Genomic DNA, 57,671 nt, shown 5'->3' with positions numbered 1-57,671 from the left:
GACATAGATGGATGGCATGAAGTTGGCACCTTAGAATTCAGTTCGGTTGAAGATGGAGATGGTGTTCCAAACGTAATGCCACTTGATGATCAGTGGAGACATATTCAAACAATTGAAAAACTATGTTTAGATACAGAGAATTGTTACTCCGAAAGCGGAATAGTTTTGACGAATATGAATAGTCAAAAACTTACAATTATTTGTGATGCAAATCCATACAGCATTTCTGTTCAAGCGCCGTTTTTAACGATGGAGTTTCTTCCTGAATACGAAATTCTAAGTTATAAACGAATTCCGCTTTAAAGCCCGTAAGTCGAAATATTTTCGTAGGGTGGGTTAGCGTTAGCGTAACCCACCGCTCACCGCTTAAATCACATATATCGCTTGTTCAGCTTCTCGCGAACGAGGCGCTGAGTTTTTGCTTTTGGCATTGGTTTTCACATAAACTTTACGTTCTCAGGTCGGGTGTGGCCCGACGGCCAGTTACCTTTTTTGCTTCGCCAAAAAAGGTAACCCAAAAAAGGCGACCACGCTGCCCCGTCCACTGCGCTGCTTGCAAGCAGCTTAGAGATTGATGGCGCAAAGCATGCTTTGCGAAACCCCATCAATCTCCCTTCGGGTGCCCAATTGTGCGGGACAAAAATGGGGAGAGTCAGAAACTCGCTACGCTCAAACATCTGACTCTCTTTTTCCCATTTCTGCCCAGCACAATTGGCAGTGTCAGAAGTGGGTGAAAGTCAAAAGCAAAGTCAAAAGCAAAGTCAAAATCAAAATCAAAATCAAAATCAAAATCAAAAGCAACGGCAACACCAAAACAAGCAGTACCGACGGCATTCAATTTTCTAATAGCAGTTGTTGGTCGTTGTTTTTGACGTTGCTTTTGATCTACCCCCGTTTGAGACGATGTAATTTGTGCTTCACAGAAAATGGATAAGAAAGTGTTGTTGTCTGAGCGTAGCGAGTTTCAACACTTTCCCATTTTTTGTGATGCACAAATTATGCTGAAGCGAAGCGTAAGCACCCGCAGGGCGAGTCTACGGTCGCCTTTTTTGGATTACCTTTTTTGGCGAAGCAAAAAAGGTAATTGGCTGTCGGGCCACACCCGACCTGTGAACGATGAGTGCGCGAGAAAACTAATCTTGTGGCTGAAGACCGAAAGTCGTAATATTTTCGTAGGGCGGGTTAGCGTCAGCGTAACCCACCGCTTACTGTCTAAATTACCTTTATCGCTTACTCAACTTCTCACAAGCAAGTCACTGGATTTTCTTCGTCGGTATTTTCCTTCACGCAAGCTCATCGTTCACAGGTCGGGGGTGGCCCGACGGCCAGTTACCTTTTTTGCGTCGCCAAAAAAGGCAACCCAAAAAAGGCGACCACGCTGCCACTGCCCTTCGGGTTCCCAATTGTGCAGGACAAAAAATGGGAAAGCCTTGAAACTCGCTAAGCTCAGACAACAAGGCTTTCTTTACCCATTTTCTGTCCTGCACAATTGGCAGTGTCAGAAGTGGAACGGCGTTAAAGTCAAAAGCAACGGCAACAGAAAAACAATCAGTACCGACGGCATTAAGTATTCCAATAGCGGTTGTAGGTCGTTGCTTTTGACTTTGTTTTTGACCTACCCCCGTTTGAGACGATGTAATTTGTGCTTCACAGAAAATGGATAAGAAAGTGTTGTTGTCTGAGGTTTAGCAGGGGTTTCGATGTGCATGCACATCGCCTGCGTTACGGTCTTCGCTTGCAAGCGAAGATGCGCCCTGCAAGGGAAGCGAGTTTCAGCACTTTCCCATTTTTTGTGATGCACAAATTATGCTGAAGCGAAGCGTAAGCACCCCGAAGGGGCGAGTCTACGGTCGCCTTTTTTGGAGGACCTTTTTTGGCGAAGCAAAAAAGGTGCTTGGCCGTCGGGCCACACCCGACCTGTAAACGATGAGCTTTCGTGAAAATTATTCTTGTAGCTTAAAAGTCTTGTTCACTTGAAAAAATTTAAGCGATTTATATGATTTGAACACTTGCTTCCGCAAACACAAACATAAACACAAACCAAACCTCAAGCATACTCATCAAACTGCGTGCCTAAAATGGCACTCATTAGACCCCAGCTGCGTTCTAACTCTAACTGCGTCTGTCGTTGTTCTTCGGTGCTGAGTGTGGTGGCGAGTGCCTCGGCATTGATCGCCATGCCTGCTTCGGTACCGGCATTGCGTTGCTCACGTTCTAGCAAGGCTAGTGCTTCCGATTTATCCGGTAGCGGTTCGCCGTGTTGTTTGACTTGTTGATACGCACGTAAGGCAGCGATGCTGCTTAGCGGCGAAACACTGGGGATGGACATCATTGCTCCACATAAGTTGAGCTTGATAGTCTAGGGGACAGTGCTTTAATGCAAAGCGCAGAACAAACGGTGAAAACACCGCAAATTCTGGCCTTATCTGTGTTTATTGATGAATTTCTGTGATTCGCTGGTATCGCATTCGAGTTGCTAGGTTAGCCTAGTATGCTCGTTTAATGACGACGTATTGGCTTACAGCGGTTTTTCTAATTCTTCCATTTGTAAATTTTTGACCAGACGGTTTTCTTCGGGAACCTCGGCTGGAAATGCTTTGATTCGGCCGGTACGTTGATAGCCACGGCGTTCGTAGTAAGCGATTAATTCGTGGCGGGTTGTAATGACGGTCATCCACATTTTTTTTGCTTGCCAGCGTTGTTTGACTAGGTCTTCAGCAGCCTGCATAAATTGCTTGCCAATGCCGCCGCCTTGTAATTGTGGATTGACTGCGAACATACCTAAATATGCAGCATCTTCCGTTTTCAATAGATTCACTGAGCCGATAATCCTGTCACCATCAATGCAGAGGAAAATCACAGAATCATCCGTTTCTATCAATTCGCAGACATCCTCGGGCGTTACCCGTAGCCCTATTAGCAAATCGGCTTCTGTGGTCCAGCCAGCTCGGCTGGAATCACCACGGTAGGCGCTGTTGACCAGATCGGCGATGGCTTGCGAGTCAGAGCGGGTGGCGATGCGAAACTGATAGCTTGGCGCAAGCTTGGGTGCAGGAACTGAATGTATCATGGTGAGGAAGGTATTGAAGTCGAGTGCATAATTGCGCAATGATAGCATGCACCCTTGCGCCATTTTCGTGCGGCTCGCTAAGCTAAATTGATACCTGCACTTGCGTATGATGTGCTAAGAAGTAGGCAATCGCGGCTTCTGGTGGTAAGGCTTTAGAAAAATAAAAACCTTGGCAAAGCTCGCATCCTGCTTCTCTCAGTACCAGTAATTCATCCAGCGTTTCTACACCTTCCGCTACCACACTTAAATTCATCGCGGCGGCGAGTGCGACGATACTATTGATAATCGGATTATTTGGTTTACTACCACGACTTCCTTTGACAAAGGTACGATCAATTTTGATCACGTCTAGTGTGAGTTGATGCAGGTAATTTAATGAGGAATAGCCAGTGCCAAAATCATCGAGCAATATCCGTACATGATTTTTTTGCAGAATTTGAATATTGTTCTGGGCAATCGCGAATTTATCAATCACTGCCCGTTCGGTAATTTCTATCCCTAAAGTGTGCGGTGCGATTTGAAACTCGTCGAGTAGGGCTAATACGGTACTGATAAATTCTGCACTGGCAAAATGGCGCCCCGAAATATTCACACTGACTTTGGGTGACAAGCCGGTTTGTTGGCGCCAGATCGTCATTTGCTGCAAGGCCTGACGTAATACGTAACGATCAATTTTTTCGATTAGGCGATGTTTCTCAGCGTAGTCGATAAATTCATTCGGTGCGATCCATGACTTGGTCGGATGCTGCCAACGTATTAGTGCCTCGAAGCCAACGGCTATGCCAGATTTGACATCGATTACGGGTTGGTAATGCAATACAAATTGTTCCTCCGTCAACGCAATTTGTATATCTTCACCCAATACCAGATCTCGCACATTCGCGCGATCAAGCAAAGGATCGTAGAGCTGGTAATGTCCTCTGCCTGCTGCTTTCGCCTGATACATTGCCGCATCGGCACGCCGGATAATTTCGATCGCGGTGATTGAGCTATCGTTGGTGTAAGCGATTCCTATGCTGGTGGAACATGCAATCATGACTTCATTTGCAGCCAACGGTTCTTGCAATGCCTGAATTATTCGCTTGGCTAACTGAATCGCTGTTTCTTGGCTGTCTATGTCTTCTAAGAACAGGGCGAATTCGTCTCCACCAAGGCGAGCCACGGTGTCAAGTTGACGAGTTTGCTCCGACAGTAAGTGGGCAAATTGGGTTAGTAAAGCATCCCCGACCGCATGCCCGTAGCGATCGTTGACTGATTTAAACAGATCGACATCCATATACAAAACAGCGCAAATCCGTTGATCTTGGCGCTCTTGTTTTTTCAAGGCATGCGACACTCGGTCAAGAAACAGGGTCCGATTTGCCAAGCCAGTTAAGGCATCGTGTAAAGCTAAGTGCTGTAATTTTTTTTCTGTGACTTTACGCTTCAAAAGATTCGATACATGGCGCGATACAAAGCTAAGCAACTCTTTATCTTTCTCCATATACGACACTAAAGGTGAATAGGTTTGTACCACCAAGGCACCCTTGAGATCGTCTCCAGCATGGATTGGCACACCTAACCACGATTCCGCGAGGGTTCCCAAGAGTTCAAAATCACCACGCTGCGAACGTTCGATGATGTCTTGGCGACTTAGTAAAAGTGAAGAGTTATTGAAAATGACCCAAGCGGACATGCCTCGCATTTCGGTATCAACCGGCCCAATATCGGCAGCAAGGTTGGGATGTCTTTCATCGACAAAATAAGGAAATTCGATGCGTCGGGTTTCTTCATTATAGACGGCGACGAAGAAAGACTTGGCGTAGAGAAGTTCAGTAATTAAATGATGAATTTTTTCATATACCTTGAAAAAATTTTCGTCTTCGTAGGTCAGCGCGGCGATATTAAACAAAACGCTCTGCAATTTTTTTGCGTACTCTAATTCACTGATCGATGATTCCAGTTGTTGAATTAAATTGGTCTGCGCTAATTTGGCGGCGACCATCGATGTGACCGCCGTGAGAATTTTGATGTGTTCAGCAGTATAAAAATTCTTTGCCAAATTTTCGCTGTCAATGACACCAATTAATTGGTCTGCATAAATAATCGGTATGGCCAATTCCGAACCTGATTGCTGCATATCGACGACGTAGCTGTCGTCGATACTGACATCATTGACGACGATAGTTTCGCGTTTTAAGGCTGCGCGTCCGACGATACCCTCACCCAAACGCAGGTGGAGCGCGTTGTTGACAGCACCTTGCTCCATAGTTTTGTGGCCAAACGCAGATTGTTGAACTAATAGCTGACTATTCGCATCCCATAGGTAAATAACACAGTCGTCAAACCCCATTTGCCCCACCACTTCATTCGTGGCGTACCACAATACGTCTTCTTTGGTGCGCAGTCTCAATAAAGCGATCGCAAACTCACTGAGGATATTGAGTAAAGAATTACGCTCGCGAAGAATGGCAATTTCGTATTCGTGATTGTCGCTGATTGACGGCTTATTAGGCATAGCAGTTGGTTTGATTGGTGATGTCAGCTAAATTGATTAGGAATACATCTAGAAATAGGCCTAGACATCTTGAGTCGTTATTGTAGTCGTGAAAGACTAGCGACAGACAGCATACTTAATTGTGCGGGAATTTTGCCCTAGCGTTGTAAAAAAATAGATAAATGGAATACAAAACAACAAACTTGCGATCGCAAGGCAAAAAAAGCAAAGCGCGGCTTACCGGGCTTTGCTTAGAAGGGGCAGGAATCGAAAGAGTTATCGCTAATGTCGTAGTGGCTTAATGCGAAAATTCCTTTTCGTGTAACCACGCGGCATGGTGGACTGTGCGTTTGCTTGCCGTCCAATCAGCCAACATTTGTGGTGCGATGTCATTGAGTGTTTTTAGCATCTCTGGCGTCGACGTGTTGGCTGCCAATTCGATTCGATGTCCATTGGGATCGTTGAAGTAAATCGATTGAAATAACTCATGATTCGTCGGGCCTATCACCTCTAGTCCTAAGCTTTCCAAATGCGTCTTGGCTTCCAGCAGACTATCCAGACTATCGACTTTGAACGCTAAATGCTGAACCCAAGATGGCGTATTCGGATCACGCCCCATCGGCGGTGAGTTGGGGATTTCAAAAAATGCCAATACATTGCCGTTACCTGCATCCAAGAAGACGTGCATGTAAGGATTTTCTTCTTTAGTAGAGGGAACACGATCTTCGGAAATCGCCAGCATAAAATCCATGCCCAGCGTTTTTTGATAAAACTCGACTGTTTCCTTGGTGTCGCGGCAGCGATATGCGACATGATGTACGCCCTGCATTGCAAATGCCATGTTAGTTCTCCCTAAATTAAATAACGCCGCGACGTTCTTGATCTTTTTCTATGGAACGGAACAAGGCACCAAAATTACCTTCACCAAAACTCAGATTGTTTTCGCGTTGGATGATTTCGATAAAGATCGGTCCGATAATATTCTTGGTGAAGATTTGCAGTAAATAGCCGTCGTCGTCACCATCGACCAAGACCTGATGCTGGGCAATACGCTTGTGATCTTGGCGCACGTAAGGCACGCGTTGGAATACGTCTTGATAGTATTCGTCGTCGATATCCAAAGTCTCGATTTCACTACCTTCGAGTTGATCGAGTGAATGCAAAATGTCTTTGGTCAGGAAAGCCAAATGCTGCACGCCTGGGCCATTGTAATCGCGCAGATATTCTGCGATCTGATCTTGTTCATTTTTTGGCTGATTGATAGGAATGCAGAAACTACCGTCAGGTGAGCGCAGCGCATAGCTAGTCAAACCGGTTTTCGCGCCTTGAATGTCAAAATAGCGCACTTCGGTGAAACCAAAAATACCTTTGTAGAAATCCGCCCACTTTTCTTGTTCGCCAAATGGGACATTATTGGTCAAATGATCGACCGTCAAGAAGCCCTTCTCTGGCTGAATTAGCGGTGATGCTAAAGCTTGAAAATCACGTTCGTAAATGGATGTGCCGCTAGAACTTGGCTCGATGAAATAGATCAGGCTGTCACCGATGCCATACACCGCTGGATAGGCATGATCTTTGTCGGCGTCAGCAACCGCACGAGCGCCGCGTTTCACGGCTTCTGTTAAGGCGAATGCCGCATTGTCAACGCGCCAGCCCATAGAGCAAATGGATGGACCGTGTTTTTTCGCGAATTCGGCGGAATTGCCCTGACGTTCGCTATTGATCAAAAAATGGATGTCGTTCTGACGGAAGTAGCTAATCGCTTTGGACGGGTGTTGGCGTAATTTAGAAAAGCCGAAAGCCCAAAAGAGTTTTTCCAAATGTTCGGCGGAAGGTCCGCAGAATTCAGTAAATTCAATACCGCGCAGATTCAAAGGATTTGCTTGTGTCATCGTCAGTCTCCAGAGGAATTATCATCACCAACACCATGTCGGTGAACTTTGTGCTTACTGTAATCAAGACACATCAACAAAAAAAGCGTAATATTTCGCACAACATCATCGAAAATTTAGATTGAGATTCTGATTTAATCATGAGCTTAGACCTTAACTTTATGCTGGCACTCGATACCGTCGTACGCGAGGGAAGCGTTGCCAAAGCCGCTCTGCGTCTGCATCGCGCGCAGTCCGCGATCAGTTATCAAATCAAGCAATTAGAACAACAGCTAGGATTGGCGCTGCTCGATCGTGATGGTTATCGCGTGAAATTGACTTCGGCTGGGGAAGTGATTTTGTCTGAGGGACGCCGCTTATTGATACAGGCAAATCAATTAGAAGCTCTCGCACGTGAACTCAATCAAGAATGGGAAGCGAAGCTGTTGGTGATTGTCGATGGAATTTTGCCCTTACAGGCGATCTTGAAAGCCTTGAAGCAATTGGCTGACGAAGGCGCACCTACGCGCGTGCAGGTCAAAGTCGAGTTTCTGCAGGGCGTACAACATCGTTTTGAATCCGATAAGGCCGATCTGATGATTGTCAAAGATTACGTCCCGCATCCGCATTTGCATGCAGAAACCCTAACCGAAATTGAATGCGTCTTGTGTGTAGCACCAAGTCATCCATTGGCAGACATGAAGGCGGTGAGTTTGGCGCAATTGCAGGCGCATACCGAGTTGTCAGTGCAGGATTCTAGCCAAAGCGGTAATGATGAGCATATTTTTGGTAGTGAACGGGTGTTTTATCTAGATGGATTTTTCGCCAAAAAAGAAGCCTTATTGATGGGGCTAGGCTATGGTTGGATGCCTATCTTCTTAGTGAAAGCCGAGCTTAAAAAGAAGCAATTAGTCGAAGTGCAGTTTGTCGAAAACTCACGTTATCGCTTTATTCCACGCATGGTGCATCATCGCGATCAAACTTTGGGACGAGCTGGCAGACGGTTGGCTGAGCTGCTCCGAGCGGAGCCACTTGGATAAAAAAAACGGCAGCGTGAAGCTGCCGTAAACACATGTCCGTTACCGGATAAAAATGATCTAGGCCAATTTAGTGTTTGACCACCTTGACTGATTTATTCACTTTAGACGAATCGATATAAGCAATGGCACCTGGGGTGTTGGCAACAAATTTTAAAATCTCGTCATCGCTGCTTAGTTCCTTTGGTGGCTTGGCACCACCCGTGAAAATTTGACGCGCCCATTGCGCTTTGAGTTGTGAGGGATTTTTCTTCAGGAATTTATTCCCGAATTCTTCCCGAACCGCTCCTTCTTTTTGATCTATCGGTGTCGCTTCAGATCCATTCGAAAAAGTCTTGGTTTGTCCGAGAAAAATTTTGGCAATTTGTTCTTCGTCAATGCCAGCGGCATTTGCCGGATTGATGATCACCACGACATCTGCCATTGCCAGCGGTGCCATGCCTAAACAACTGGCGCACAAAAAGACTTTCCTGAAGAATTTTTTAGAAAAGATAGCCATGATCATCTCTCCTCAAAAAGTAAAATCGTAGGATACGGTTGCTAATTTGCGCGTGTTATCTGTGCCGTTTAAAAAATCCCAACGGCTGCGATCTAGTTGAAATTTTAAGGCACTGTTGTCGCTGAGCTGATAGCGCAGACTGATACCAACATTTCTATCGACTTCCTCGGGCTTACCGGTAGAGCCATAGGCATTCAGACGGCTCACTGTGAACATAGGGAGAAAATTACCGAAGCGATAGCCAGCACCAATCAGGTATCCACGGTAGCTGCCACGAGCGGGAGCGGCATTCACTCTAGAGAACTCGCTGCGTACCACGAATTCATCACGATCGACATTCAAGGAGAGTGAAGAGTAAGTTTGGGGTGACGATTTACCAAACACAGCAGGATCGGGAGAGAACTGTTCAAGTCCATTAGGCCCTAAGCGTAATCGACGTTGTTTGGACTTATTGACGGCGGCACGCATGGTAAACCAATCGCGGTTCAGTTCGAGATCAACGCCATACATATTGTCCCATTCCACATCGACTCGTGAGGGGTCACTAAGTTTGGCGATCGGGACTTCTTTAGAATGTTCTTGACCGAAGTAGACCGTCGATTTCACTGCCCATCCACTGATGTCGTCGCGATATGTCAGATTGGCGCCGTTATAATTCACGACGGGCCAGCCATATACATCAGGCGGTACGCGTGCCCAGTTGTAGGCAAAGGCGACGTCCTGAAAATCAGAGTAAAAGAACAGTGGTAAGCGTTTACGACCCACTTGCAAGGTGAACTTAGGACTGAGGTTATAGCTGAAGTAAGCTTGCTCAACGGCGAGATCAGCATCACCAGCAGCATGTCTGGCCATCAACTGCCCGGTAAAAGAAAAATCATCATTGAAACTGAGATTACCTTGCAAACCTAGGCGTGATTCTGGCTTGAATGACCAACGTGATTCATACACGCTGCCATGAGAATAATCCGCGATATAGCATGGACATTTCCATTTGCTATTGTCAGGGAAGCCAACTTCTAAACCAGTTGCACTAAAAACTTTGCCCGCGGTCAAATTGCCGAAACCGGAGTACGTAAAATCTACAGCTTGACTCACTCCGGTTATGCTAACAAAACCCAATAAGGCAATTGCACGACATAGACCAACTGCTTTCAATTTACCCATTTCATGCTCCTTCAGTGAGGGTTGCAAATCATTGAGACCCGAGCGTCTGCGGAACGCGCTCTAGGCAGGCTGTATTGATGCTGTGTGATCTTAGTATAGACTTGCGCCTGTGAGGATGTGTGCCGTGGCGCAAGTTTTTGTGGGGTAAGATACTAAAAAGCAACGTTTGCGTAATTTTTTAGCATTTAACATTGATGGCACTCATGCAGGTGCATGAGATATTAATATGAAACTATTAGTACAACGAAGAGGCGCAGAGCAAGGCTGCACTCACACTCTGAATGGAAAATTAAGCATGGTATTTTATGAAGTCAACGTCACTGTCCGTCCAGATCTTCGCTCCTCTTTCATGACCTATATGCGTGAAAAACATATTCCTGAGATTTGGGAAACCCGATGTTTCCAGCACATACATTTTGATGAGGCGGGTGACAATGTTTTCAGGACTTGCTATCAAGCAGCGACAACTGCTGATTATCAGCGCTATCTGGATCAATACGCCAGCGCCATGCGAGCCGATTTCTTACAGCATTTTCCGGACGGTTGTGCAGTGAGTCGTCAAGTTTGGACTGGCATACAGTCTTGGGGACATTGACGGGAGCTCAACGCCCCCGAGAAGCTCACTGGCAAATGATCTAAACGAGTTCGTGGACTTAGAGCTGCCAAGAAAATTTGGTAAATAATTCGCTTTGTTGGCGTCTGGCGACCAAGCCTGGGGTGTTTGTATCAGTGATTGTCCAGCCTAAATAAATCGCACTCCCTACGCCCGCATGATGGGTGTACACAAAGGAACCGACTTTACGAGTGCTTTGTGCTGCAACAGTCTGAGTATAGGCGCGTGGATCACGCGTGGTACGGGCATTTTGCAAAATTATCCTGATGGTATCTTTCGCGCTTAGGTGCAAAATACTATTCAACTGCATTGCCGTTTCGGTATAGGTACGGTCTTGCGTGGCACTGTTTCCTCGCGCTGAGCTACGATTAATCCAATTGCTGGCGATACTAGGTTCTAGCTCCAATCGGTCGATTGGTCTGAGTTTTGCACTCATCGTCATGGAACCGCCGCGACCTAAGCGATTGGCCTGAATGTCGATGACATCCCCAAACGTGAAATCACTGGCGATCCTAGCGACCCGCTTACCTGGACTAGCAGCGATGCCGCCAGCGATTCGTCCTATGCTAAACAGTTCGCCGTCTTGATTAACCCGGTTGCGCACGGATGGACTGATGTTCATATAAGCGGAACTGTCATACGGGCCGGCAACTCTGACGCCGGGCGCTAGGATTTTCGACAATACTTGTCCTGTGCTATCGACTTTATATTCGGTACTGATGTAGGTATTGAATTCATTTAAGAAGCCAGTGCGGCCAAATTTTCTGGTGAGTTCGGCGTTGATACTGCGAAATCCTACCTGCGAGAAGAAACCGTTGTCGGCACGAAAATCTTTGCTGAAATCGCGTATTGTGGCCGATATTCCCCACACATCATTACCACGTGAATAATCAAAATAGGCGGCATGACCGTTGGTGGTGGCACCACGTTTTAAATTGCCCGTTGCATCAAGCTGCGCGTTGCTCGAGCTCATTAATAGCTGCGCGCGCATCAACTGATTTCTATCGATTTGCCATATGAAATCAGGTCCGGCCACTCGGTTATAGCCGTGACCCTCAGCGTACTGGCGGTCAGTGAGCACGCCACCGACGGCGAGTGATCCAAAGCGGAAATTTGCCCTAGCGTCAGTCGCTGTTGATGCCACAGGACTGGTGGCGTAAGCGGTGAAATACGTCTGCGGTATCAACACTAACGCCCCGGCAGTATCGCGACTACTCAAGATACTGAAATCTTTATCAGCGTCACGTTGCGTGTAGCGTATACCCAAATCGGGATTGGCAATCGTACGCGTGCTGATGGCATTTAATGGCGTGCGAAAGATGTCCGCACCTTCCAAAAAGAAGGGGCGTTTTTCTTGTACGAAAATGCCGAAGCGCGTATTGCCAGACAATTGTGGTGAATCCAGTTCTATCTGTGAAAAGTCAGGATTTAAGGTCGCATCGATCGTGATGGCAGAGCTGGGACGGAATTTTAAATCCAAGCTCAAATCGCGCGAGCTATTACTCTGTTTAGGCTTGCCATCCACTTCGTCTTGCCCCCGTCGCGCCACCAATTGCGGCGTGGCGTTCCAACTCATACCAGATGGCAAATGCTGCATTCCTTCTATCGGATTGGAATAACATAAATTGCAGCTGGTTGCGCGGGTGACTGCACCGCTGTACATACGATAGCGTTGATCTCGCGTCATATTCCTAAGCACTAATAAGCTCCAAGGAGTGCTGGAGTGCTTATCATAAGCAATCGACGCAAAAGGAATTTTATATTCAGCACTCCAACCACCCTCAAAGCGGGCGGTGCTGACTGAGAACTCATAATCGGGAGCAGTATCGTCGCCGCTGGTATCGCTATAGATACCATCCATGACAGCGCCGCGTGCATTGACATAGAAGACTTGAGCCGCTTTGTGACCACTGCTGGGATCGAGATACAGCGCAAAAAAATCCTGATCGATACTGATTTTGTCGCGACGGGCAAATGAATCACGAATCTGACTAGGGTCATTGTCAAAGCCAACTACGCCAACATAGAGAAAACTTTCGTCATACAAAACTTTGACTTCAGTGCGTAAATGCGCGGCGACATTATCGTAGGGCTGGGTTTGATAGAAGTCGCGGTGTGCAGTCACTGCACTCCAGGCGGCATCCTCGAGTTTGCCATCCAGCTTGATCGTTTCGTTTTTTTGTAATTGTTTGGCACGAAATTCTGCCTGCGCAACACCACTAAAGAGCAAGGCGCTCATGCAAAAAACAGAAAGAACATTCATAAGCTGATTAAAATTAATAATTGAGATAAGAGATACTAAACTTAGTAAGCTCTTGAGAGGATGTTCTTAGAACAGAGGAATGGTGTTTAGTTCAAAATAGCAATAAAAAAAGACTGCCGAGGCAGTCTTTTTAAAGTTGATTCTAAACGGTGAAGATTAGAATGAGTGCAATACACCAACTGTAGTACGCGTTGCTGTCTTATTGCCAGCACCGATGAACAAGCCCAATTCTTGGTCTTTAGTCGCTTTAGAATCTGCTTTAGCGTAAGAGAAAGAACCGTAGAAGGCTGTACGCTTGCTCAAAGCATATTTAGCAACACCAACGAATTGGTCTGCTTTACCTTTGACATCGCCAGAGCGACGGTTAGCGTAGTAAGCTGCTGTCAATGTTGTTTGTGGAGCGACTGCATAGTCAACACCAACGCCGAGCACACTGATATTACGGCCGGTTGTGTTCAATTCGTTTTCAGCGTAAGTCACTTTTACTGTGAAATCACTATTAACAACAAACTTCGCACCGCCTGTGTAAGAACGCAATGTCGAACTATTTGTCGCGTCTTTCAATTGGCTATAGGAGAAAACTGCTGTCAAACCATTTTGGCTGAAGCCAGCAGAAGCACCCATGTATGAGCTAGCAGATGCATCGCCAGTTTTTTCACCGAAACCATACATTGCGCCGAAATTGATGCCGCCCAATACGGATGGGAATGCATATTTCACAGAATTGTTTTGGCGTGTTGGAGAAGTAACACCAACGCTAGTACCGTGAGTACCGAACAAACCAACGTTGTTCAATGCGCCCAAAGCGATGTTTGGGTTAGTGCCAACGTGGGCTACGTTCAATGGATCCACTTGAACCAATGTGTCGTATGCCAAATTAGTTTGACGACCAACGTTGACTGTACCGAAGTCACCAGACAAACCAACAGATGCATTGCGGTCAAATAAATTACCTGCTGTACCTGTGTCAACGTTCAAAGAGCTTTCTAAGTTGAAATTTGCTTTCAAACCATTGCCCAGATCTTCAGTGCCTTTCAGGCCCCAACGGGAAGAAGACAAATTGCTAGCATCCAGTGACCATTTTTTGCCGCCAGTAGCGGATTGGTTAGTCATGTGAGATGTAGATGCATCGATTACACCATATAACACAACAGATGATTGTGCAGAAGCTGCGGATGCAAATGCACCCAATACTGCGAAAGCGATAAGTGATTTTTTCATCGAAAAACTCTCCAAAGGTTAATAAATCTTTTTTATGGATTGATGGGGGGCAATTACCCTACATCAATCTAAATTCTCGTCTCTTGTAAGTGTCAAATACTCAAAAACCATGACAACTTCTTGCCTCGTATGCTAAGTGCGATTGGAACAAATTGCACCGTTTTGGGCAAAGAGAATTGCGCTATTATAGAACATATTCAAATTTTATGTGGCATTGCAACAACAAAGCACCAAAAACGCTCAAAAAAACTGTCATCAGTATAATTTTTCTGTTAACGCAAAACCTTGTCTTAACACAAGGTTTTACGCTTAATTTTGCCACTAAGTACATTACAATTGATCTTCTTTCGCTATTTTCATCCTGCACCATGTTTATTAAAACTACTGATCAATTGTTGATTAATTTTGACCGTGCCCTACGCGTCATCTCAGGGCAGGCGCGCGCTTCCCGTCGTAATCCTGGCAATACCTGTGAAGACGCCAGCTTATCCGAGACAGAGCAAAAACATAGCGCCGGGTTGATGCGAGTGAATCATGTGGGTGAAATTTGCGCGCAAGCCTTGTACGACTCGCAAGCGGTTTTTTCTAAATCGGAAGATGTGAAACGACAATTTGCCCGTTCTAGCATTGAAGAAGAAGATCACTTAGCTTGGACTGCTGAACGTCTACAGCAGCTTAATTCCCATCCTAGTGTGCTCAATCCTATCTGGTATGTTGGTGCTTACGCATGTGGCTTGATTGCCGGGCGCTGCGGTGATGCTATCAGTCTGGGTTTTGTGGTGGAAACTGAGAAACAAGTCGAAGCCCATCTCGCAAGTCATCTGAAAGAACTACCGGCACAAGACGAAAAATCGCGCGCCATTGTTGAGCAAATGCGCTTAGATGAAATTGCACATGGCGCAGCGGCGGGAGAATTAGGTGCTGTTGACTTACCCGCGCCAGTCAAAGTCCTGATGCAAGCGATGGCAAAAGTGATGACGACCACGGCTTATCGTATCTAGGTGACATTACTAGCATGACGCTGATGAAATCGGCAAATCGCTGCAGATTTCATCACTTGCGCATCAACATTTCTCTAACTTCGCAATACTCAAATCGAGTAATTTCATTCCGAATTTGCCAAAATTGATATGCGCACGCGCGTTGCTGCCGCTACCTTCGATATTCACAATTACGCCTTCACCAAACTTCGCATGAGCGACGTTTTCGCCTATCCGCCAACCGCTCGTTACCTGATGTTTGGTCAAATGTTGGGCGATCGCATTGGCACCAGATTCGGGTGCATCGTCCCATGCTGATTTGGGGCGCGCGAACCAAGTTGGTTGAATCTTCGGTGATAGCCATTTCAATGATGCTTCTGGCATTTCATCGAAGAAGCGTGAGCGCATGTTGTAACGTGTTTGTCCATGCAACATCCGTGTTTGCGAAAAGGTCATATACAATCGTTGACGCGCGCGCGTGATTGCGACATACATTAATCGTCGTTCTTCTTCCACGCCCGATTCTTCCTGACTACTATTTTCGTGCGGGAATAAGCCTTCTTCCAAACCACCGATGAAGACCGCATCAAACTCTAAGCCTTTGGCCGCATGTACTGTCATCAATTGCAAAGCATCTTGCCCGACTTGCGCCTGATTATCACCGGCTTCTAAAGAAGCATGTGACAGGAACGCTGACAAGGGTGACATCACGGTTGGTAAGGCTGCATCAGCATCGATAATCTCTACCCCTTGATCGTTCGCAATCAAGCTACTTGCAGGTCTGGAGGCGGGACCTGCCAACGCAGGCGCATTGTGTCCGAAACCTTCTTCGGACACGAACAGGGTTGCCGCATTCACCAATTGTTCCAAGTTTTCTATACGATCTGCGCCTTCTTTTTCGGTCTGATAATGCGTGAGCAAAGTGCTGATATCTAATACCACCTGCACCATTTCTGGCAAAGGCAAATTCTGCGTTTCAAAACGCGCGCCTTCTATCAGCTTGACGAAATTGCCTAAGGAAGAACCAGCTTTGCCAGCCACATATGGCACCGCAGCATACAGTGAAATATTGTATTGTCGGGCGGCGTCTTGTAATTGCTCAATTGATCGAGCGCCAATCCCACGGGTAGGGAAATTCACCACACGTAAAAATGCTGAATCGTTGTGCGGATTGTCCATTAGCTGCAAATAGGCAATCGCGTGTTTCACTTCGGCTCGATCGAAGTAACGCTGACCTCCATAAACTCGATACGGCACATTCGCTGAAAACAAAGCATGTTCAATTACGCGTGACTGCGCATTCGAACGATACAGAATCGCAATCTGACTGCGCTCCAAACCCTCGCGAATCAGATTTTTTGCTTCTTCAGTGATCCATTGCGCTTCTTGTATATCGCTGCTGGCTTCAAAGATTCTGACCAACTCACCATGTCCGGCATCAGTCCGTAAATTTTTACCCAGGCGTTTGCTATTGTGCTCAATCAAGGCGTTCGCGGTATCCAGAATATGACCATGGGAACGATAATTTTGTTCCAGCTTAATCAAATTTTCTACGCGAAATTCTTTTTCAAACGCCGACATGTTGCCGACATTCGCACCACGGAAAGCATAGATACTTTGATCATCGTCGCCAACCGCAAACACCGCACCATGCGTGCCCGCCATCAACTTTAACCACTTGTATTGCAGATCATTGGTATCTTGAAACTCGTCGACCAAGATATGCTTAAAGCGTGACTGATAGTGTTCGCGTAATGGTTGATTACGACTGAGTAACTCGTAAGTGCGCAACAAGAGTTCGGCAAAATCGACTACACCTTCGCGCTGACATTGCAGATCGTAGAGATCATACAAAGCCACCATTTTTCGATTGAAATCATCATAGGCATCGACTGCCGCTGCGCGCAAACCCTGATCTTTGGCGCTATTGATGAAGTACATCAAGGTCTTAGGCGGATACTTTTCATCATCAATATTATTCGCCTTTAACAGACGTTTAATAAATGAAAGCTGATCGCCGGAATCTAAAATTTGAAAGGTCTGCGGCAAGCCCGCATCGCGATGATGCGCGCGCAATAAACGATTACATAGGCCGTGAAACGTCCCTATCCACATACCACGCGTATTGATCGGTAACATTGCCGATAAACGCGTCAGCATTTCTTTTGCCGATTTATTGGTAAAGGTCACCGCTAGCACGCCATTGGGCGAGATCTGTCCGGTTTGTATTAACCAAGCGATACGCGTTGTCAGTACGCGAGTTTTGCCGGAGCCAGCGCCAGCCAAAATTAAGGCAGATTGAGCAGGTAGCGTGACGGCAGCGAGCTGCTCTGGATTGAGATTATGTAGGAGATTTTGCATCCCGATATTATACGGGAGTGTTTAGATTGAAAAACTGATGAGATCGAAAAAGACTGATTTTTTATACAGTCTGTTTCTTTGCCTCATCGTAAGTTCGGAGCCATGTCAGTTGTAAAACTCGCGCATCACTGCTGGCGCGATGCCTGGCGACGCAGAGCTCTTTGGTAATTTGGTCTTTGGTTGACTCCCACTGCGGCAATTGGGATTCTTCGATAATTTCAAATAAGTCTATGAGTTTAAACTTGGGTGTCATGTCTGCTGCGTCGAACAAGCGTGCCATCCAAACATAATCTTGACCCCAACCGTCGGTATAAACCGTCCGCCCACTGAGGAAGAAATTGAGTTGTTCGGCAACGAACTGTGCGGTATTGCCGCGTTCTATTAGCACTTCACGTGGTATGCCATGCATCCGTGCCGCTTCTTGATCCCAGTGTAACCATTCGTCTTCTGGACGGATCAGTGAGCACCAACCCTCACCGTGGCGCCCCGAAAACCCGACTTCAATTGGATAACTGCCTTGTCCAAAACCTGAAGCTTCAAAATCGATAATGATGGGCACGGACATCATTGCTTACTCCTGAGATTGGCATCGCATGCAGCGACATGCAATAGGGAAATTCCATTGTGCCTTAAATTTTCGGCAAAGCAAGATTTTCGACGCAGGGGCAATACAGAACAGAGATTTATCGTGGTTTTTTTCACTCCTACTGTAGAAATCAGCAGGTACTACGCGCTATAGCCTATGGCAATAAGCTAACCCCATGCTCACGCTGACGGCGCAAGGTTTTTGTCGCGACAAAAATCTCGCGCAGGAAATAGATAAAACTTCCGATCAGGGCAAACACGGCTGCTACAAACAAAGCCGCTATCGTTTGGTCTAAGTGCAGATCTAAGGCATCGCCTAAGAATAAGGCAGCAATCACCAGACAAACCAATAGAGCACAGGTTGAGCTTAAGGTGATGGCGCGATTGATCAAATGTGAGCGTTGATACAGTTCATCTAACTCAATTCGCATATGCGGTGTCAAGCCGCTAGCGCCTTGGGTATTGATGACGTCTTCAATTACGCGTGAGCGGTCAATGATGCGCGCCAAACGATTGGTGAGTACGGTGAGATTGGTGCCGACACCAGTTAATAAAAACACTGGCGCAATTGCCAATTGAATAATTTGTCCGATATTGCCTAGATGTAGATTGATCACGTTGAGTCTCGTGGAATGCGGTGATTAAGTATTTTAGCAGGCTACACCGCAGGCGGCTTCAGGCTTTTGTGCTTCCTTGCGCATCGATTTCTAATCGATTCGCGCCCGTCAGCAACTTTTGACACCAAATTGGGCAGCCTTCGTCGCTTTTTATCCGCTCACTAAGTCGATTCAGGCACAGTGGCATCACTGAGCGATTTGCCTGTTCTCAAAGAGGAAAAATAATGACACAGTTTTTGACACACACACCAGTTTGGGTTTGGTTCTTATTGGCGACTTTATGTTTTATTGGCTATCAACAAACGAAGACGCGCCAACTGTCGTTGCAACGCCTAGTCATTTTACCGCTGATGATGTTAGGTTTATCGCTCTTGAGTTTAAACAATAGCTTTGGCTTTCAAGCAGCAGTGCTTGCATTGTGGCTTAGTAGTTTGTTGTTGAGTACGTGGCTCTTTTACAGCCGTCAGTCTAGTGCGGATGGTAGCTATGATGACGGGAGTGGATTGATGACCGTTCGCGGCAGTTGGTTGCCATTGATGTTGATCTTGGGGATGTTCCTTACTCGATACATCCTTAATGCGGGATTGGCGATGCATGCCGAGTTAGCACAACAATCGGCATTTAGTCTCAGCATTGCCACGACTTTTGGTGTAATCAATGGCGCATTTTTAGGGCGAGTGTTGGGCTTGATTGGTGGGCGTAAAGTTCGCAGTTTACTTCCAGCTTAAATCTGGCATCAGCGTTTCGGTTTAGCAAATTCGGGAAACTCTTCCAGCATAAAAGCTTCCAACTCAGCGCTATCCTCGATGCGCGCAGAGAGGTTGACGACGCGACCTAAGCGACTCGATTCCCAGCGGAAGTCACCTTTGTAGTGGGTACGGATAATTTCTATCATTTTGCGTACCATTGCGAGATCTAAGTTACCGCCGACGCCAGCATCAACTTCGATCGTTTGTTTCCAGCCATTGCTATTCACCTTCCAGCCACGGAAGGTGAATGTTCCTATCCGTACACTCTTGCTGACAATTTGAAAAACACCACTGGTGCCATCTTGCCCGCTTGCTTGTTGCATACTGCGTTTCACATTGGCTTCCGCGACTTGCTGTGGACTTAGGCCACGCTGACCTTGTTCTGCGGTGCGATTTTCATTGGCCGCATTGGCTTCCGCTTTTTGCCGGCGCTCACGTGCAGCGTTGAGCATTGCCGCCATATCAGGTACGACATCTTCATATTTTTTGGGAGGCTCTGCTACTAAATTTGGATCAACAATCGCATCTGGATTTGGCGGCGTGGCGATGGTGTTCTTGGCGGGTTTAGATTTAATCGGCTTCGATTTGGCGGCAGCTTTTTTGGGTTCGGGCTCGCCCTTTTTGACTTGTTTAATTTTGTCCATAATGAACATCATGGGACCAGCAACGGGTTTGCCGTTCTGAATATCTGCTCGGATTTTGAGTAACAAATAAAAAAATACGCCATGCATCAACAGCACAAGCATAATCGCGATCAAACGGCGTGGTCTGATCCTCAATTCGATATGAATAACACCTTGTTCTTCTAGCTCGCGCTCTTTTGATTCTGTGTACAACTTCATGCGGTCTGATTCAAATTGCTTTGCATTTCCATGGAAGTTCGCAAGGATACCGCAATCTGAGCAAAATGCTTGTATCAAAGCATTGCAGCTAAGGATTTGCAGAAGAAGTGCTGGATTTGGGGTTTATTTGGTTGTCTTTGACAACTAAAACTCAGGTAATATGATGTCTTCACTTAACATCCCTACTTTGCTATGCCATCCAAACCAAATTCAGGTTCTTTAGTTAGAGAAGTCAGTCGCTTATTCGTACGCTCGCAGCGTGCTCAAACTTCTTGCGTTGACGGTGCCTCCAATGTCCAGTGTCATGTGTTGACCGAATTACTCAGAGTCGATGGCATTACACAGCAAGCATTGGCTGAACGCCTTTCTTTAGACAAAGCCTGGATCAGTCGTGCCGTCGATTCTCTGGTCGGTGATGGCGTCGTTTCCAAAGTTCCACACGACCTTGATAAGCGCAGCGTGCAATTGAGTTTGACACCGCTGGGGCGGGTACGCGCTGAGAAACTAGAGCAAGCGCTAAATACGCATGCTGCTCAAGTGTTTGATAGCATTCCAGCAGAAAAGCATGCGCAGATTATGGATTCTCTCGCGATTTTATTTGAAGCCTTAAACAAGCATACGGTGGAAGTGACTTCAGAGTAGCTGCTGCGCGGTGATAACAGGGCTAAAACGCTGCCGAACATCGTGGTGTTGGGTTCGATCCGACAAGCAAAATTTACCTCTTAGATATTGAGACCGGCATAATCATGTCTGGCGAGACGGCTAATGAGGCAAAGTCTATCTCGAAGAGTGCCCCGAGTTCGCATTGTTGTTGATACTTGTTTATGGTTTAATGATATCTGTTTTTGCTCTGCGTCATTTCCTCTCAGATCAGCCTTTTTCCTACTTTAAGATTCTCTAAGGTACTTCATGTTGTCATTCAAACGCCAGTTCGCCATCTCTTCCTGTGTAGTGCTCGCTTTGCTTAGCTCCGGCTGCGGCTTGGATGCTTTTGCCACCCGCTACGAAGTCAGTGTGACTGTCAGTGGATTGAATGGCTCAGGCTTGATCTTGCAGAATAATGGCGGCGCTAATTTAGCCGTCAGCTCGAATGGCGTCGTCAAGTTTGCCTCCTACTACGATAATGGTGCCAAATATGCTGTCACAGTGTTGACTGCGCCGAGTGCGCCGGCTCAACTCTGTACTTTGAGCAATGCCAGCGGCACGATTGCCGCAGCGAACGTCAGTAACATCACTTTGGTGTGCAGCAATACTGCCCGCTATGCTTACGTCGCCAATCAAGGTGATAATTCAATTTCAGCCTACAGCATCAACAATGCCACCGGTGCCTTAACCAGTCTCGCTGCACCAGTCATGGCTGGCTCTGCGCCGAGTGCGCTTGCGGTGAGCGCCAATGTTAAGTATGTGTACGCGGTCAATTCTGCCAATCAAAGTCTTTCAACGTTTGCTATTAACGCGACCACGGGTGCCTTGTCCTCTGTCGGTAATGGGATCCCCACTGGCCTCACGCCGACCTCGCTGGCGATAGACCCAAGTGGTAAATTTTTGTATGTGACCAATCAATCCGATAGCAGCGTGTCCGGCTATAGTATTGATAGCAGTACGGGCGTCTTAAAAAGTGTAGGCGCTGCCGTCGCGGCAGGTGCAGGTGCCAGCTCGGTGGCGATAGAGCAAAATGGAAAATTTGCGTACGTCGTGAACAGATCGGCCAATACGATATCGATCTTCAGCGTCAATACCAGTACGGGCGTGTTAAGCGCGACTGGCACGCCAGTAATAACGGGCATGTCACCAAGCGCGATCACGATCGCTCCTAAGGGCAATTACGCCTACGTCACGAATAAATCCAGTAATTCTATTTACACTTTCAGCATGGATGCGACTACTGGCGCTTTAAACAAAACAAGCGAGGTAGCTGCTGGCAATTTACCAAGCGCAATTGCGATAGAGCCGAACGGCAAATTTGCCTATGTCGCCAGCACGACTGATAATGCGGTTATTAGCTATGCCATCAACAGCAGCACTGGTGCGCTAAGCAAGGTAGGCATTGCCACAGTCAAAGGTGTGGTCGGCATGGTCGCTGCCAAGGAATTTTTGTACGTCACTAATAGCATAGACAATACGGTGTTGGTGTATGCGATCGACGCCAACACGGGAACCTTGAGCACTGTGGGCGCGCCGATAGCGAGTGGAAAAAATCCAGTGGCGATTACGACGACGAATTAAACCGAAGTGCTTATTTGAGGTTTATCTTGGTAGGTAGTCAGCCGCGATGGCACGATGATGCGATGATTTTTTCGGTGAAATTCAAGCGCATCAACCCCGGCATGACGATGCTTAGGGCAGTATTGATGACTTTCAGAAGCTCTGAATCGATATGCTGCTTCTGAATTTTCGCTACATCAGATGCCCACCTTCATTACTCACCGCCGCTAAATAACGCTGCGCCTCTTCCCAGCTGATATTGCTGACTTTGACGCGGTCTGGCTCTTGTGACTGGATCGCTTTTGCACGACGCAATTTGGCTTCCTCTTGTTCTTGCAAGCGTTTCTGTTTTTCCACTAGGGCATGCAAAGCGGCTGAGGCTTGCTGCCGTCTCTGTTGTTCTAATTCTTTGCGTTGTCGTCTTTGTTCGGCACGTTGCTGAGCCGCGATGTCGGCCGGCGAAAGCTGTGGCGTGATTGGGCTGGTGGCTTGTACGCCAAGTGTTTGCACGGTTTTTTCTGCTTGCACCATCGCTTGTAATAAGGCCAAGGCACTGGATGGCCTGTGTTGGGCGGATAGGGCAAAACCGCTTTGTAAGACTTGCCACTGCCTTTCACTCAATGCGCTTGGTTTTTTTGCGACTTGCTGATGGTGACGATATTCGCCGAAAGGCAAGACGCCCTCTAGCAATTGATAGATCATGATCGCCATTGCATACACATCCAAAGCTGGGGTGTATTGTGCTTGTTGGTTGCCCGCCTCCGGAGCTCGATAGCCGGCGGTACCCGCATGCGGTGAGCGGGTGCTGGCAAAGCCTGTGGTGCTCAGTCCTGCATTGGTTTGGCTACGTAGACGTGCTGAGATGCCGAAATCGAGCAGTTTGACTTCACCTTGTTGGGTCAATAAGAGATTACTGGGTTTGAGATCGCGGTGTACCAATTTGTGTTTATCCCAGGCGTATTGCAGCGCATGGGCGACTGGTAGCAACATGCTTAGCACTTGTTGCCAATCACAACGTTGATGTTTGCTGAGATAGGTATCGAGGTCTTGTCCATCTAGGTATTCCATCATGATGAAATAACTATTGGTAGCTGGATCGCGTGCCCAGTCGTAGACTCTGACGATATTTTCATGGGCGAGTTTGCGGACCAGCGAGGCTTCTTCTATCAATAAGCGGGTATGCAATGCACTCTGCGTGAACTGTGGCGGTAATATTTTTAAGGCGAGTTTTTCGCTATGGCCCAAGGCTGCCTGTGTGGCCAGATCCGTGACTTGCCACACTTGCCCCATGCCACCTTGGCCTAACAGCCGTTCTAATTTGTAGCGTTTTGCTTGCCCGCCAATTTCCTGCCCGGCGATGAAGCCGAGGTCGGTGCCTTCGCTTGAAACATCATCTTTGTTGGATGTACCGAGTTGACCGTTGGGGCCGAACTCATTGTCCAGGATGGCGTTTTTTCTTTGGGTAAATTCTTGCTCGGTCAGTAGCCCTTCATTGAGCAGATCACGCAATTCTCGAATTTTTTGTAGTGGCTTCTGCATGATTTTGCTTGGATTACTGCTCGGTGTTAATTGACAAGGATAGCTATCTATAAAGCTGTCATTTCCTACCATTGGGCTGCGTAGGCGTTCGGTGCTGCCCAAAGTTTTGTACCATATTTAAATCAATCTGATGCCGTCTTTGCAGCTCCACTTCCCTTTGCTCGCGTTCTTCACGTAAGCGTTCCTGTAGCATTTTCATAACTTGCTCCAAGCTCATGCCTTGCTGGATTTGTGCCATTGCGCTCATAGCCTGTGCCGCGTGCATCGATTGTCCTGCTTGTGCCGCCAAAATCTGTTCTGCGCTCATGCCTGCTTGCGTTTGCAATTTCATGACTTCCGCTAAGGCCGTGGCATTTGGCACGTCTGCTGTGGCGATCTTGCCAGTTTCGCTGAAATTGGCGATGCTACTTAGACGTTCGATTTCCATCTTGGCAAGCGCAATTTGTTGTTGCTGTTCTGCGTTTACGCTTTGTTGTTGCCGCTGCCAACGTTGATGTTCTTCATCCTGACTAATCTGCGCACGACTCTTTTCCAGCTCCACGGCGTGAGCCGCTTTCTGCTGTTCTTGCTGCGCTAGGCGCTGGTGCACTTCCAAGGTGCGCAATAATTTGTCTTGTTGGGTGACCGAGCGTGCCAGTTCGCTTTCCCTTTGTAGGCTATCGATGCTGGTTTGTACTTGTGCGACTTTGAGTTCGGTATCGGTGTCTTTGACTTGTTCTTCTCGGTGTAAATCGCGATAGCGCTGCTGTTGAAGCTCGTCTTCCCACGCTTGCATGCGTTGAAATTCACGCGCCCTGACTTCTGTTTCTAGGCTGATCTGTATTAAACGATTTTTTTGGCGCTCATCTTCTAATTCTTGTTCGCGTTGTTCCAGTTTTTCTTGCTTTTCGCGTAGATTTTGCGCCTGCAGCACCTGTAGTTCTTGGTCGGCGATTAAGCGGCTTTGTGCAATTTCATGTTCTAGCTGTAGCCTTTGAATTTGCTGTGTGATGTCTTGTTGCAATGCTTGTGCCGCTTGTTTGCAATGGAGTTGGCATAGCTCAGACTCGGAGCGCATTTTGATACGCGCCAGAGTGCGTATATGTAGCCATTGATCGGCTTCGTTTTGACGCGCTTCCGATTTTTCTTTGAGCTGGTGTTCTAACGCCCGGATAGTGTCAGCGGTTTCTTGCGTGAGTGCTTGTTTGCGGCTATGGGCTGTGGCGATCTGTTCGTACAAATCGATTTCGCGCAGACGCAGGGTTTGCAAACGCTCCGCTTCATCCTGTTGTAACTTGGCGCGTGTCAGTCGCTTTTTTGCTTTGTCATGTTCGCCTTGTAGATACAGCCAGCCTAGATCTTTGCCAAATTCCTGACGCATTTCTTCATGGCGGTAACGCAGTCGTACTTGCTCTTCTTGTTTGGCAATGCGTTGCCATTCGCGCTCGTTATACAGAGAGTTTTTGTCTTTTGCCTGCGCTAATTCGACGCGTTGTGCGTCAATCTGTAGATTCGCTCTGGTTGCTTGTTCACTCAATTGCTCTCTGTCGCCCGATAATTTGTCATGGCGTAGTTCTGGTACGGTCGCCTGCGTCGCCGCGAAGCCAAAGCTCGCCAGCTGCTGGTTCACGTCGGCGAGTAAATGGGCGTTTAATTGCGTCATCAGATCGGCCTGATCTTCGATACTGCGCAGTGATTGACTGCTGAGCCAGCTTTGTAAAGACAGCCTGATACTGGCGGCAAATAACTCTTGTAATTGTACGGTCGTCAGACTACCTGGCCCGCTCATGAAATGGTGGGCGAAACTGGTAATCTGATCGATCTTGACCCGGACTAAACAGCTCGCCCGCATCGGCAAAAATTCAGCCGTATGCAGGTGGTCAAAATCAAAGTGGAGCGCGAAGGGCGTGGAGCGGGTAATTAAAATCGATAAAGGCTGATCGGGTGCAAAGTGCCTAGTTTTGGCGAGCAGACTGACACTATCGTAGTCGCCAGCAAACAACTCAACACTACGTTGATCTTGCAGAATAAAGGCACGGGCACGCGCTGGGATTTCAAAATGTTCTTTGGCGATGTTAGCGACCGATTGCACAGCAAAGAATATTGCCACTTCATCGTCGGCCGGGATCCAGCGTTGTTGACGTAAAATGGCGTCGTGAAATGGGCTGCCCAGCATGAGTCCGCATTGGGTGCAGTAGTCAGAATCTCGCCGATTTTCATGCTCGCAACGAACACAAATTATTTTAGGACTAGCAAATAACTTGCGCATACCAAACTCCTACTCCAGGCCTTGCCTCGGAAACATTTAAAAAATAATTGCACTGAGGAAAAGAATAGCACTCCCTTTTTTATCGAGTGAGATGAAAAGAAGGGGAAAAGCAGCTCAAATCGGGCTTATACAATAGCCTGTCATGACAGCCTATCGTGATAAGGCGTATGTTGGTATTGGTAGCCGTGCAAATGTTCATGGCAAGACGACAAGTCACTGCTAGTGTCAAGTCGGTGATCTTGTAAAGCTTGCTGATCATGAAACCAAAATTGTCCCTGACGATGGAAAAAAATCGGTGTGTGAAATGGTGTGTGAATGTGAGCTTCTGGCCGCAGCTCCGGTGAAATCAAGTAAAGAAGCTCAGTGACCTGCGTATTGACTAGCTTTTGCAACACCAGCGCGTGAGGGAAAATTTGCGCGACTCTTAACTGCACGATGCCTTTGATGTTGGCACAAAAGTCGATTTGCATACCAGCGAATAATTGCATAGCTTGATTTTTTTCTAGAATAACACCATCAACGATGACACCATAGCGCGAGGTATCGATAATCTCCACACCACCAGTGTCGGTGCGGCGCAAAATGGCGTGCTTTGCACTAATGCGACGCGTGAGCTTAGGGTCATCATGATGTAACAGAATATCGGCCGCCGGATATTGTGCATCCATACGGCCTAACAGCCATTCTTTTAAGGCGAACAAACGAATCGTTGCGCGTGTTTTTGCTACCAGACTGGCGGTATTGTGTTGAGCGTCGATTGGCGCTGGGAGTGCTTCTACAGATGCCGGTGGTAAATTGATTTCGGCCAAGTTTGCCAAATGTGGGACGGCGACTTCGATTAACTCTTCGTCCCAGGCGATGCTGCTCAGTCCGAGTTCACATTTACCACCATCGTTGGTTCTGCTACTGCTCATGTCGACTTGGGCAATCGCCGCATCTTTAGCATAGATCGCGATGTCCAGATTCGCATGTCTGGAATCATTTGCATGATGCAGGCCACTGAGCTTGGCAATCGCGCCATCTTCGGCTAGCACCCTGACATTCTTTTGCGTAGCCAAAAAGACTTGGTGAATTTCACTCAAACTCGCGTTACTGCGTGGTAAAAGTATGGTCGCGGTGCAGGTCCATAAATGGGGATCACCCGTAGAGTCTTGGTAATGCAGTCGTACTTCCAATGGGTACTGGCCATGTTCTTTATACTTGCTCGAAAAGCTGAGCATCAGTGGCGGCCATATCCCTGAAGGTGTGCGGTGTAGTGTTTGTTCACGCTGTGAAGTGCTAATTAACTCAGAGCGAAAGTGAAAGCTTATTTGCCGTATCGATGGCGCCAGATCGGCGCGTAATTCTAGTTTCAAAGTCTGACGTCCACCAGCGGCGCGCGGATCATAGCCGCTGAAACGTACAAACATCGTCGTGGTGCACGCGTGTTCATTCACAGTCTGGGGGGGGAGACTTTGGCTTAGGTCAAGTACTTGCGTTTGATTCATCGTGAACTTCAGTGGCGCTGTTTGACAACACTGTAGTCTCAAATGGGATCGCTAAATCCCCAGAACAGACGGCTGTTTCTTCGCTATTTCTCCAGCCAAGAAGTGAGTTGAACAAAATCAAAAGTCAAATCCATAAGATTGACCAGCAACGTCCGGTGCAGTAACCTAGCCAGCTTCTTTAAGTCAGCAGCATCGCGACTCTCACTACAACCGGAAACTGGAATGAAAAAGATTGTTGTCAAATTTGGTGGATCTAACCTGCGTCAGGCGCAAGATATCGATCGCGTTATCAACGTCGTACAAAGCTATCAGCGTCCTTTGGTATTGGTCGTCTCCGCTTTTTATGGCATCACTAATGCCTTGATTGCTTGCGTACAAGCGGCCAAAGAAGGCGCAGGCACCAAAGCGGCATTGGTAGAAAGTCAGGACTACACCTTACATTTGCGTCGTTTAAAACGTGAAATTATCGAGGCGAACGTGGCCGATCCAGCGGAACGTGATCGGATCGAACAAGCTTTGGCTGTGCGTATTGATCAGTTAGATCGCTACTTGACTGGCATTCACTGCATAGGCGATGTGCCGACATTTGTGAACGATGCGATCCTGAGTTATGGTGAACGGCTGTCGAGTTTGCTGTTAACCGAAGTGTTGCTTAGCCGTGGTATTGAGGCGCGCGAAGCCTTGCCCGAAGATATTGGCTTGATCACTGACGGTGTGTTTGGTAATTCAGCTTGTGATTTTGCCGCGAGTACCTCATCTGTTGCCCGTGCTTTAGAAGGTGATGGCGTGATTATTGTGCCAGGGTTTTATGGTGTAGATCGCGACGGTAAAGCGACCTTGTTTGGCCGCGGTGGCTCTGATTATTCAGCGGCATCGATTGCTTGCTGCATCGGTGCCGAATCTTTGGATGTATGGAAAGACGTCGATGGTTTCTTAAGTGCTGACCCGGGGACAGTGAGCTCCCCGCGTTCAATTGCGCAATTAAATTATTTAGAAGCGGCAGAATTGTCGTATTTCGGTGCAAAGATTTTGCATCCACGTACGGTAGAACCTTTGTTTAACCAAGACATTCCGATTCGCATTTTGAACATTACCCGCCCAGAACGCGGCTTACAGCCTTATACGATGATCAATAATCAACGCAAAGTGACCAAAGACGTGGTGAAAAGTGTCACCTCAACCGAAGATGTGGCGATCCTTAAACTGCATGGTCCTGGCGTTGGTTTTAAATCGGGCATCTTGGCGCAAGTCACCAATGCGCTAGACAGTCATGGCATTAATATTAAGAGCGTATTGACCGCACAAACGGCGATCAATATTTTGCTCGCGCGTGATCATTTGGACGCCGCTTATGACATCGTGGCAGAACATCATTTAGCCGGTGTGGTGGAAGTATCGCGCAATGCCGAAGTGGCAATTGTGGCGGTGGTCGGTGATGGCGTATTAGAAGCGTCTGATGTAGGCAGTGCCATTGCCAGTCGCGCACTGTCAGCGGCGATCGCCAGTGGCGTGCGAGTGTGCTTAGCTGCGGCGGGTGCTAGTGAGGTGGCTGCTTATATGTTGGTACACCAAGAGGATAGAAAGCTCGCTTTGCAAGCCGTGCATAGTGAATTTTTTGGCTAGCAGCCCGTGATCGCTTGGTTTTCGTTCAGCACCATTTTATTACTAGCAAAAACAAGATGAATCCAGCCCCTTCGATCAGTGAGACGACTCTAGGCCGGCCTTTAGAAGGCTGGCGTCTACGCCTCTACACGATTATTTTTGAGGCCGACACTAAAGCTGGACGTGCTTTCGACATCGCGCTGATCTTAGCGATTTTGTTAAGCGTCTTATTTGTGATGCTGGGTAGTGTAGCAACTATCAATGCCAAGTATTCCTCGCTATTTAGCTGGGTAGAGATTGGATTTACTGCGCTGTTTACGATCGAGTACGTGGCCAGATTAATTTGTGTGCGCCATCCTCTACGATACGCTTTGAGCTTCTTCGGTATTGTCGACTTGTTAGCGATGCTACCTAGTTACTTGGCGCTGTTTTTCCCCGAAGTGTATGTGCTGGTGGATATTCGCGTCTTGCGCTTATTGCGAATATTTCGCATCTTTAAACTAACCGCCTACCTCGCCGAATTTGCCACTTTAGGATCTGCTTTGCGTAGCAGTGCTCGCAAAATTATGGTGTTTTTATCCGTCGTGTTGATGGTCGTGGTCGTGATGGGAACAGTGATGTACGCGGTCGAGGGCGAAAAGAACGGCTTTACTAGTATTCCAACGGGTATTTATTGGGCAATCACCACCATGACCACCGTAGGTTTTGGTGACATAACACCAAAGACTGACCTCGGGCGCTTGATCGCTTCGACCATGATGCTGATGGGCTGGGGTGTACTTGCCGTACCAACTGGGATTGTAACCGCCGAAATGACCGCTCAACGCCGTGAAACGAGACAGACATTGACGTCAACCACACGCACTTGCCATGAATGTTTAAGCGAGGGGCATCAAGCCGATGCGAATTTTTGTCAACATTGTGGTGCGCCACTGACGCCATATCAGCATTAGCTTAGTAAGCGACTGTTGATTTGGTCCTTGAGAGGTCAAGGCGAATTCAGTCATGTGTAATGACAGAGCGACTGAAGTTATTTGGGTTGCTCTTTTTTGTTCTCATTGCTAGAGATTCTTTGACTTCTGATACAAGAATTCAGAGGCGGCTTTGTGATGAGACGCCGCCTTTATCGCAAAAAAACTGACTACCCAATCATATCCCGCTGCAAGCGACGTGGTACTTCCCAATCGAGTTCCCAGTCGCGCTTCTTTTCTAAGGCGTCGATGTGTTTGAGTTTTTTGTCTTCAATAAATTTGCCAGACAAAATCAATTTTGGCTTGGTCGGTGCGGAGACAAAACCGCGCACTTCCCATAAAGAGCGCTTGACAGTCGTGGCGGCCAAAATGCCGTAGTCCGCGCCACAAGTGATGCCTTTTTCTGCGACCACGGCTTCACCTGCTTTGATGTACTTCGCGGCGTAAACTGTGCCTTTGGTGGCGATCCAGCGACCACTGTGGATTTCACCTTGCAAACTGGTGATTTGACCAACGGCACGAATGGTTCCCCATGCGCTGATATCACCGTGGCTGTGAATCGAGCCTACGCTCAGATTGCCTTGGCAAATCACTTCACCAGCAAACAAGCCACCATTAACGGCGATATCGGTTTCGCTAAACACTTCACCCTTGACATTCACATCACCATCAACGGCGATAGCGATGGCGCTCAGATGACCGCCAACGTATTGCACTTCAGCCACGTCCAACACATCATCGAGCTGCAAATTGCCATGGCAATCGAGCACGTCACATGAGAGATAGCCGAGTACTTGGATGTCGCCATAGCCACCAAAGGTTTCATGGTGCGCATCGCGTTTCAGAATTGCTGGATGCACCAATTTATCCATATAGGCACTGCCATCTTTTGCTGGCTTGGCTTGGTCCAATTCTAGCAAGCGCGCCATCCATTCGGCATTACATCCGGTTTTTAACAAGAACTCGACCTCAATATCACCAGCGCAATCAAGTGCTTGACCAACATATAAAGATTGAACTTTGATATCGCCTGTCACCGTTAATTTACCGAGGCAAAAAACTTCTTCGGCTTCTAAATTACCATCGACTAACAAATCACCACCGATGATGACTTGATTGGTAATTTGTAAGTCGCCTTGGATATGGGCATCGCCCGTGCTGGCGAATTGTTTGCGTTTGAGTTTTTTCGCCAGGAAAGGCGCTGGTGCAGGAGTAGTCATTTTGGCTCTTAGTCTTGGTGAAAAATCAGGATGGTAAGGAATCTAGGCGTCCAGCTTCTGCTAGCTCGCGGATTAGTCGAATCGTATCAACATCAGCCTCTTCATAGGCAGAACGGCGATAGGCGTTGTACATCTCATTCTCGATATCTTGTTCAGCAGTATACCCATTGTCATACACAAAACGCACAAACAAAGTATTGGGTACTGGCTCTTCTATGCTCATACGTAAAGACGATTGCGGAATGTCTTGCTGCGAGGGCACATCATAATGCACATGCTGTTGATGTACAAACCTGACTTGATCAATGATGCGTAAGTCACCATAGCGTAAGCTGCGCTGCATGGAGAGCTCGGTGCGCTCGGTGATACTGCATTCATCGATATAATCGACGAATAATTTTGGTGATTCTGCGCGCAGAACTAAACCGCGCCACAGCTGTTCACGGGTAATGACGGGAATGCTTGGATTGGCTAAATCATTGATTTCAACCAGATGTTCAAATTTCATATTGAGTCCTTGTGATTTGGGTGAAGTTTACACCAGCTTTTAACCCAGATTTTCCATTCGGATTTGTGATGTGGACCGGTACACTTTTTGAGTCAGTTTTGTTGCGAACGAGGCGTCAATAGCGAGCTAAGGACATTCAAAAGCAATGCAGAGAAGCAAACATGACCAAAAAATGCGCCGTCAGCGTTTAAATAGTACCGCAGGTGCGCCTAGTGGGAAATCTGGGTGGAATTGGTATTCTTAAGTTGATTTTTCCGCCAAAGCTGCCCAAGCTAAATTTGCCCATCCAAATAAAAATGCCAATCCTCCTAGTGGCGTAATCGCACCGAGTACACGGATGCCGCTAGCTGCCAACAGATACAGACTGCCACTAAATAGGACGATACCAAGCAGCATGCTTATTGCACTCCAGCGTATCTTTTTCGCGTCCCAGCGAGGTAACAAATTTGCCAGCGCCAATAAAGCGAGACCATGCAACATTTGGTATTGCACAGCGGTCTGCCAGACGCTCAGCATCTCGGTACTGAGAAAATTCTTTAACGCGTGGGCTCCGAAAGCACCGGCAGCAATCGCGATCAATAGATTGATCGCCGCACAAGCGATCAGGTGGCGTTCGTTCATAGACATGACTTTCGCAAAAATTGCAGACGAAAAAAATGACCGGACGAGCCGGTCATTCTTCTTACACACTTACACTACACACACGGGAGCGATTTTAGCATGCTAATGATTATGCTGCAGATTTTGCTGAAATTTTACTCGTTTCAGACATCGCAAACTCTGCTATTAACTTTGCTTCTTTCTCTTTCGCTAATTTGAAATGACGCTCTTTGACGTGACCATAGCCGCGAATGTCCTCAGGGATACTTGCAATCGCCACAGCTTTTGATAAATTTCCAGCATTCAATTGTGGCAATAATTTGCTGATCAATTGCTTGTATTCGACAGGCAAAGCACGTTCCATGCGACGTTCTTCGGTATAGCCAAACACGTCCAGTGCCGTGCCGCGCAGAGATTTGAAGCTAGCTAACACACCAAAAGCCTTCATCATCCATGGTCCAAACTGCTGCTTGATCAACTCGCCTTTGTCATTACGCTTCGCCAATAATGGTGGAGCTAGATGGAAATTAATCGCGTAATCCCCTTCAAACATGTCAGCAATCTTTTGCTTAAATTTTCCATCGGTGTACAAGCGAGCGACTTCGTATTCGTCTTTATACGCCATGAGCTTGAACAAATACTTTGCGACCGCTTCAGTCAAACGCAAGCCTTTGCCATCCACTAATTTGCTTTCTGCTGCTTTGACTTGATTCACAAAATCGCTATAAATTTGTGCATAGGCAGTGTTTTGATAGTCGGTCAAGAATGCTACGCGTTTCGCAATCGTGTCTTCCAATGTCGGTGCACGTTTGAGTTCGATCACTTGTGCTGGCGTGGTTAAACGCTGTACTGCAGCTAAGTCATTTGCAGCGATACGTCCCCAATTGAAAGCTTGCTTGTTGAAGTCGATTTGCACGCCGTTTAATTCAATCGCGCGCATTAACGCTGCTTCAGTCAAAGGCACCCAAGCTTTTTGCCATGAGTAACCCAGCATAAACATATTCGCCGCGATACTGTCACCCATCAAAGCTGTGGCGATCGTGGTTGCATCGACCATATCAACACGGTCTTGACCGCAAGCTTTGCGAATTTCCGCTTCCGCTGAACCCGCTGGGAATTGCCAGTTAGGATTCTTAATAAACGTCGCCGTCGGGCTGCTGCTGGCGTTGATCGCACCTTGGGTACGACCTTCGCCCATACGAGAAACGGCGTCTTTACCAGCGGTCACAATCAAATCGCAACCGATGACAAGATCAGCCATGCCAGTACCAACACGTGTGGATTGGATGTCTTCGGCTTTGTCTGCTAAACGCACGTGCGACATCACCGCGCCACCTTTTTGCGCCAAACCTGTCATGTCCAACACGGAGCAGGATTTACCTTGCAAGTGCGCCGCCATCGCCATGATCTGACCAATCGTGATCACGCCTGTTCCACCTACGCCAGTCACGATCACGCCATACGGCGTTGCTGTGCTTGGCAAGACTGGTGCTGGCAAACTGCTGACATCAAATGCGCCACCCGCTTCGACTTTCGTCTTCGCTGGCTTCTTCAATTTACCGCCTTCTACCGTCACAAAACTTGGGCAGAAACCGTTCACACAGGAGTAATCCTTATTGCATGAAGATTGATTGATCTGACGTTTGCGTCCGAATTCAGTTTCTAAAGGCTCCACCGATAAGCAATTCGATTGCACACCACAATCACCACAGCCTTCGCAGACGGTTTCATTGATCACAGCACGTTTAGCTGGATCAGGGAAACCAGGCTTGCCGTCTTTGCCGATTTTTTTCCGGCGGCGACGCTTCTCAGAAGCACAGGTTTGGTCGTAAATCATCGCGGACACGCCTTTGCATTCACGCAATTCACGTTGTACTGCGTCGAGTTCACTACGATGGCGAATGGTCACGCCAGCTGCCCATGGATAATTCGCTGGATATTTTTCTGGCTCGTCAGTCACCACGATAATCGGTGATACACCTTCTGCCGCGATCTGACGTGAGATCATGCCTGGATCGAGTGGACCGTCAAATTCTTGCCCGCCAGTCATCGCGACCGCATCGTTAAACAAAATCTTGTAAGTGATATTCACATTGCCGGATACCGCTGCACGGATAGCCAGCAAGCCTGAGTGGTAATAGGTACCATCACCCAAGTTCGAGAACACATGCTTCTCGGTGGTGAACGGAGCTGCGCCAACCCAAGTCACGCCTTCACCGCCCATGTGCGTAAAGGTTGTGGATTCACGATCCATCCAAGTCACCATGTAGTGACAGCCAATACCGGCTAAAGCACGGCTGCCTTCTGGCACTTTAGTCGAGGTATTGTGTGGGCAACCTGAACAGAAATGCGGAATACGGTCTTTGTTCGCATCTGGTTTGGATACCGAATTCAATGCCGCTTCTTTCGCTTCTAGATATGCGACGCGTTCTTTGACTTGTTGTTCAACTGGATGACCAGCGAAGTAACGGCTGATACGTGAAGCGATCGCATGGGCGATTTGAGCAGGGCTGAGTTCGTAAGTCGCTGGCAATAACCATTCACCGTGACCGCTACCCTGAATATTCGTCCATTCGCCGGTGTCATCAAACTTACCAACTACGCGTGGACGTGCTGCTTCTTCCCAGTGATAGAGCTCTTCTTTCAATGCGTATTCCAGAATCTGACGCTTTTCTTCAACCACCAAGATTTCTTCCAAGCCTGTCGCAAATTCGCGTACGCCGTCGGATTCTAAAGGCCAAGTTAGACCGATTTTGTACAAGCGAATACCGATATCTTTGGCGACTTGTTCATCAATGCCCAAATCCGCTAAAGCTTGACGTGTGTCGAGGTAAGACTTACCAGCAGTGATAATACCGATTTTGGCGTTCGGACTATCCCAGATGATTTGATTCAGTTTGTTGGCACGGGCATAAGCTAAAGCTGCATACCATTTGTAATTATTCATGCGCGTTTCTTGCGCCAAAATCGGATCTGGGGTGCGGATATGCACGCCGTCTGCTGGCATTACGAAATCAGTAGGAATCACAGGTTTGACGCGATCTGGATCGATATCGACCACGCAACCAGATTCGACGATATCGGTCACGCATTTCATCGCCACCCACAAACCGGTGTAACGTGACATCGCGATTCCGTGCAAACCGTAGTCGAGATATTCTTGGACTGAAGACGGGTAAAGCACAGGAATACCGCAAGCTTTCAGAATATGTTCACTTTGATGCGCCGCCGTCGAGGATTTCGCTGCATGATCATCACCAGCAATTACCAATACACCACCGTGTGGCGATGTACCCGCTAAGTTTGCATGCTTAAACACGTCGCCGCAACGATCCACGCCTGGGCCTTTGCCATACCAGACACCGAACACGCCATCATATTTTGCACCAGGGAACAGATTCACTTGCTGTGTGCCCCACACCGACGTCGCGGCTAAGTCTTCATTCACGCCTGGGTGAAATTTGACGTGGTATTTGTCTAGGTGTTTTTTGGCTTTTGCTGCCGTCATATCGACCGCACCTAGTGGTGAACCGCGATAGCCAGTCAAGAAACCAGCGGTATTCAAACCGGCTTTTTCATCGGCTTGACGTTGCAACATCGTTAGGCGAATCAGGGCTTGGGTGCCGGTCATAAAAGCGCGACCGCGCTCTAAGGTGTACTTATCGTCTAGGGTAACTTTGGTATTGATCGATGCATCTGCATAGGTGTCTGCGACTGCAGATTGCTCGATCTTATTGGGTGAATTCATGCTGCCTCCGGAATTATTCTAATGTGGCTTGAATGTGCCTGTGCCCTGAAACGGATATTGCTAGCTTGTGGCTGCATCATACGCTCAAAGCCTAAAAGTGAACCAAAATGGGTCTAAATTACGAGGCTCGCACAGTAACACGCGACTCTTTGGCTCCCCATGCACAGTCACTACCAAAAAGACCAGTACAGTATGACTGACAATTTACTGAAGTGTACTGGTTGCGATGAATTAGCAACAAGCAATTTTTTTGTCGCGGAACCGCACATGTGAGCATATCCCCAACTAAAATCTGCGAGAATACTTAGGTGTGTTTCATAATGAGCCGATAGAAAGACATCATGACGAAATTTACTGGTAGTTCACTAATGACTGGAATCATGCACCCTTGTTTGCAAATGATGAGTAAGCTCAGTTTGCGGACAAAATTATTGGGAATGTTTGGCAGTGTTTTGTTAATTGGCCTGTTATTCGCCGTTGCCCTTCTGGCTAAACAAAATACCCAAATCAGGATTGCGCAAAATGAATTGGATGGCGTCGGCTTTGGTCAAATGAATACAGAGTTGGTGTACATACTGCAGCAAATGCGCATGTCTGCTAGGACTCAAACTAGCCCCACTACCATTCAAGGGGTCTTAAAAAAAGCGGTGCAAAACCGTACTGATGGCTTGCTTAAAGACGATCCATTTCAGCTCAGCGCCGATTGGAAGCCCCTTGCCGATGAATTGCTGAAGTTGGCAGAACAAAAAAAAATCACCCAACAAGACATCCCAAGTCTGCATGCAAGTTTGGAAAAACTATTTGCGTTCAATGCGCTTTTGAATGAAAAAAGTGGCTTGCTCTTTGATCCCGAGGCGAACACGTATCTATTAATGGATCTGGGTTTGCAAAAATTACCAGTATGGATTGATAGTTTATCTCGCCTCAGCTTTGCAAGCGCCGAGGCGTTTAGTGCGGCCAATACGAGTACTGCGACTGTCGCAGAAATGCAATCATTGCGGGATCGTTTGTTACTAGCCATGCGGAACAGCGATAGTGTGGCAGCCGCTCTATTGCGCGCCGATGTGGCCAAATTTCCAGTCCAACAAAGGGCATTGCAGGCTAGTGAGCAATTTGTGATGCAACTTCAAAAACACTATTTCAATGAATTACAAGCGGCACAGGCCGATGCCATTCAAAAAAGTGCTGAGCAAGCCCTAGCTCAGACTTATTTATTTGAAACCCAAACCCAATCGCTGCTCAAGCAGCTACTCCAAGAACGTGTTCAACAGTTGAATCGTCAAGCCTATATTGTGATTTTTTCTTTGTTGATTAGTATGCTGGTGGCCTTCTATTTATCCTTTGGTTTTTACCTCAATCTGGTTCAAGCCGTTGAAAGTTTAGAGCATGCTGCTGAGGTTGTGGCGGCAGGAGACTTGACCCATAGTATTCAAGTTCAGGGCAGCGATGAACTGGCGAAGACGGCGATCGCCATTGATAAAGCGAATTTCAATTTGTCAGCATTGGTTGCCAACGTCAGAACCAATGCCAGCATGGTGTTAGATCTTGGGAAAGAACTTTCCGAAGGTATCAATGACATGGCTGTCCGAACAGAGGTACAAGCGTCTAGTCTGGTTGATACGACCAAGAGTATGGAAACGCTCAGCGAAACCGTGCGGATGAACGCCGCGAATGCGAAATCGGTCGACAATCTGGCTTCGAACGTACGTCTGATCGCGGAGTCTAGTAACGACACGATGCGTGCGGCGGTACAAACTATGCAAGGCATACACACTAGTGCTATGAAAGTGCAAGAGATCGTGAGCATGATCGATAAGATTGCTTTTCAAACGGATATCTTGGCGTTAAATGCGGCGGTTGAAGCCTCGCATGCTGGCGAGCAAGGTAAGGGGTTTGCCGTGGTGGCGAGTGAGGTGAGAAATTTGGCACAACGTTCAGCCGATGCGGCACGTCAGATCCGTCGTCTGATTGATGATTCGGTGAATCGGGTTGAAACTGGTGTAGAGCAGATTTATGAGGTGAATGAAACCCTGTCGGACATTGTCGGCGGTATCCGAAATCTGGCGGAGGACATCAATGCGATTTCCACGGCTTCCAACGAACAAAGTCAAAGTTTGACACTTATTTCAGATGCGATCCGCGAACTTGACTCGATTACTAAGAGTAATAGCGAAATGGCAGAAAATGCAAAAGTAGCATCGACTGGACTGGAAGTGCGGGCGGCTCGTCTAACCGCGGTAGTGTCGGCATTCAAATTACGTCAAGGTAGTGCGGACGAGGCTCGAGCCTTGGTTAAAAGTGCGATGAGTTTGTTTAGTACTTATGGCATGGATTTGTTAGATCGCATTACCCAAGACCCTGAAAAACTATATGCTGACCGGGACATGTATGTGTTTGCCTTTGATCGTAACGGACAGTACCGCGCGTTTGCTGGCAATGCCGCCAAGCTCTCGGTCAATCTCTTCAATGTCCCTGGACTAGATGGACGTAAGTTGGTGGAAGATGCTTTTTCCTTACCCGATAAAGGCGGCTGGGTGGATTATGCAATCGAAAACCCGCTATTAAACCGAATTGAGGTAAAAACCTCTTATATAGAAAGAATCAGTGACGAGATTGTGCTTGGCTGCGGTGTGTATAAGTCGGCGTAGTGGGCTTATAATCTCGTTATGAAACTCAAATTTACCAAAATGCATGGCGCTGGCAATGACTTTATTGTGATTGACGCCATCAATCAACAGATTAACTTTTCCGAAACTCAGTGGCGCGCTTTGGCTGACCGTCGGTTCGGCATCGGTGCTGATCAGATTTTAGTCGTCGAAGCTGCACCCTCGGATGAGGTCGATTTCCGTTATCGTATCTTTAATGCGGATGGCGGTGAGGTCGAGCAATGTGGTAATGGTTCACGCGCCTTCGTTCGATTTGTGGTTGATAAAGGTTTGACGACCAAGTCCAGTATTCGCGTTTTGACGATGTCCGGTGTGATCAACCCTAGCATTGCTGAAGATGGCAGGATCACGGTGAATATGGGTGTTCCCAGTTTTGTACCGACTGATTCTAGCTTTGATGCACAAGGCTTAGCGACCCAAACGCAGGGTGCCGACACCGTATATTTGCTACCGCTTTCCGACCATGTTGCGACTATTTCTTGTGTCTCGATGGGAAATCCACATGCGGTACAAATTGTGAATGATGTCTTGCATCATCCTGTCGCCAGTGAAGGTCCTGCAATCGAAAGACATCCCTTATTTAATAAACGCGTCAACGCGGGCTTTATGCAAGTGCGTGATTTTCATCATGTACAGTTGCGGGTTTACGAACGCGGCGCTGGCGAGACTCTGGCCTGTGGCACCGGCGCTTGTGCAGCGGCGGTGGCAGGGATACGGCGTGGGGTTTTACAAAGTCCGGTTGAGGTCGCGATGCATGGCGGTGATTTACAAATTGCGTGGGCTGGTGAAGGCCAGCCAGTTTTCTTAAGTGGACCCGCGGTCGTCGTTTTTGAGGGTGAGATTGAGATTTGAGAATAAGAACCATAAATCAAATCGACACACCTTTATTCCAACACATCATCAATTGAGTTTAAGCACATGAATAGCAATGACATCGCTGAGTACCTGAGTCAACATCCGCATTTTTTTGAAGAGCATGCAGAACTATTGGCGCAAATTAAATTAACCAGCCCAGTGATGGGACGCACGATTTCGCTACAAGAACGGCAAATGGAAGTGGTTCGTGAAAAATTGAAAGTGATGGAATTGCGCTTGTCGGATTTAATGCGGATCGCGCAAGACAACGATGTAATTACGCATCGCTTTCAGCAGTGGACACGTGAGTTGCTGATGGCGCGCAATGATGTGGATTTGCCCTACATCTTGACGCGAAATTTACAAGAAATTTTCGACTTGCCTCACGCCACTTTGCGCCTGTGGGATGTTGCTCCTGATTTCACCCACACTTGGTTCGCCGCCCCAACGACCGAAGATGTACAGTTGTTCGCGAAAGGTTTGCGCACCCCATTTTGTGGCGCCAATAATGACTTTGAAGCTGCAGCATGGATAGAAGCCGCTCAGCCAGTGAAGTCAATTGCGATGTTGCCTTTGCGCTTGAGTCCGGAAGATCCTTGCTTTGGCTTGCTGGTATTAGGATCGCCTGATCCGGCAAGGTTTACCAAAGATATGGCGACAGATTTTTTATCCAAAATTGCTAATACCTCGAGCGCTGCATTACTTTGCATGATCGATGTTTAGTACGCCACCTGATCAGCGATCATGAGTCAGGAGCCGCCGAACGATTGGATACAAAGCTATCTTGATGTTCTGCGTCATCAACGGCAGTTATCTGAACATTCCATCAGTGCCTATAGTTTAGATTTGGCAGAGTTGCGTCACTTTGCCCAACAACGGCCTTTGGAAAGCCTAGGCTATTTCGATATCCGCAGGCTGACCTCACAACTACACGCCCAGCAACTCAATCCCCGCAGTATTGCGCGTAAGTTGTCGAGCTGGCGTGGCTTTTATCGTTGGCTAGCTGAACAAATAAGCATGCCAGCGAATCCAGTCGAAGGCATCAAAGCACCGAAAAAGACCAAGTCTTTGCCCAAGGCCCTGGGCGCCGATGACGCTGTTCATCTGGTTGCCCATCATGGCAGTGACGATGCCTCGCCTCTCGCTAATCGTGCGATGTTTGAGTTACTTTATTCTAGCGGTTTGCGGGTCTCAGAATTAGTGAGTCTGGATGTGCGTGATTACAGCGATGCGACTTATTCCAGCGCAGGTTGGGTCGACGCTGCGCAAGCGGAAGTCCATGTGACTGGCAAGGGAAATAAGCAACGCATCGTACCTGTTGGTAAGCCCGCTTTGGTCGCCTTGCAAGACTGGTTGGCGCTTCGCCCCACTCTGCTGAAGACGGAACAAAGGGCTCTGTTCCTGAACGAGCGAGGCAATCGCATGTCAGTCCGCTCCGTTCAATTACGTCTCAAAGCCCACGCGCAGGCGCTAGGGATTCCTGCTGACGTACATCCGCATGTTTTGCGCCATTCCTTTGCATCACATGTCCTGCAATCTTCTGGTGACTTACGAGCGGTACAGGAAATGTTGGGCCATAGTTCAATTGCTGCTACGCAGGTCTATACGGCATTAGATTTTCAGCATCTGTCGCAAGTGTATGACGCGACACATCCGCGCGCAAAAAAATAGTCACGGGCAATCTTGGGGGCGCCATTGAGGTGACATTTGTCATGTGAAATGGATGTCAATCTGCTCTACAAAAACACTACTCATCCCGGCACAATCTCTCCATTCTTAACCATCAATGGAGACATCATGCAACTGACTCGTTTTGCCTGCGCCTTAGTGTGCGCCTTTTCTACCTTCGGCGTCACCTGTTCTGCCGCCACCTTGATCCAGCATGTACGCGTCTTTGACGGTAGCAAGATGTTAGGTGAGCGCCATGTCTTAATCGACCAAGGGAAAATCATCAATGCTGATTTCAAAGGGCCTGTTCGTGCTGAGCACAAACTGGTGGATGGAAAGGGCAAGACCTTAATGCCCGGATTGATCGATGCCCACGTTCACGCCTACCAGGATCAAGATTTGCCTTTGATCTACGGCGTCACCACGCAAATTGATATGTTTAGTGCTGTAACTGCTATGCAAGACCTGCATAAGCGTCGTGATGACCTTAAAAACACCCAGTCGTCCGATGTGTTCTCTGCCGGTATTCTAGCGACCGCGCCCAAAGGACATGGCACAGAATATGGTTTTGAAATTGACACTTTGACTAAGCCCGAGCAGGCGCAAGCTTGGGTAGATCGTCGGATCGCCGAGGGCTCGCACTTCATTAAGATCGTCATGGAGCAAGGTGGAATTGGCTACCATTTCAATAGCTTAGATCTCGCGACAGTACAGGCCTTGATCAAAGCCAGCCATGCACGCGGCAAATTAGCCGTGGTGCATATCAGTACCTTGGAAGATGCGAAAGCGGCGCTGAAATCGGGTGCGGATGGCTTGGTGCATTTGTTCAACGGCAAAACTCTATCGCCACACCAACTACAAGAATTGGTGAACTTAGCCAAAGCGCGCCACGCTTTTGTGATTCCGACTTTTTCTGTTTTAGAGAGTATCGCTGGCATCAAAGCACAGGACGTATTGAATGATAGAGACCTGATGCAGTTGCTGAGCAAGAGTCAAATCATGCCTTTGAATGCGACATACGGGATGGAAGTAAAACAGAATTTACTAGAGGCCCCGAGGCAACTGACAGCTGCGCTGCACTTGGCCAAGGTGCCTGTATTAGCTGGCACGGATGCGGGGAATCGAGGCACCCAATTTGGCATCAGTATGCATCATGAACTCGCTGCCTTAGTGCAAGCCGGTATGTCACCGAGTGCAGCGCTAGAAGCTGCCACATCCGCGCCGGCTAAGGCGTTTCGCCTGAGCAATCGTGGACGCATACAGAATGGCTATAAAGCCGACTTATTATTGGTTGAAGGTGATCCTAGTATTGATATTGGCGCCACACGCCGCATCGTTGAAATTTGGAAGAATGGTGAAATAGTGTCACCACTGCGTACGCAGAAGTTGCAGCAAGTTGCTAAAGACAATGCGGTGAAGAGTTCGGCGATTCCTTTGCCACCGGATGGACGCATTAGTTTGTTTAGCGCGGAGAAATTCGCTAGCCCTTTTGGTTACGGTTGGATGGCATCGACCGATGCCGCGATGGGCGGTAAGTCTAGCGTTGAACTGAGTATCGGCGAGCCAGAGCCGGCCGGACAAGCCTCCTTAATGATCAAAGCTAATATCAATGCGGGCTTCTCGTTTCCATGGGCTGGGGTGGTGTTTTTTCCTGCAACACAACCGATGCAAGCAGCAGATCTGAGCAATGCTAACGTCCTGAAATTTAAGGTCAAGGGCGATGGCAAGTCCTATAATGTTGGCTTCACGATGCAAGGTAGCTATATTCCTCTGAATGTAGGATTTACCGCAGCGGCGGAGTGGCAGGAAGTCAGTTTACCGCTGACAAAATTTAAAGGCCTCGATCCTAGTATCGTCACGATGTTAGGGTTTAATGCTGGTCCAACGCCAGGAAACTATCAATTACAAATTGCTGATGTCCGTTTGCTGAAAGAATAAAGGCAAGGACATTGTGTTGTTAATTTACGAGGATAAGCTATGACATTTACAGCAGTGCTAGGAAAGCTATGGACCTCTCCGTGGATTCCCAGTCGCTACGGAAAAGCGCCTTATTTTTGGATGCTATCGTTCGTCATTTTTGGCTGGAAGTATCTCTACGAGGTACCGAGTTTGCGGGAAGTGATCTTGATTGTGCTGAGCGTGATCATTTTTTTGCCACTCTACTTCTACAGTTTTTGGGGCCATGGCTGGCGCGTTGCGCTGTGTATTGCTGCGATCGCAGGACTCGGTTTTGGGTGGGCCAATTTTAATTTTGGCGGATCGAGTTTCGTTATTTTTGCCGCGACCATGTGTTCGCGCTTCGAACGAAAACAAGACGCCTATCTGGGTTTATTTTTGGTCTTAGCGACAGCCGCCTTGGCAAGCTATGTGTTTCGGTTCCCAAGCTATTTTTGGATTCCCGCCGTGATCTTTAGCATACCTAGTGCGATGGGCGCTATCATCGGTGAACAGCTAGGGCGAGCCAATGAAAAAATCTTTAGAAAACAAGAAGAGATAGAACACCTTGCAGCGTTGGCAGAACGTGAACGTATAGCACGTGACTTACATGATTTGTTGGGACATACCCTATCGGTGATCACGTTAAAAGCTGAGCTGGCTAGGAAATTATTCGATAAAGATCAAGTTGCCTGCCAGAAGGAAATCGTGGATATCGAAAATACGGCACGCCAGGCATTGACTGAAGTTCGCTCGGCTGTTTTGGGATATCGTGATACTGGGCTTGCCCATGAATTACGCGGTGCGAAAAATACTTTGGCCTCTGCAGAAGTTGAGTTGCAGGCAGAGGTCGAAACTGTGCAATTGCCACCCGCGATTGAAAATATTATCGCCCTTGCTTTGCGAGAGGCGGTCACCAACATTATTCGGCACTCCAATGCGACGATGGTTGACTTCTCGCTCAGCTTGCAGGAGCAACGGCTTTGCTTTCACTTTGCGGATAATGGCAATGTGGACGCCAAGAGTCTGCCAACTATCCAAAAAGGCAATGGCTTAACCGGGATGCGTGAGCGAGTACGGGCGATGGGAGGAGAAATGACGATTTCCATCGACCATGGCGTTGCGATCACTATCCACATTCCCATGCAGGGTATGGTTTGAGTAGGTTTAAATTTTCTTTGAATTCTGAAAGTGTATATGATCAAAATTGTGCTGGCTGAAGATCAGGCGCTAGTGTCCGGTGCACTTGCTGCCCTGTTGAAACTTGAGGGTGATATCGATGTTCTGGGTCTGGCGAAAAATGGCAAAGAAGGTTTAGCTTTATGCCAGACGATGCAGCCAGACGTCTTGGTAACCGACATCGAGATGCCGTTGATGACGGGCCTGGAATTGGCCGCTGAAATTGCGGAACAAAAGTTGCCGATCAAAGTTATCGTATTAACGACCTTTGCACGCTCAGGTTATTTGCGGCGGGCGATGTCGAGCGGTGTGCGTGGCTATATGTTAAAGGATTCACCCGCCGAAGATCTCGCGAAAGCAATCCGAACGGTGCATGGTGGTGGTCGCGCGATTGCGCCTGAATTGGCGATGGAGAGTTGGAGCGGACAACAAGACCCCTTAAGTGAGCGCGAGCGGCAAGTGTTACGTTTGGCCGGCACTGGTTCGACCAGCATAGAAATTGCAAAATTGATGCATTTATCCGAGGGTACAGTGCGTAACTACTTGTCGGAAGCTATCAGCAAGCTCAACGCCAAGAATCGGGTAGAAGCATTTCGTATGGCGCGGGATGAGGGATGGTTGTAAATCTTAAGGCATAAAAAAAGCGGCGCAATTTTTATATTGCGCCGCTTTTTTCGTCAAACTCAAAGAATCAACGTTCTTGAATCTGCTATTTCTTATTGCTTACTTCTTAGCAGCTTCTGCTGCAATGGCTTTGCCCAAATGGGAATGCTTGCGGCTGTATAAGACGTAGATGACCATACCTACGCTACCCCAGATTGGCAATACCAATTGGGCGATGGTTGGCAAACTGAAGAACAAGAACAAACAACCACCAGCCGCCATTGGTGCTACCAACCAAACAACTGGTGTCTTAAATGGACGAGCACGGTTAGGATCAGTTTTGCGCAAGACCAGAACAGCAATCGCCACCATGAAGAATGCGAACAAGGTACCTGAATTCGAGATATCCGCTAACTGACCGACTGGGAAGAACGCTGCAGCGATCGCAACAAAAATACCAGTAACGATCGTCATCAACCATGGTGTCTTCCATTTAGGATGAATATCAGCCAATTTTTCTGGCAACAGACCATCACGTGCCATCACGAAGAAAATACGTGTTTGTCCGAAGATCATCATCAAGATAACGCTAGGCAAAGCGATACTTGCTGCGAGGCCGACTAATTTAGATACTTGATCGTAGTGCAATTTGCTCAATACTTCAGCCAAAGCTTCGTGGGAACAAACGATAGGAGCACTGCCAGCAGATGCCAGCTCTTTACAACGCATCACAAATTCAGCGGAATCTGGAGACAAAACTGCACCAGTAATTGACGTGATTGGTTGCGCGCCAACAGAGCCGACGACGCCAGCAGCTACCAACATGTAGAAAATCGTGCAAATACCTAAGGAGCCAATCAAACCGATAGGAACATTACGTTGTGGATTTTTGGTTTCTTCAGCCGCAGTAGAGACTGCATCAAAACCGACATAGGCGAAGAAGATAGACGCTGCAGCACCAACCACACCCACACCACTACCTTGAGTGCCAAACCAACCATTTGGCAACATAGGTGTGAAATTGTCACCACTGATCATCGGCAGAGTGATCACGATGAAAGCAGACAATGCCGACACTTTTACCGCGACCAATATGGAGTTAACTTTCGCGCTTTCGCTAGTACCCTTCACTAGCAACATCGTAATCACCAGAGCCACGATGATCGCAGGGACATTCACAACGCCATGACTGAAATCAACTGAAGGCATACCAGCAACAATCGACCAGGCAGGGCCATGGCTTAGTGCTTCAGGTAGGACAAATCCCGTTGCTTTTTGAATCAAGCCCATCACATACCCTGACCAGCCGACACAAACGGCGGCAGCGGCGACGGCATACTCAAGGACCAAGGCCCACCCGACGGTCCAAGCCATCACCTCACCCATAACGGCATAGGTATAGGTGTAAGCCGAGCCAGACACAGGTGCCATGGCAACCAATTCAGAGTAGCAAAGTGCAGCAACTGCGCAGACGAAGCCCGCGATAATGAAAGAGTACATCATGCCAGGGCCAGCTTTTTGTGCGGCTGCGGCAGTCAAGACAAAAATACCGGTACCAATAATGGCACCAATACCTAGCATAGTGAGTTGAAATGCACCTAAAGTGCGATGCAGAGATTTTTTTTCTGCCGTTGCCAAAATGGCGTCTAGTGATTTTACGCGCCAGTCAATCATGCTGCCACCTCATTGATATTTCTTTTTTCTTGGGCTCTGACGGCCATACCTTCTACCGAAGTCAATACTTGACCCGGTAACTCCACACGTTCAAAAGACATAATATTTCCTTAAGGCAAATATAATAATTGAATTTCTTATTCCTAATCTTGCTAAATGAGAAGCGATCGAAGAGGATCTATTTTTGTAAACCAGCGTAACATAGCGATTTATGGCTAAACAGTAAAGAGAAAAAACGCCAAAAACGGCCTTTTACCCACGTTTCAAACAAAATTTCTGCACTGCATAGCAACAATTCTCCAGAATGTGGTAGTGCCTCTTCCTAAAACAATACAGCCTGATTTTCAGGGGCGCGTTTTCGATAGGTCAAGTGACCTTTAGTTCCCTAAAGCCCTAAATTTCCTTGTGGAAATAGTCGCTGCTGATAACGGCAATTTCAACGCCAAAGGTATAAGCGGCTTGGTACTTGCCACCAAAAACGCCAAATCAGCCTTTGATCGGGTAGTCAAGGATGTTGACTTTGCCCTGCAGAAATTTCGTGTATATTGATTCGCGCTGCAGCCGTGTGTTGCGCTATATTTTATCTAGCGATCAATGATTCTTAACTGTATAGACATATCATGCAAAATTTTCGACTCTGCCTAAATTCTAAAATCTTGGCATTCAGCTTGACGGCCGCATTTAGCCTTAGCCTCCCACAAGCGGCGCTTGCGCAGCCAGCACAGAATAAAGATATTGAAAAATCCGCCAAATCTCGCACAAAAAGTCCCGCCAAAGTAAGTGGGCTGCTGTACGCGATTAGCTTAGCTCCGGATGGTACGCCAGCTGGCACAGGGAAAAAAGCCAAAAACATCGCGTATCTATACGGTTCAATTCATGTTGCCAAAGCTGACTTCTATCCTTTATCCACGCCAGTACGCAAGGCATATGCGCAGGCAGACACGGTCGTAGTCGAAGCCGATATCACCGATGAGGTCGCCAACAAGGCAACCGCCGCTAAATTAACGTATAGCCCACCAGATAAGTTAGAAAATCACTTAAGTGCGCCGACTTGGAAGACGCTCAAGGCGATGACCGGCGATCTGCTTGACCAGTTTCAGCAATATCATCCGGTGATGGTGGCGATGGGTTTGACGGTCAGTGTGGGGCAGCAATTAGGATACGACCCAGAACATGGTATCGATTTGCATTTCATTCATGCGGCAAAGAAAGATAAAAAATCCTTGATGGCTTTAGAAAGCGTGCAATTTCAAGCTGATGTTTTAGCGAATCTAAGTGATGCCGAGTCTGATGCCTTGTTGGCCAACACCTTGGATTCATTTCAAAAAGGGGAAGTAAAAAAAGAGTTTGCTCGTTTATCAGAAACTTGGCGTGCCGCTGACGCCGAAGGCTTGAGCAAGATTTTGTTGGAAGAAGGTAATAAAGATATTGGCTCGAAAAAAATTATGCAAAAGCTGATGGACGAGAGAAATCCTGCGATGGCGCAGAAAATTCATGATCTAATGCGCGCTGGCAAAAAACTCTTCATCGTGATCAGCTCAGGGCATCTGGCTGGCGATCACAATCTCATTAATTTATTAAAGCAACAAGGCTTGCAAGTTCAGCAAGTTCGATAGTACATGACTCCTATAGAAGAACAAAATACCCAAGGCAATCACCCTTGGGTCATGTTAGAAACACCAGCCGAGCTTGAAGGCTGGATGGAATTACATAATCAAGAGTTGCAAAAGTTGATCGGCGATCAGGGGGCGCAGCAAATGGCGCAAGGGCAGGGAATTTGCCTGAACTTAACGCATGGGGGTGAGATTTATTTTCACACTAACTCGGATGGTGATGTTTTATTAGATGTAACCGAAGAGGCGACATGGGTCGCGCCAGTGATCAGCGCTTGTACCAACGTCGCGCCGCCTAAAGGGCAAATCTGGCTCTTGCCGCAGCATGTGTTAATGCAATTACTGATGGGCTTAAATCCCCTAATCGCCAGTAGTCGCTTGGTGGTGAAGCATATCTACCGCTTGCATCGCTAAGGGCACCAAGCAAGGCATAAGGTAGGGAGACGAAAAAACGGCAATCATGAACTGATCATCATTTGATTGCCGTTTTTTCATGATCGATCAGTTCTCTGCAGCGCTTACTGCTGTACAACGCCATTTCTATCGATGGTGACACGACGCGAGCCGTTTTTAATCGTCGTTTCTTTAGCGGATTCAGCGCCAGAGGCTTTGACATTCACATGCGCTTCGCTTGGGCCGTTGACTTTGACAGAGGCGAGTTCGAGTAATAATTCACTCGCATGCAAGTCGCCGGAACCGTTCAAACTGGCATTCAGTTTTTTGCCCATGCCATGCAAAGTGACGCTGCCTGGGCCATCCGAATTGATCTCGATGGTATCAGCGGAAGCCAGATCCGCTTCGATATCCCCAGAGCCAGAAGTATCGATGATGATCTTACCTGTCAGTGATTTGAACTGTAAATCAGCAGGTCCAGAATTGCGGATATCGGCATCGCCAACTTTTAAACGTGAAGCATCAACGCTGCCAGAACCACTGACTCTGAGTTTGAGTGTCTTGGTTTCACCAGCCAAGCTGACTTCGCCAGGGCCAGACATATTGATCGTTGTATTGTCTGCCTGAATTTCATCGACGGATAAATCGCCAGAGCCAGACATTTCCACTTCCAGATTTTTAGACATGCCGCGTAAGCTAATGCCGCCAGAGCCATCAATGCTTAAAGTGGTTTGTTCGCTTTGTAATTTGGCGACATGTAAGTCACCACTGCCAGTTAATTTGGCGTTCAGGCTTTGCATTACTTCGCCAAACTCAGTATCGCCAGAACCGTTCATTTCTATCGTCACTTTTTTGGTATTGAGTTGACGCAGACTGACATCACCGCTACCACTGGCATGAAAATTCAATTCCACGCTAGAACCTGCAACATCAATATCACCAGAACCTTCATTGGTAATGTCTAGTTTTTCATTTTTTATCTGACGCAAGCGCATATCGCCACTACCGGTATTGAGAACTTTGTTTAATGCGGCTGTGCTGATCTTGACGGTGGTTGGATTATTCTTCCAGGAGAAGTGAAAACTACCTTTGCGCTTATTGCGAATCACCAGAGTATTGCCCTCGACCACGGTTTCGACTTCTTTGACGAAATTATCATCGCCTTCAACGACCACACTATTTTTTCCATCGACCACCAATTCAATATCAAACGGTGAGTGATTGCTGATGCTATCAAAGCTGCTCGCGTCACGCTGTTCAGTAATGATCTTGCCGCTGCCTTTGATGCTGTCGTCATTGATGCTGATCTCACAGCCAGCTAAGCTAACTAGCATTGTCGATGCAACTGCTGTTGCGATTGCTATTTTCTTAAACATGTTCGCCCCCGAATAAAAAGTGATAAGTCATTGGAATTTCTATGCTTGTAGTTTACTTGAACGATATTGCTGGCGCCTGCGGTTAACGACAGAATGCAAAAATCACTGCCTCAATGGTCAATTTGAAGGTGGAGAAGCGATAAAATACGGCCACTAAACATCATCGATACGCTGTTTCAGCAGAAAGTTTGAGCTTCATGGATAAAGTCATATTGCAAGCAAGAGACGGCGCAAGTGCCGAGATAGTTACCCATGGCGCCCATGTTTGTTCATGGAAACCAGCAAATGGGAATGAACAACTTTTCCTCAGTCGCACCTCGGAATTTCGTGATGGTGCTGCAATTCGCGGTGGAGTCCCAGTCGTTTTTCCGCAATTTTCCAATTTGGGTCCACTTCCTAAGCATGGTTTCGCCCGCACCGCCATTTGGCGTTTGGTTCGTTCTGGTCAACTAGAGCAGGGCGCTGCACAGGCGGTTTTTGAATTGCAAGAGAGCATAGCCAGTTTGCAACTCTGGCCGCATGTATTTCGTGCGGAATTAGTCGTGACGGTGGCGGAGCAAAGTTTGCAGCTTGATTTTTCGGTCGTAAATAATGGTGATACTGAATTGAGTTTCCATTGTGCCTTGCATACGTATTTTCAAGTTGACGATATTCAGAAAACGCGGGTACATGGCTTAGCCGGATTGGAATACCGTGATACGGTTAGCGGGCAAGAGCATTGCCATCAGACTGAAGAGCCACTGACTATCAGCAGCGAAATCGACAGAATCTATGCCGATGTGATTGCCGACATCGCGATTGAGCAGCCGCAGCAAGTCGTGCAAATTCGTCAGTCGGGTTTTAACGACGCCGTGGTGTGGAATCCAGGGGCAGACAAAGGCGCACAATTGAGCGACTTGGAAGCTGACGGTTATCGTCGCATGTTATGTGTGGAAGCCGCATCGATTATGCAGCCGATTCGTTTGGCTCCTGGTCAGGTTTGGTCTGGTATGCAATTGATGAGTGTCGTGGCCTCCGAACCTGTTGCGATATAGATCTGTATTTTTGTTATCCAAATTGGTTTTATCGTGAGTAAAGAGCGCTTTGTGGATGTCTGTAAAGCGCTTTCTAATTTTTTGAACCGATGTATTTCCTTGATTTGTAACAAGTCATTTTATCCATTTGATTGCAAATGATAATAATTCGCATTTATAATTGAGCCTAAACGATTGTCCCCTCATTGCTAGCCTTAGCCAATGCAGACAGATTCCAACGGCTTAATTATTTTTTGAGAATTATATGCAACGCACGACTTCAAGATTCGCTTTAGCGACTTTACCTGCCTTATTGGCTTTAATCAGTGCGCCAAGCTTGGCGCAAAGTACCACGACCAACTCGCAACAAGAGACGAAATTGCCAGAAGTTCAGGTTGTCGGTGCCGCTGAGCAGAAGTACGCTACGAAGATCAGCACCACCGCCACCAAAACCGATACCTTATTGCGCGATACGCCGCAGGCAATCACGGTGATCACCAAAGAATTGATGAAAGATCAGGCGATGCAAAGCATGGCTGATGCGATTCGTTATGTGCCGGGTGTAGTCACCGCGCAAGGCGAAGGCAATCGTGATACGGCAGTGTTTCGTGGTAATGCATCGACTAGCGATTTCTTTGTTGATGGCATACGCGATGACGTTCAATACTACCGTGACTTCTACAATATCGAGAGCGTTGAAGCTCTGAAAGGCTCGAACGCGATGATCTTTGGTCGTGGCGGTTCGGGTGGCATTATCAATCGCGTGACCAAACAGGCGCAGTGGACGCCGGTGCGTGATGTCTCTGTGACCATCGGTTCTTGGAATAATCGTCGTGCCACCGTCGATCTGGGTCAAGCGATTGATCAGAGCATGGCGTTCCGAGTGACTGGCATGGTGGAAAATTCTGACAGTTTCCGTGACGGTGTGAATATCAAACGCTCAGGCATTAATCCTACGCTGGCGATCCGTGCCGGTGCAAACACCAGCGTGGTGCTGGGTTATGAACATTTCAGTGATGAGCGCGTTGCCGATCGTGGCATCCCGTCTTATCAAGGCAAGCCTCTGGCAGTTGCCAATAATGTGTTTTTTGGGAATAGTGCCTTGAGTCCAACATCGGCCAAGGTTGATGCGTTCACGGCATTGATCGAACATGATCTTGGCAACGGCATGAGCTTGCGTAACCGTAGTCGTTTTGCGGATTACGACAAGTTTTATCAAAATGTGTTTCCAGGAGCGGTGAATGCGACTGCGACCACGGTATCCCTGAGCGCCTATAACACCGATACCCAACGTAAAAATTTCTTCAATCAAACTGATCTGACATTTGATTTACATGCAGCGGGCGTTAAGCACAAGATCCTGACAGGTTTGGAAGTAGGTCAGCAAACCACCGACAATTTACGTCAAACTGGCTATTTCCCTAGCGTCGGTGTGAATGCGACTAGTATCAATGTGGCTCTCAATAAGCCATACACGGATGGCGTGACTTTCCGCCAATCGGCGACTGATGCGAATAATCACAGCGTGGCAAAAACCGTTGCCGTCTATGCGCAAGATCAAATTGAATTTTCACCAGAATGGCAGGCGATAGTTGGTTTGCGCTACGATCATTTCGGTATGGATTTTAAAAATAATCGCAACAACGAAACGATTACAACGACGGACACCCCATTATCCCCACGCGCTGGTTTGGTCTATAAGCCTGTGACCGACATGTCTTTGTACGCCAGCTACAGTTTGGCGTTCGTGCCGCGTTCTGGTGAGCAGTTATCGTCGTTGACCGCTAGCAATAAGGCGCTCGATCCAGAAAAATTCAAAAACTTTGAACTCGGTGCCAAGTGGGATGTGTTACCCGATTTGAGTTTAAGTGCGGCAATCTATCAATTAGATCGTAGCAATGTCGCGATTGCTGATCCGCTGGACGCGACAAAAACCATCTTGGTGGACGGTCAACGTACACAGGGTCTAGAGTTGGCAATCAGTGGAAAAATTAATTCCGCTTGGAGCATCATGGGTGGTTATGCCTATCAAGATGCCAAAATCACCCGCACACAGTCGGCGACCGTGAAAGCCGGAGCGACATTGGCGCAAGTGCCAACTCACAGCGCTTCTTTATGGAACCGTTATGACATCAACCAGCAATGGGGAGTGGCCGCTGGTGTTGTTTATCGTGGGGCAATTTATCCATCGACTGACAACACCGTCATCTTGCCGGGCTTTACGCGGGTTGATGCTGCCGTGTACTATGCATGGGATAAACAAATTCAATTGCAACTGAATGTAGAAAATCTCAGTGATAAAACCTACTATGCCGCTGCGCACAGTAACAACAACATCACTCCAGGTTCGCCACGCGCCCTTCGATTGGGTGTGCATGTCAAATTTTAAGTCAGATAGCTAAACCTGAATTCCGCTTTCTCTTCAGCCCCACGGTGAAAATCGTGGGGCTTTTTTTATTTGCTAACGCAGTGCAGCAATAAATAAAGCAGAAAATTGTAGAGTTGAAGGGAACCAATTACGACTTTGACTTATCAGAACCTCGCTAGATGAAAAATTTTTCTCATTCATTTTGAAAATCGGTTCTAAACAATATAAGGAAAAAAAAGATGCGTTTAATAAGCCTGCTGGTCTGTTCGCTGCTAGTCAGCTCCACCCTACCTGCCTTCGCGGCAGATGAAAAAGTTGATCTGACTTTGGTCAATAAGATTCGTGATGAAGGAACCAATCGCTCCAAGATTATGGAAACCCTAAGTGTGCTGACCGATGAAATCGGCCCACGTTTAACGGGCTCACCGAGCTTAAAAAAAGCTGGTGATTGGACCAAAACACAATTGACAGATTGGGGTTTGCAAAACGCACAAGTGGTCAGTATCGCTCCATTCGGTCGTAGCTGGGTTCTGGAAAAAGCCGCGATGCGCATGGTGGCACCTTCCAAATTAGAATTAGTCGCGATCCCAAAAGCATGGACGCCAGGCACCGATGGTGTCAAACGCGGCAAAGTTGTTTACGCCAAATTAGAAAATGACGACGATCTGGCGAAGTGGAAAGGCAAACTAAAAGGCGTGATTTTGATGCGCGACGCCATGACGCCGACCAAGTTACACACCACCCCAGATGCCAAGCGTTATACAGAACAAGAATTGCACGACCTAGCAGATATGGAGCTGGGTGCTGCATCGGGACGTCCGCCTATGGATATGGCTGATGTTGCAAAACGCATGGCCTTCGCCAAAAAAATCAATCCCTATTTGACCGAAGAAGGCGTGATCGCCACGGTGAATGTATCGCGTGGCGATGATGGTACGATTTTTGTCGCAGGTGGCGGTTCGTATAAACAAGGTGAGCCAACCGGACCAGCGGCATTGGTGATGTCTACCGAGCAGTACAACCGCGTATTCCGCTTGATCGAAAAGAAAAAGGACGTCGAAGTGGAAGTCGAAGTCGCCGTGAATTTTGGTGATGAAGACCCAGCGAACTCCATCAACGTGTTTGCCGACATTCCTGGTACGGATAAAAAAGATGAAATCGTTATGCTCGGTGGTCACTTAGATTCTTGGCATGCAGGTACAGGCGCGACTGATAACGCGGCTGGTGTTGCCGTCGCAATGGAAGCTGTGCGTTTGTTAAAAGCGATCAACTTCAAACCACGCCGCACGATTCGCATCGCCTTATGGGGCGGCGAAGAGCAAGGCTTGTTGGGCTCACGTGATTTCATTACCAAGAATGTCGCTGCGCGTCCTGAATCAACAGATCCAAAAGAAAAAGATCTGCCTAGCTTCATGCGCCGTCCTACTGGTCCATTGATGTTAAAACCATTGCACGGCAAAATTTCTGCTTACTACAATCTCGATAATGGTGGCGGCAAAATCCGAGGCATTTACGCAGAAAACAATGCTGCAGCCAAAGTGATTTTTGATACATGGTTAGCACCATTCCACGATCTTGGCGCTAAGACTTCCACACTGCGCAAAACCGGTAGCACTGATCACGTCAGTTTTGACGCAGTCGGTGTTCCTGGCTTCCAGTTTATCCAAGAACCGATGGATTATTTCGCCCGCACCCACCACAGCAATATGGATGTGTACGACAAACTGCAAAAAAGCGACATGATGCAAGCCGCCATGATCATGGCCAATTTTGTCGCGCACACAGCCAATCGTGATGACTTAATTCCACGTAAGCCTATGCCGCCAGAGCCAGCAAAACCGGCAACGCCATAATCCGCTTATATCCACTTATATCCACTTATATCCGCTTATCAAAGCGTGCAAAAAGCCAGTATGCAAACCATACTGGCTTTTTTACATTCATGAGCAAAAAACGCATAAGCAAATCGCCACTGTGTCCTTCATTTTGCAAGACTTCAGTGTTAAGGTAAGCGCTCTCTAAGACTCGCCGCAAACTGCCAGCCATGTGCCAACTATTAGGAATGAATTGCAATACCCCGACCGATATCGTGTTTAGTTTCACAGGCTTTGCGACGCGCGGCGGTCGTACTGATGAGCACAAAGATGGTTGGGGCATCGCGTTTTTTGAAGGCAAAGGCGTGCGCCATTTCGTCGATCATCAAGCTGCGATTGACTCTCCGATCGCCGAATTGATCAAGCGCGTCCCCATCAAATCCACCAATGTCATCGCCCACATTCGCAAAGCCACGCAAGGCGTGATTGCTTTAGAAAACTGCCACCCCTTTGTACGTGAAGCTTGGGGCACCAATTGGGTGTTCGCGCACAATGGTGATCTAAAAAATTTCGACCCCCAACTCGACGGCAGCTATCTACCAATAGGCAGCACCGACAGCGAACGCGCCTTTTGCTACGTGATGCAAAGCCTACGCGCACGCTTTGGAGCACAAGCGCCAGAGCTAAGCGCCTTGCGTGAATTCCTAAGCGAGATCTGCCACGACATCGCCAGCCACGGCACCTTCAACATGATGCTCTCCAACGGCAATGCTCTATTCGCACATTGCTCCACCAAACTCCACTACATAGAACGCCAACACCCATTCAATACGGCCGCCTTATCCGACGAAGATGTCTCAGTCGATTTCTCAGCGGTCACTACACCACAAGACCGAGTCGCTGTGATTGTGACCGAGCCACTGACTACGAATGAGCAATGGACGGCTTTGCAGTCGGGTGAGTTAAAGGTGTTTGTTGATGGGCGGGTGCTTGGCTAGAATCTTTGGATTACCGATGAAATTTGTTGTTCTGTGATTTGCACTTTTTGTCGGTAATTTAAATCTTGGTTCCACACGACATGAACAGCGTCAAGTACTGTTCATGCGGGTTTTGAGAGAGTTGAAACAAATTGTCTTAATTTAATTCCCAAGTTAATATTCATTTTTGTCAAATTAAATTAAAGTTAGGCTTTAAATTTGCATAGTCGTCAACTAGGACATCACACGTAATGAACGCACTCATCGACAGAGATAAGCTATTCATCGAATTGCATACAACCGCACTCAAACCTCTAGGTTTTAAAAAGAAGGGGCACTGGGTCAATAGAGACCTCGGTGACCTGACGCATTCTTTCTACTTGCGGGCTAGTCGCTTCGGAAACAAAGAGCATGCAATCTTCTGGATCGACGTTCAAGTCTTCTCGAAAAGTTGGCATGAGCTAATCTATCCCGAGCGCCCGTACCGAGGCCCAAGCGAAGGCCCTTCGTTGCTCTCAATAGAACTGGGCACCTGGTGCGTACCACCTGAACATACGCACAACATTGCGCTTGGTACAGACATAGGTTCACTTACAAAAGAACTCATCCGCGCCGCTGAACGAGGAGCGCTACCTCTACTTTCAACGGTCGAAACACCGGAGGCTTTGCTCAAGCACCATATAGCCGTGACAGATAATCCACAATATCTAGCAATTGTTGGTTTGTCTCGCCTACTAGGTCACGAACAGCAGGCATTCGACTACATGCAAACAGCCAAGCGCAATGCTGTGCACGAGAATGCCCTCCGCTTTCTTGAAGCTCGGGAGAAAGCCATATGGCGGTGAACTTGTCAAACCAATCTTCTGTCACCAGCCCGTAGGTTGGGCTGATAAGCCCAACATCTTTCATCAAACAATAGCGATTGTTGGGCTTATCAGCCCAACCTTGTATCTTAACAGTTCATCCAATCCGTTAAAATTGAATGATTACGTTGCTATTGTTTGCCGCGTAAAAGTTATTTGGAATTGCTATGGGACGACGAGCCCACCCTTGGGTTTCAA

The 57,671-nt window shown here is 47.6% G+C and carries 46 protein-coding genes (1 of these 46 running past the window's edge); 23 read left to right on the top strand and 23 right to left on the bottom strand.

The annotated features are described in order from the left end of the window. Positions 1-303 carry the 3' portion of a hypothetical protein gene (locus tag H8K52_RS13340; RefSeq protein ID WP_186923407.1) on the top strand. It extends 168 nt beyond the left edge of the window, so the window shows 303 of its 471 coding nt (coding positions 169-471); its start codon lies off the left edge, out of view; its stop codon occupies positions 301-303. 349 nt (positions 304-652) lie between these two features. Here H8K52_RS13340 and H8K52_RS13335 read toward each other — a convergent pair whose 3' ends face one another. The 6 genes from H8K52_RS13335 to hppD all read right to left on the bottom strand — a co-directional run bounded on the left by H8K52_RS13335 (position 653) and on the right by hppD (position 7,438). After that, on the bottom strand, positions 653-838 hold the full coding sequence (locus tag H8K52_RS13335; RefSeq protein WP_186923406.1) for a hypothetical protein: 186 nt from the start codon (positions 836-838) through the stop codon (positions 653-655). A gap of 1,209 nt (positions 839-2,047) precedes the next feature. Continuing rightward, entirely contained in the window at positions 2,048-2,329 is a 282-nt protein-coding gene (locus H8K52_RS13330) for a hypothetical protein (RefSeq protein ID WP_186923405.1), read from the bottom strand. Between the two features lie 189 nt (positions 2,330-2,518). After that, positions 2,519-3,070, bottom strand: a complete 552-nt coding sequence (locus tag H8K52_RS13325) for a GNAT family N-acetyltransferase (RefSeq protein ID WP_186923404.1) — start codon at positions 3,068-3,070, stop codon at positions 2,519-2,521. Positions 3,071-3,152: 82 nt separating this feature from the next. Next, a complete protein-coding gene (locus H8K52_RS13320) occupies positions 3,153-5,567 on the bottom strand; it encodes an EAL domain-containing protein (protein WP_186923403.1) in 2,415 nt (804 codons plus the stop codon). 277 nt (positions 5,568-5,844) lie between these two features. Further along, positions 5,845-6,387 (bottom strand): VOC family protein, encoded by a 543-nt coding sequence (locus tag H8K52_RS13315; protein WP_186923402.1) that lies wholly within the window; start codon positions 6,385-6,387, stop codon positions 5,845-5,847. 16 nt (positions 6,388-6,403) lie between these two features. Next, complete coding sequence (gene hppD, locus H8K52_RS13310; RefSeq protein WP_186923401.1) at positions 6,404-7,438, bottom strand: 4-hydroxyphenylpyruvate dioxygenase; 1,035 nt, start codon at positions 7,436-7,438, stop codon at positions 6,404-6,406. A gap of 140 nt (positions 7,439-7,578) precedes the next feature. On the opposite strand from hppD, the gene H8K52_RS13305 reads away from it, so the two are divergent. Then, positions 7,579-8,457 carry a LysR family transcriptional regulator gene (locus H8K52_RS13305; protein WP_186923400.1) on the top strand — a complete coding sequence of 293 codons (879 nt, stop codon included), beginning with the start codon at positions 7,579-7,581 and terminating at the stop codon, positions 8,455-8,457. Positions 8,458-8,524: 67 nt separating this feature from the next. Here the strand turns inward: H8K52_RS13305 and H8K52_RS13300 are convergent, their stop codons facing one another. Continuing rightward, a complete protein-coding gene (locus H8K52_RS13300) occupies positions 8,525-8,953 on the bottom strand; it encodes a type 2 periplasmic-binding domain-containing protein (protein WP_246464524.1) in 429 nt (142 codons plus the stop codon). A 12-nt stretch (positions 8,954-8,965) separates the two neighbouring features. Further along, a complete protein-coding gene (locus tag H8K52_RS13295; RefSeq protein ID WP_186923399.1) occupies positions 8,966-10,117 on the bottom strand; it encodes a porin in 1,152 nt (383 codons plus the stop codon). Positions 10,118-10,343: 226 nt separating this feature from the next. Between H8K52_RS13295 and H8K52_RS13290 the strand changes: the two genes are divergently transcribed. Then, positions 10,344-10,712 carry a DUF4286 family protein gene (locus tag H8K52_RS13290; protein ID WP_186923398.1) on the top strand — a complete coding sequence of 123 codons (369 nt, stop codon included), beginning with the start codon at positions 10,344-10,346 and terminating at the stop codon, positions 10,710-10,712. A gap of 58 nt (positions 10,713-10,770) precedes the next feature. Here the strand turns inward: H8K52_RS13290 and H8K52_RS13285 are convergent, their stop codons facing one another. Further along, positions 10,771-12,993 (bottom strand): carbohydrate binding family 9 domain-containing protein, encoded by a 2,223-nt coding sequence (locus H8K52_RS13285; RefSeq protein WP_186923397.1) that lies wholly within the window; start codon positions 12,991-12,993, stop codon positions 10,771-10,773. Between the two features lie 156 nt (positions 12,994-13,149). Beyond that, entirely contained in the window at positions 13,150-14,214 is a 1,065-nt protein-coding gene (locus H8K52_RS13280) for a porin (protein ID WP_186923396.1), read from the bottom strand. A gap of 374 nt (positions 14,215-14,588) precedes the next feature. Here H8K52_RS13280 and coq7 point away from each other — a divergent pair, with 374 nt between their 5' ends. Then, on the top strand, positions 14,589-15,215 hold the full coding sequence (coq7, locus tag H8K52_RS13275; RefSeq protein WP_186923455.1) for a 2-polyprenyl-3-methyl-6-methoxy-1,4-benzoquinone monooxygenase: 627 nt from the start codon (positions 14,589-14,591) through the stop codon (positions 15,213-15,215). Between the two features lie 63 nt (positions 15,216-15,278). On the opposite strand, the gene H8K52_RS13270 is transcribed toward coq7, so the two are convergent. From H8K52_RS13270 to H8K52_RS13260, 3 genes are all read right to left on the bottom strand, one after another. Next, positions 15,279-17,555, bottom strand: coding sequence for a UvrD-helicase domain-containing protein (locus H8K52_RS13270; RefSeq protein WP_186923395.1), 2,277 nt, complete (start codon positions 17,553-17,555; stop codon positions 15,279-15,281). A gap of 61 nt (positions 17,556-17,616) precedes the next feature. Then, entirely contained in the window at positions 17,617-18,123 is a 507-nt protein-coding gene (locus H8K52_RS13265; RefSeq protein ID WP_246464522.1) for a 3'-5' exonuclease, read from the bottom strand. A 172-nt stretch (positions 18,124-18,295) separates the two neighbouring features. After that, entirely contained in the window at positions 18,296-18,754 is a 459-nt protein-coding gene (locus H8K52_RS13260; RefSeq protein ID WP_186923453.1) for a DUF2721 domain-containing protein, read from the bottom strand. Positions 18,755-18,885: 131 nt separating this feature from the next. Between H8K52_RS13260 and H8K52_RS13255 the strand changes: the two genes are divergently transcribed. Beyond that, positions 18,886-19,485, top strand: coding sequence for a DUF6622 family protein (locus H8K52_RS13255; RefSeq protein WP_343044201.1), 600 nt, complete (start codon positions 18,886-18,888; stop codon positions 19,483-19,485). 8 nt (positions 19,486-19,493) lie between these two features. Here H8K52_RS13255 and H8K52_RS13250 read toward each other — a convergent pair whose 3' ends face one another. Beyond that, positions 19,494-20,348 carry a hypothetical protein gene (locus tag H8K52_RS13250; protein WP_186923393.1) on the bottom strand — a complete coding sequence of 285 codons (855 nt, stop codon included), beginning with the start codon at positions 20,346-20,348 and terminating at the stop codon, positions 19,494-19,496. A 192-nt stretch (positions 20,349-20,540) separates the two neighbouring features. Here H8K52_RS13250 and H8K52_RS13245 point away from each other — a divergent pair, with 192 nt between their 5' ends. After that, positions 20,541-20,990 carry a MarR family winged helix-turn-helix transcriptional regulator gene (locus H8K52_RS13245; protein WP_186923392.1) on the top strand — a complete coding sequence of 150 codons (450 nt, stop codon included), beginning with the start codon at positions 20,541-20,543 and terminating at the stop codon, positions 20,988-20,990. A gap of 267 nt (positions 20,991-21,257) precedes the next feature. Then, on the top strand, positions 21,258-22,574 hold the full coding sequence (locus tag H8K52_RS13240; RefSeq protein ID WP_186923391.1) for a lactonase family protein: 1,317 nt from the start codon (positions 21,258-21,260) through the stop codon (positions 22,572-22,574). Positions 22,575-22,745: 171 nt separating this feature from the next. On the opposite strand, the gene H8K52_RS13235 is transcribed toward H8K52_RS13240, so the two are convergent. The 3 genes from H8K52_RS13235 to H8K52_RS13225 form a co-directional block, all read right to left on the bottom strand. Then, positions 22,746-24,092: a serine/threonine-protein kinase gene (locus H8K52_RS13235; RefSeq protein WP_186923390.1), complete on the bottom strand. Its 1,347-nt coding sequence runs from the start codon at positions 24,090-24,092 to the stop codon at positions 22,746-22,748. Between the two features lie 58 nt (positions 24,093-24,150). Further along, positions 24,151-26,340, bottom strand: coding sequence for a coiled-coil domain-containing protein (locus tag H8K52_RS13230; RefSeq protein ID WP_186923389.1), 2,190 nt, complete (start codon positions 26,338-26,340; stop codon positions 24,151-24,153). A 140-nt stretch (positions 26,341-26,480) separates the two neighbouring features. Next, entirely contained in the window at positions 26,481-27,827 is a 1,347-nt protein-coding gene (locus H8K52_RS13225; protein WP_186923388.1) for an FHA domain-containing protein, read from the bottom strand. Positions 27,828-28,049: 222 nt separating this feature from the next. Between H8K52_RS13225 and H8K52_RS13220 the strand changes: the two genes are divergently transcribed. Then, positions 28,050-29,450, top strand: coding sequence for an aspartate kinase (locus H8K52_RS13220; RefSeq protein ID WP_186923387.1), 1,401 nt, complete (start codon positions 28,050-28,052; stop codon positions 29,448-29,450). 56 nt (positions 29,451-29,506) lie between these two features. Then, entirely contained in the window at positions 29,507-30,382 is an 876-nt protein-coding gene (locus tag H8K52_RS13215) for an ion transporter (RefSeq protein WP_186923386.1), read from the top strand. 188 nt (positions 30,383-30,570) lie between these two features. Here the strand turns inward: H8K52_RS13215 and H8K52_RS13210 are convergent, their stop codons facing one another. The 4 genes from H8K52_RS13210 to H8K52_RS13195 all read right to left on the bottom strand — a co-directional run bounded on the left by H8K52_RS13210 (position 30,571) and on the right by H8K52_RS13195 (position 36,476). Then, complete coding sequence (locus H8K52_RS13210) at positions 30,571-31,620, bottom strand: polymer-forming cytoskeletal protein (protein WP_186923385.1); 1,050 nt, start codon at positions 31,618-31,620, stop codon at positions 30,571-30,573. A 25-nt stretch (positions 31,621-31,645) separates the two neighbouring features. Continuing rightward, positions 31,646-32,128: an SRPBCC family protein gene (locus H8K52_RS13205; RefSeq protein ID WP_186923384.1), complete on the bottom strand. Its 483-nt coding sequence runs from the start codon at positions 32,126-32,128 to the stop codon at positions 31,646-31,648. Between the two features lie 240 nt (positions 32,129-32,368). After that, positions 32,369-32,749, bottom strand: coding sequence for a DUF423 domain-containing protein (locus tag H8K52_RS13200; protein WP_186923383.1), 381 nt, complete (start codon positions 32,747-32,749; stop codon positions 32,369-32,371). Positions 32,750-32,858: 109 nt separating this feature from the next. Continuing rightward, on the bottom strand, positions 32,859-36,476 hold the full coding sequence (locus H8K52_RS13195; protein ID WP_186923382.1) for an indolepyruvate ferredoxin oxidoreductase family protein: 3,618 nt from the start codon (positions 36,474-36,476) through the stop codon (positions 32,859-32,861). A 341-nt stretch (positions 36,477-36,817) separates the two neighbouring features. Here H8K52_RS13195 and H8K52_RS13190 point away from each other — a divergent pair, with 341 nt between their 5' ends. From H8K52_RS13190 to H8K52_RS13160, 7 genes are all read left to right on the top strand, one after another. Next, a complete protein-coding gene (locus H8K52_RS13190) occupies positions 36,818-39,124 on the top strand; it encodes a methyl-accepting chemotaxis protein (protein ID WP_186923381.1) in 2,307 nt (768 codons plus the stop codon). An 18-nt stretch (positions 39,125-39,142) separates the two neighbouring features. Further along, on the top strand, positions 39,143-39,994 hold the full coding sequence (gene dapF, locus H8K52_RS13185; RefSeq protein WP_186923380.1) for a diaminopimelate epimerase: 852 nt from the start codon (positions 39,143-39,145) through the stop codon (positions 39,992-39,994). 66 nt (positions 39,995-40,060) lie between these two features. Then, the gene (locus H8K52_RS13180; RefSeq protein ID WP_186923379.1) at positions 40,061-40,720 is read left to right on the top strand and encodes a DUF484 family protein; all 660 of its coding nucleotides are present in this window, start codon (positions 40,061-40,063) and stop codon (positions 40,718-40,720) included. 21 nt (positions 40,721-40,741) lie between these two features. Then, positions 40,742-41,668: a tyrosine recombinase XerC gene (xerC, locus tag H8K52_RS13175; RefSeq protein WP_186923378.1), complete on the top strand. Its 927-nt coding sequence runs from the start codon at positions 40,742-40,744 to the stop codon at positions 41,666-41,668. Between the two features lie 126 nt (positions 41,669-41,794). Further along, positions 41,795-43,603, top strand: a complete 1,809-nt coding sequence (locus tag H8K52_RS13170) for a CIA30 family protein (RefSeq protein ID WP_186923377.1) — start codon at positions 41,795-41,797, stop codon at positions 43,601-43,603. A 39-nt stretch (positions 43,604-43,642) separates the two neighbouring features. Then, positions 43,643-44,761, top strand: a complete 1,119-nt coding sequence (locus H8K52_RS13165; protein ID WP_186923376.1) for a sensor histidine kinase — start codon at positions 43,643-43,645, stop codon at positions 44,759-44,761. A 36-nt stretch (positions 44,762-44,797) separates the two neighbouring features. Next, positions 44,798-45,403: a response regulator transcription factor gene (locus H8K52_RS13160; RefSeq protein WP_186923375.1), complete on the top strand. Its 606-nt coding sequence runs from the start codon at positions 44,798-44,800 to the stop codon at positions 45,401-45,403. 99 nt (positions 45,404-45,502) lie between these two features. Here the strand turns inward: H8K52_RS13160 and H8K52_RS13155 are convergent, their stop codons facing one another. Beyond that, the gene (locus tag H8K52_RS13155; RefSeq protein WP_186923374.1) at positions 45,503-47,056 is read right to left on the bottom strand and encodes an amino acid permease; all 1,554 of its coding nucleotides are present in this window, start codon (positions 47,054-47,056) and stop codon (positions 45,503-45,505) included. 620 nt (positions 47,057-47,676) lie between these two features. Between H8K52_RS13155 and H8K52_RS13150 the strand changes: the two genes are divergently transcribed. Both H8K52_RS13150 and H8K52_RS13145 read left to right on the top strand, forming a co-directional pair. Next, a complete protein-coding gene (locus tag H8K52_RS13150; protein WP_186923373.1) occupies positions 47,677-48,672 on the top strand; it encodes a TraB/GumN family protein in 996 nt (331 codons plus the stop codon). Positions 48,673-48,675: 3 nt separating this feature from the next. Continuing rightward, positions 48,676-49,083 carry a hypothetical protein gene (locus H8K52_RS13145; protein WP_186923372.1) on the top strand — a complete coding sequence of 136 codons (408 nt, stop codon included), beginning with the start codon at positions 48,676-48,678 and terminating at the stop codon, positions 49,081-49,083. A gap of 104 nt (positions 49,084-49,187) precedes the next feature. On the opposite strand, the gene H8K52_RS13140 is transcribed toward H8K52_RS13145, so the two are convergent. Beyond that, on the bottom strand, positions 49,188-50,438 hold the full coding sequence (locus H8K52_RS13140) for a GIN domain-containing protein (RefSeq protein ID WP_186923371.1): 1,251 nt from the start codon (positions 50,436-50,438) through the stop codon (positions 49,188-49,190). A 197-nt stretch (positions 50,439-50,635) separates the two neighbouring features. On the opposite strand from H8K52_RS13140, the gene H8K52_RS13135 reads away from it, so the two are divergent. The 5 genes from H8K52_RS13135 (at position 50,636) to H8K52_RS13115 (ending at position 57,455) form a co-directional block, all read left to right on the top strand. Further along, positions 50,636-51,472 (top strand): D-hexose-6-phosphate mutarotase, encoded by an 837-nt coding sequence (locus tag H8K52_RS13135; protein ID WP_186923370.1) that lies wholly within the window; start codon positions 50,636-50,638, stop codon positions 51,470-51,472. Between the two features lie 244 nt (positions 51,473-51,716). Then, on the top strand, positions 51,717-53,840 hold the full coding sequence (locus tag H8K52_RS13130) for a TonB-dependent receptor (protein ID WP_186923369.1): 2,124 nt from the start codon (positions 51,717-51,719) through the stop codon (positions 53,838-53,840). A 218-nt stretch (positions 53,841-54,058) separates the two neighbouring features. Then, positions 54,059-55,672 carry a M20/M25/M40 family metallo-hydrolase gene (locus H8K52_RS13125; protein ID WP_186923368.1) on the top strand — a complete coding sequence of 538 codons (1,614 nt, stop codon included), beginning with the start codon at positions 54,059-54,061 and terminating at the stop codon, positions 55,670-55,672. 191 nt (positions 55,673-55,863) lie between these two features. Next, positions 55,864-56,631 carry a class II glutamine amidotransferase gene (locus H8K52_RS13120; RefSeq protein WP_186923367.1) on the top strand — a complete coding sequence of 256 codons (768 nt, stop codon included), beginning with the start codon at positions 55,864-55,866 and terminating at the stop codon, positions 56,629-56,631. Positions 56,632-56,861: 230 nt separating this feature from the next. Continuing rightward, positions 56,862-57,455 (top strand): DUF4304 domain-containing protein, encoded by a 594-nt coding sequence (locus H8K52_RS13115; protein ID WP_186923366.1) that lies wholly within the window; start codon positions 56,862-56,864, stop codon positions 57,453-57,455. The last annotated feature ends 216 nt before the right edge of the window (positions 57,456-57,671 follow it).

This window comes from Affinundibacterium seohonense (assembly GCF_014284305.1).
GTDB lineage: Bacteria > Pseudomonadota > Gammaproteobacteria > Burkholderiales > Burkholderiaceae_D > Undibacterium > Undibacterium seohonense.
Note: the sequence above shows the minus strand (reverse complement) of the source record. Positions and strands in the feature narration are given on the sequence as shown.

Bases quoted from the DNA above. Each gene is read 5' to 3' on its own strand.
- H8K52_RS13330 (WP_186923405.1), bottom strand. From the start codon at position 2,329: ATGTCCATCCCCAGTGTTTCGCCGCTAAGCAGCATCGCTGCCTTACGT.
- H8K52_RS13325 (WP_186923404.1), bottom strand. From the start codon at position 3,070: ATGATACATTCAGTTCCTGCACCCAAGCTTGCGCCAAGCTATCAGTTT.
- H8K52_RS13320 (WP_186923403.1), bottom strand. From the start codon at position 5,567: ATGCCTAATAAGCCGTCAATCAGCGACAATCACGAATACGAAATTGCC.
- H8K52_RS13315 (WP_186923402.1), bottom strand. From the start codon at position 6,387: ATGGCATTTGCAATGCAGGGCGTACATCATGTCGCATATCGCTGCCGC.
- hppD (WP_186923401.1), bottom strand. From the start codon at position 7,438: ATGACACAAGCAAATCCTTTGAATCTGCGCGGTATTGAATTTACTGAA.
- H8K52_RS13305 (WP_186923400.1), top strand. From the start codon at position 7,579: ATGAGCTTAGACCTTAACTTTATGCTGGCACTCGATACCGTCGTACGC.
- H8K52_RS13300 (WP_246464524.1), bottom strand. From the start codon at position 8,953: ATGGCTATCTTTTCTAAAAAATTCTTCAGGAAAGTCTTTTTGTGCGCC.
- H8K52_RS13295 (WP_186923399.1), bottom strand. From the start codon at position 10,117: ATGGGTAAATTGAAAGCAGTTGGTCTATGTCGTGCAATTGCCTTATTG.
- H8K52_RS13290 (WP_186923398.1), top strand. From the start codon at position 10,344: ATGAAACTATTAGTACAACGAAGAGGCGCAGAGCAAGGCTGCACTCAC.
- H8K52_RS13285 (WP_186923397.1), bottom strand. From the start codon at position 12,993: ATGAATGTTCTTTCTGTTTTTTGCATGAGCGCCTTGCTCTTTAGTGGT.
- H8K52_RS13280 (WP_186923396.1), bottom strand. From the start codon at position 14,214: ATGAAAAAATCACTTATCGCTTTCGCAGTATTGGGTGCATTTGCATCC.
- H8K52_RS13270 (WP_186923395.1), bottom strand. From the start codon at position 17,555: ATGCAAAATCTCCTACATAATCTCAATCCAGAGCAGCTCGCTGCCGTC.
- H8K52_RS13265 (WP_246464522.1), bottom strand. From the start codon at position 18,123: ATGATGTCCGTGCCCATCATTATCGATTTTGAAGCTTCAGGTTTTGGA.
- H8K52_RS13250 (WP_186923393.1), bottom strand. From the start codon at position 20,348: ATGAAGTTGTACACAGAATCAAAAGAGCGCGAGCTAGAAGAACAAGGT.
- H8K52_RS13245 (WP_186923392.1), top strand. From the start codon at position 20,541: ATGCCATCCAAACCAAATTCAGGTTCTTTAGTTAGAGAAGTCAGTCGC.
- H8K52_RS13240 (WP_186923391.1), top strand. From the start codon at position 21,258: ATGTTGTCATTCAAACGCCAGTTCGCCATCTCTTCCTGTGTAGTGCTC.
- H8K52_RS13235 (WP_186923390.1), bottom strand. From the start codon at position 24,092: ATGCAGAAGCCACTACAAAAAATTCGAGAATTGCGTGATCTGCTCAAT.
- H8K52_RS13230 (WP_186923389.1), bottom strand. From the start codon at position 26,340: ATGCGCAAGTTATTTGCTAGTCCTAAAATAATTTGTGTTCGTTGCGAG.
- H8K52_RS13225 (WP_186923388.1), bottom strand. From the start codon at position 27,827: ATGAATCAAACGCAAGTACTTGACCTAAGCCAAAGTCTCCCCCCCCAG.
- H8K52_RS13220 (WP_186923387.1), top strand. From the start codon at position 28,050: ATGAAAAAGATTGTTGTCAAATTTGGTGGATCTAACCTGCGTCAGGCG.
- H8K52_RS13215 (WP_186923386.1), top strand. From the start codon at position 29,507: ATGAATCCAGCCCCTTCGATCAGTGAGACGACTCTAGGCCGGCCTTTA.
- H8K52_RS13210 (WP_186923385.1), bottom strand. From the start codon at position 31,620: ATGACTACTCCTGCACCAGCGCCTTTCCTGGCGAAAAAACTCAAACGC.
- H8K52_RS13205 (WP_186923384.1), bottom strand. From the start codon at position 32,128: ATGAAATTTGAACATCTGGTTGAAATCAATGATTTAGCCAATCCAAGC.
- H8K52_RS13200 (WP_186923383.1), bottom strand. From the start codon at position 32,749: ATGAACGAACGCCACCTGATCGCTTGTGCGGCGATCAATCTATTGATC.
- H8K52_RS13195 (WP_186923382.1), bottom strand. From the start codon at position 36,476: ATGAATTCACCCAATAAGATCGAGCAATCTGCAGTCGCAGACACCTAT.
- H8K52_RS13190 (WP_186923381.1), top strand. From the start codon at position 36,818: ATGACGAAATTTACTGGTAGTTCACTAATGACTGGAATCATGCACCCT.
- dapF (WP_186923380.1), top strand. From the start codon at position 39,143: ATGAAACTCAAATTTACCAAAATGCATGGCGCTGGCAATGACTTTATT.
- H8K52_RS13180 (WP_186923379.1), top strand. From the start codon at position 40,061: ATGAATAGCAATGACATCGCTGAGTACCTGAGTCAACATCCGCATTTT.
- xerC (WP_186923378.1), top strand. From the start codon at position 40,742: ATGAGTCAGGAGCCGCCGAACGATTGGATACAAAGCTATCTTGATGTT.
- H8K52_RS13170 (WP_186923377.1), top strand. From the start codon at position 41,795: ATGCAACTGACTCGTTTTGCCTGCGCCTTAGTGTGCGCCTTTTCTACC.
- H8K52_RS13165 (WP_186923376.1), top strand. From the start codon at position 43,643: ATGACATTTACAGCAGTGCTAGGAAAGCTATGGACCTCTCCGTGGATT.
- H8K52_RS13160 (WP_186923375.1), top strand. From the start codon at position 44,798: ATGATCAAAATTGTGCTGGCTGAAGATCAGGCGCTAGTGTCCGGTGCA.
- H8K52_RS13155 (WP_186923374.1), bottom strand. From the start codon at position 47,056: ATGATTGACTGGCGCGTAAAATCACTAGACGCCATTTTGGCAACGGCA.
- H8K52_RS13150 (WP_186923373.1), top strand. From the start codon at position 47,677: ATGCAAAATTTTCGACTCTGCCTAAATTCTAAAATCTTGGCATTCAGC.
- H8K52_RS13145 (WP_186923372.1), top strand. From the start codon at position 48,676: ATGACTCCTATAGAAGAACAAAATACCCAAGGCAATCACCCTTGGGTC.
- H8K52_RS13140 (WP_186923371.1), bottom strand. From the start codon at position 50,438: ATGTTTAAGAAAATAGCAATCGCAACAGCAGTTGCATCGACAATGCTA.
- H8K52_RS13135 (WP_186923370.1), top strand. From the start codon at position 50,636: ATGGATAAAGTCATATTGCAAGCAAGAGACGGCGCAAGTGCCGAGATA.
- H8K52_RS13130 (WP_186923369.1), top strand. From the start codon at position 51,717: ATGCAACGCACGACTTCAAGATTCGCTTTAGCGACTTTACCTGCCTTA.
- H8K52_RS13125 (WP_186923368.1), top strand. From the start codon at position 54,059: ATGCGTTTAATAAGCCTGCTGGTCTGTTCGCTGCTAGTCAGCTCCACC.
- H8K52_RS13120 (WP_186923367.1), top strand. From the start codon at position 55,864: ATGTGCCAACTATTAGGAATGAATTGCAATACCCCGACCGATATCGTG.
- H8K52_RS13115 (WP_186923366.1), top strand. From the start codon at position 56,862: ATGAACGCACTCATCGACAGAGATAAGCTATTCATCGAATTGCATACA.